The organism is Pseudoalteromonas sp. ABV4_021, assembly GCF_056159365.1.
In genome coordinates this window covers 200,343-258,013 of record NZ_JBSWVB010000001.1, presented here as the reverse complement: position 1 = coordinate 258,013, position 57,671 = coordinate 200,343, and the positions used below count along the sequence as shown (strand labels likewise).

At 41.2% G+C, this 57,671-nt stretch carries 54 protein-coding genes, 2 tRNA genes, 3 rRNA genes and 1 pseudogene (2 of these 60 cut by a window edge); 20 read left to right on the top strand and 40 right to left on the bottom strand.

Translation table 11 applies throughout. From position 1 onward, the window contains the following. From ACXAFE_RS01240 to ACXAFE_RS01225, 4 genes are all read right to left on the bottom strand, one after another. Positions 1 to 164 carry the start of a DUF6768 family protein gene (locus ACXAFE_RS01240; RefSeq protein WP_475147393.1) on the bottom strand. The gene continues 217 nt to the left of window position 1, outside the view, so 164 of the gene's 381 nt are visible here — the first part of the coding sequence; it begins with the start codon at positions 162 to 164; its stop codon lies off the left edge, out of view. Beyond that, entirely contained in the window at positions 154 to 687 is a 534-nt protein-coding gene (locus tag ACXAFE_RS01235) for an RNA polymerase sigma factor (protein WP_475147391.1), read from the bottom strand. The genes ACXAFE_RS01240 and ACXAFE_RS01235 overlap by 11 nt, the downstream gene beginning before the upstream one ends. Positions 688 to 1,002: 315 nt before the next feature. Beyond that, positions 1,003 to 1,257 carry a hypothetical protein gene (locus ACXAFE_RS01230; protein WP_475147388.1) on the bottom strand — a complete coding sequence of 85 codons (255 nt, stop codon included), beginning with the start codon at positions 1,255 to 1,257 and terminating at the stop codon, positions 1,003 to 1,005. Between the two features lie 9 nt (positions 1,258 to 1,266). Then, complete coding sequence (locus ACXAFE_RS01225; RefSeq protein WP_475147384.1) at positions 1,267 to 1,974, bottom strand: hypothetical protein; 708 nt, start codon at positions 1,972 to 1,974, stop codon at positions 1,267 to 1,269. Positions 1,975 to 2,384: 410 nt separating this feature from the next. Between ACXAFE_RS01225 and ACXAFE_RS01220 the strand changes: the two genes are divergently transcribed. Next, the gene (locus ACXAFE_RS01220) at positions 2,385 to 3,245 is read left to right on the top strand and encodes an IS982 family transposase (protein WP_336436498.1); all 861 of its coding nucleotides are present in this window, start codon (positions 2,385 to 2,387) and stop codon (positions 3,243 to 3,245) included. 33 nt (positions 3,246 to 3,278) lie between these two features. On the opposite strand, the pseudogene rpsQ (ACXAFE_RS01215) reads toward ACXAFE_RS01220, so the two are convergent. The 17 genes and pseudogenes from rpsQ (ACXAFE_RS01215) to ACXAFE_RS01135 form a co-directional block, all read right to left on the bottom strand. Beyond that, a pseudogene (gene rpsQ / locus ACXAFE_RS01215) lies at positions 3,279 to 3,407 on the bottom strand (30S ribosomal protein S17); the annotation flags it as partial. Positions 3,408 to 3,433: 26 nt separating this feature from the next. Beyond that, positions 3,434 to 6,310 carry a PKD domain-containing protein gene (locus ACXAFE_RS01210; protein ID WP_475147376.1) on the bottom strand — a complete coding sequence of 959 codons (2,877 nt, stop codon included), beginning with the start codon at positions 6,308 to 6,310 and terminating at the stop codon, positions 3,434 to 3,436. Positions 6,311 to 6,670: 360 nt separating this feature from the next. After that, positions 6,671 to 6,913, bottom strand: a complete 243-nt coding sequence (gene rpsQ / locus ACXAFE_RS01205) for a 30S ribosomal protein S17 (RefSeq protein ID WP_010561264.1) — start codon at positions 6,911 to 6,913, stop codon at positions 6,671 to 6,673. Next, positions 6,913 to 7,104: a 50S ribosomal protein L29 gene (rpmC, locus tag ACXAFE_RS01200; RefSeq protein ID WP_010561265.1), complete on the bottom strand. Its 192-nt coding sequence runs from the start codon at positions 7,102 to 7,104 to the stop codon at positions 6,913 to 6,915. The genes rpsQ (ACXAFE_RS01205) and rpmC overlap by 1 nt, the downstream gene beginning before the upstream one ends. Then, positions 7,104 to 7,517: a 50S ribosomal protein L16 gene (gene rplP, locus ACXAFE_RS01195; RefSeq protein WP_010561266.1), complete on the bottom strand. Its 414-nt coding sequence runs from the start codon at positions 7,515 to 7,517 to the stop codon at positions 7,104 to 7,106. The genes rpmC and rplP overlap by 1 nt, the downstream gene beginning before the upstream one ends. 13 nt (positions 7,518 to 7,530) lie before the next feature. Continuing rightward, complete coding sequence (gene rpsC, locus ACXAFE_RS01190) at positions 7,531 to 8,229, bottom strand: 30S ribosomal protein S3 (protein WP_010561267.1); 699 nt, start codon at positions 8,227 to 8,229, stop codon at positions 7,531 to 7,533. A gap of 11 nt (positions 8,230 to 8,240) precedes the next feature. Continuing rightward, the gene (rplV, locus tag ACXAFE_RS01185; RefSeq protein ID WP_054979003.1) at positions 8,241 to 8,573 is read right to left on the bottom strand and encodes a 50S ribosomal protein L22; all 333 of its coding nucleotides are present in this window, start codon (positions 8,571 to 8,573) and stop codon (positions 8,241 to 8,243) included. Positions 8,574 to 8,585: 12 nt separating this feature from the next. After that, positions 8,586 to 8,864, bottom strand: a complete 279-nt coding sequence (rpsS, locus tag ACXAFE_RS01180; protein ID WP_010561269.1) for a 30S ribosomal protein S19 — start codon at positions 8,862 to 8,864, stop codon at positions 8,586 to 8,588. A 16-nt stretch (positions 8,865 to 8,880) separates the two neighbouring features. Further along, positions 8,881 to 9,705, bottom strand: a complete 825-nt coding sequence (gene rplB, locus ACXAFE_RS01175; protein WP_010561270.1) for a 50S ribosomal protein L2 — start codon at positions 9,703 to 9,705, stop codon at positions 8,881 to 8,883. Positions 9,706 to 9,722: 17 nt separating this feature from the next. Continuing rightward, a complete protein-coding gene (gene rplW, locus ACXAFE_RS01170) occupies positions 9,723 to 10,025 on the bottom strand; it encodes a 50S ribosomal protein L23 (RefSeq protein WP_054979005.1) in 303 nt (100 codons plus the stop codon). Beyond that, positions 10,022 to 10,627: a 50S ribosomal protein L4 gene (rplD, locus tag ACXAFE_RS01165; RefSeq protein ID WP_054979006.1), complete on the bottom strand. Its 606-nt coding sequence runs from the start codon at positions 10,625 to 10,627 to the stop codon at positions 10,022 to 10,024. The genes rplW and rplD overlap by 4 nt, the downstream gene beginning before the upstream one ends. Positions 10,628 to 10,644: 17 nt before the next feature. Then, on the bottom strand, positions 10,645 to 11,280 hold the full coding sequence (rplC, locus tag ACXAFE_RS01160; protein WP_010561273.1) for a 50S ribosomal protein L3: 636 nt from the start codon (positions 11,278 to 11,280) through the stop codon (positions 10,645 to 10,647). 27 nt (positions 11,281 to 11,307) lie between these two features. Then, a complete protein-coding gene (gene rpsJ / locus ACXAFE_RS01155; RefSeq protein ID WP_010561274.1) occupies positions 11,308 to 11,619 on the bottom strand; it encodes a 30S ribosomal protein S10 in 312 nt (103 codons plus the stop codon). Positions 11,620 to 12,308: 689 nt separating this feature from the next. After that, positions 12,309 to 14,942: a TonB-dependent receptor plug domain-containing protein gene (locus ACXAFE_RS01150; protein WP_237131410.1), complete on the bottom strand. Its 2,634-nt coding sequence runs from the start codon at positions 14,940 to 14,942 to the stop codon at positions 12,309 to 12,311. A 299-nt stretch (positions 14,943 to 15,241) separates the two neighbouring features. Further along, positions 15,242 to 17,866, bottom strand: a complete 2,625-nt coding sequence (locus ACXAFE_RS01145; RefSeq protein ID WP_475147352.1) for a TonB-dependent receptor plug domain-containing protein — start codon at positions 17,864 to 17,866, stop codon at positions 15,242 to 15,244. 235 nt (positions 17,867 to 18,101) lie between these two features. Then, positions 18,102 to 18,377, bottom strand: a complete 276-nt coding sequence (locus ACXAFE_RS01140; protein WP_475147347.1) for a hypothetical protein — start codon at positions 18,375 to 18,377, stop codon at positions 18,102 to 18,104. Positions 18,378 to 18,434: 57 nt separating this feature from the next. Further along, on the bottom strand, positions 18,435 to 21,356 hold the full coding sequence (locus ACXAFE_RS01135) for a TonB-dependent receptor domain-containing protein (protein ID WP_475147341.1): 2,922 nt from the start codon (positions 21,354 to 21,356) through the stop codon (positions 18,435 to 18,437). 321 nt (positions 21,357 to 21,677) lie between these two features. Between ACXAFE_RS01135 and ACXAFE_RS01130 the strand changes: the two genes are divergently transcribed. Together ACXAFE_RS01130 and ACXAFE_RS01125 are read left to right on the top strand one after the other, a co-directional pair. After that, positions 21,678 to 22,430 carry a LytR/AlgR family response regulator transcription factor gene (locus tag ACXAFE_RS01130; protein ID WP_475147336.1) on the top strand — a complete coding sequence of 251 codons (753 nt, stop codon included), beginning with the start codon at positions 21,678 to 21,680 and terminating at the stop codon, positions 22,428 to 22,430. Positions 22,431 to 22,530: 100 nt separating this feature from the next. Continuing rightward, a complete protein-coding gene (locus ACXAFE_RS01125; RefSeq protein WP_475147332.1) occupies positions 22,531 to 22,920 on the top strand; it encodes a hypothetical protein in 390 nt (129 codons plus the stop codon). A gap of 374 nt (positions 22,921 to 23,294) precedes the next feature. On the opposite strand, the gene rrf is transcribed toward ACXAFE_RS01125, so the two are convergent. From rrf to ACXAFE_RS01110, 3 genes are all read right to left on the bottom strand, one after another. After that, a 5S ribosomal RNA gene (gene rrf / locus ACXAFE_RS01120) occupies positions 23,295 to 23,409 on the bottom strand. Positions 23,410 to 23,544: 135 nt separating this feature from the next. Further along, a 23S ribosomal RNA gene (locus tag ACXAFE_RS01115) occupies positions 23,545 to 26,427 on the bottom strand. A 283-nt stretch (positions 26,428 to 26,710) separates the two neighbouring features. Beyond that, positions 26,711 to 28,243 (bottom strand): 16S ribosomal RNA (locus tag ACXAFE_RS01110). The 16S, 23S and 5S rRNA genes sit together here, the layout of an rRNA operon. Positions 28,244 to 28,945: 702 nt before the next feature. Here ACXAFE_RS01110 and ACXAFE_RS01105 point away from each other — a divergent pair. Beyond that, positions 28,946 to 29,413 (top strand): RNA recognition motif domain-containing protein, encoded by a 468-nt coding sequence (locus ACXAFE_RS01105; RefSeq protein WP_054981580.1) that lies wholly within the window; start codon positions 28,946 to 28,948, stop codon positions 29,411 to 29,413. Here ACXAFE_RS01105 and murI read toward each other — a convergent pair. Both murI and ACXAFE_RS01095 read right to left on the bottom strand, forming a co-directional pair. Further along, the gene (murI, locus tag ACXAFE_RS01100) at positions 29,403 to 30,164 is read right to left on the bottom strand and encodes a glutamate racemase (protein WP_475147328.1); all 762 of its coding nucleotides are present in this window, start codon (positions 30,162 to 30,164) and stop codon (positions 29,403 to 29,405) included. The two genes, ACXAFE_RS01105 and murI, sit on opposite strands and share 11 nt — an antisense overlap. A gap of 68 nt (positions 30,165 to 30,232) precedes the next feature. Next, positions 30,233 to 31,363 (bottom strand): DUF5610 domain-containing protein, encoded by a 1,131-nt coding sequence (locus ACXAFE_RS01095; RefSeq protein WP_152960841.1) that lies wholly within the window; start codon positions 31,361 to 31,363, stop codon positions 30,233 to 30,235. Between the two features lie 320 nt (positions 31,364 to 31,683). Between ACXAFE_RS01095 and trmA the strand changes: the two genes are divergently transcribed. Then, positions 31,684 to 32,781 carry a tRNA (uridine(54)-C5)-methyltransferase TrmA gene (gene trmA, locus ACXAFE_RS01090; RefSeq protein ID WP_475147320.1) on the top strand — a complete coding sequence of 366 codons (1,098 nt, stop codon included), beginning with the start codon at positions 31,684 to 31,686 and terminating at the stop codon, positions 32,779 to 32,781. Positions 32,782 to 32,803: 22 nt separating this feature from the next. On the opposite strand, the gene fabR is transcribed toward trmA, so the two are convergent. Next, on the bottom strand, positions 32,804 to 33,424 hold the full coding sequence (gene fabR, locus ACXAFE_RS01085; protein WP_100912456.1) for an HTH-type transcriptional repressor FabR: 621 nt from the start codon (positions 33,422 to 33,424) through the stop codon (positions 32,804 to 32,806). Between the two features lie 127 nt (positions 33,425 to 33,551). Between fabR and ACXAFE_RS01080 the strand changes: the two genes are divergently transcribed. The 3 genes from ACXAFE_RS01080 (at position 33,552) to ACXAFE_RS01070 (ending at position 37,644) form a co-directional block, all read left to right on the top strand. Further along, positions 33,552 to 34,688 (top strand): acyl-CoA desaturase, encoded by a 1,137-nt coding sequence (locus ACXAFE_RS01080; RefSeq protein WP_475147316.1) that lies wholly within the window; start codon positions 33,552 to 33,554, stop codon positions 34,686 to 34,688. 15 nt (positions 34,689 to 34,703) lie between these two features. Further along, complete coding sequence (sthA, locus tag ACXAFE_RS01075) at positions 34,704 to 36,125, top strand: Si-specific NAD(P)(+) transhydrogenase (RefSeq protein WP_054980458.1); 1,422 nt, start codon at positions 34,704 to 34,706, stop codon at positions 36,123 to 36,125. A 133-nt stretch (positions 36,126 to 36,258) separates the two neighbouring features. Continuing rightward, entirely contained in the window at positions 36,259 to 37,644 is a 1,386-nt protein-coding gene (locus tag ACXAFE_RS01070) for a TonB family protein (protein ID WP_010562172.1), read from the top strand. On the opposite strand, the gene nfi is transcribed toward ACXAFE_RS01070, so the two are convergent. Next, positions 37,625 to 38,290 (bottom strand): deoxyribonuclease V, encoded by a 666-nt coding sequence (gene nfi / locus ACXAFE_RS01065; RefSeq protein WP_475147304.1) that lies wholly within the window; start codon positions 38,288 to 38,290, stop codon positions 37,625 to 37,627. The two genes, ACXAFE_RS01070 and nfi, sit on opposite strands and share 20 nt — an antisense overlap. 36 nt (positions 38,291 to 38,326) lie before the next feature. Then, on the bottom strand, positions 38,327 to 39,394 hold the full coding sequence (gene hemE / locus ACXAFE_RS01060; RefSeq protein ID WP_010562174.1) for a uroporphyrinogen decarboxylase: 1,068 nt from the start codon (positions 39,392 to 39,394) through the stop codon (positions 38,327 to 38,329). Between the two features lie 432 nt (positions 39,395 to 39,826). Between hemE and rsd the strand changes: the two genes are divergently transcribed. Continuing rightward, positions 39,827 to 40,297: a sigma D regulator gene (gene rsd, locus ACXAFE_RS01055; RefSeq protein ID WP_475147298.1), complete on the top strand. Its 471-nt coding sequence runs from the start codon at positions 39,827 to 39,829 to the stop codon at positions 40,295 to 40,297. Positions 40,298 to 40,318: 21 nt separating this feature from the next. Here the strand turns inward: rsd and ACXAFE_RS01050 are convergent, their stop codons facing one another. The 3 genes from ACXAFE_RS01050 to fkpA form a co-directional block, all read right to left on the bottom strand. Continuing rightward, positions 40,319 to 40,891: a TetR/AcrR family transcriptional regulator gene (locus ACXAFE_RS01050; protein ID WP_475147295.1), complete on the bottom strand. Its 573-nt coding sequence runs from the start codon at positions 40,889 to 40,891 to the stop codon at positions 40,319 to 40,321. After that, positions 40,892 to 42,352, bottom strand: a complete 1,461-nt coding sequence (locus tag ACXAFE_RS01045) for a coniferyl aldehyde dehydrogenase (protein ID WP_475147291.1) — start codon at positions 42,350 to 42,352, stop codon at positions 40,892 to 40,894. Between the two features lie 120 nt (positions 42,353 to 42,472). After that, a complete protein-coding gene (fkpA, locus tag ACXAFE_RS01040) occupies positions 42,473 to 43,225 on the bottom strand; it encodes an FKBP-type peptidyl-prolyl cis-trans isomerase (RefSeq protein ID WP_138634849.1) in 753 nt (250 codons plus the stop codon). A 224-nt stretch (positions 43,226 to 43,449) separates the two neighbouring features. On the opposite strand from fkpA, the gene ACXAFE_RS01035 reads away from it, so the two are divergent. Beyond that, positions 43,450 to 44,430, top strand: a complete 981-nt coding sequence (locus tag ACXAFE_RS01035) for a WD40 repeat domain-containing protein (RefSeq protein WP_475147288.1) — start codon at positions 43,450 to 43,452, stop codon at positions 44,428 to 44,430. After that, the gene (locus ACXAFE_RS01030) at positions 44,427 to 44,639 is read left to right on the top strand and encodes a SlyX family protein (protein WP_475153580.1); all 213 of its coding nucleotides are present in this window, start codon (positions 44,427 to 44,429) and stop codon (positions 44,637 to 44,639) included. Before ACXAFE_RS01035 ends, ACXAFE_RS01030 begins: the two co-directional genes overlap by 4 nt. A gap of 17 nt (positions 44,640 to 44,656) precedes the next feature. Here ACXAFE_RS01030 and ACXAFE_RS01025 read toward each other — a convergent pair whose 3' ends face one another. Beyond that, positions 44,657 to 44,857 carry a YheV family putative zinc ribbon protein gene (locus ACXAFE_RS01025; protein WP_010562181.1) on the bottom strand — a complete coding sequence of 67 codons (201 nt, stop codon included), beginning with the start codon at positions 44,855 to 44,857 and terminating at the stop codon, positions 44,657 to 44,659. 100 nt (positions 44,858 to 44,957) lie between these two features. Here ACXAFE_RS01025 and ACXAFE_RS01020 point away from each other — a divergent pair, with 100 nt between their 5' ends. From ACXAFE_RS01020 to ACXAFE_RS00985, 8 genes are all read left to right on the top strand, one after another. Next, positions 44,958 to 46,886, top strand: coding sequence for an ATP-binding cassette domain-containing protein (locus ACXAFE_RS01020; RefSeq protein WP_475147281.1), 1,929 nt, complete (start codon positions 44,958 to 44,960; stop codon positions 46,884 to 46,886). Beyond that, a complete protein-coding gene (locus ACXAFE_RS01015) occupies positions 46,864 to 47,337 on the top strand; it encodes a TIGR02444 family protein (protein ID WP_475147276.1) in 474 nt (157 codons plus the stop codon). Before ACXAFE_RS01020 ends, ACXAFE_RS01015 begins: the two co-directional genes overlap by 23 nt. A gap of 97 nt (positions 47,338 to 47,434) precedes the next feature. Then, a complete protein-coding gene (locus ACXAFE_RS01010) occupies positions 47,435 to 47,578 on the top strand; it encodes a DUF3149 domain-containing protein (protein ID WP_010562184.1) in 144 nt (47 codons plus the stop codon). A 318-nt stretch (positions 47,579 to 47,896) separates the two neighbouring features. Further along, positions 47,897 to 48,883 carry a hydrolase gene (locus ACXAFE_RS01005; protein ID WP_475147267.1) on the top strand — a complete coding sequence of 329 codons (987 nt, stop codon included), beginning with the start codon at positions 47,897 to 47,899 and terminating at the stop codon, positions 48,881 to 48,883. Then, entirely contained in the window at positions 48,880 to 49,113 is a 234-nt protein-coding gene (locus ACXAFE_RS01000; RefSeq protein ID WP_100912445.1) for a YheU family protein, read from the top strand. The genes ACXAFE_RS01005 and ACXAFE_RS01000 overlap by 4 nt, the downstream gene beginning before the upstream one ends. 148 nt (positions 49,114 to 49,261) lie before the next feature. After that, positions 49,262 to 50,467, top strand: a complete 1,206-nt coding sequence (locus ACXAFE_RS00995) for a dipeptidase (protein WP_475147263.1) — start codon at positions 49,262 to 49,264, stop codon at positions 50,465 to 50,467. A 70-nt stretch (positions 50,468 to 50,537) separates the two neighbouring features. Further along, positions 50,538 to 51,140 (top strand): DNA-J related domain-containing protein, encoded by a 603-nt coding sequence (locus ACXAFE_RS00990; protein WP_475147258.1) that lies wholly within the window; start codon positions 50,538 to 50,540, stop codon positions 51,138 to 51,140. 5 nt (positions 51,141 to 51,145) lie between these two features. Further along, entirely contained in the window at positions 51,146 to 51,622 is a 477-nt protein-coding gene (locus ACXAFE_RS00985; RefSeq protein WP_475147253.1) for a GNAT family N-acetyltransferase, read from the top strand. A 180-nt stretch (positions 51,623 to 51,802) separates the two neighbouring features. Here the strand turns inward: ACXAFE_RS00985 and ACXAFE_RS00980 are convergent. The 4 genes from ACXAFE_RS00980 to nudE all read right to left on the bottom strand — a co-directional run bounded on the left by ACXAFE_RS00980 (position 51,803) and on the right by nudE (position 53,501). Further along, a tRNA-Met gene (locus ACXAFE_RS00980) sits at positions 51,803 to 51,879 on the bottom strand. Positions 51,880 to 51,951: 72 nt separating this feature from the next. Next, positions 51,952 to 52,028 (bottom strand) — tRNA-Met (locus ACXAFE_RS00975). 105 nt (positions 52,029 to 52,133) lie between these two features. After that, positions 52,134 to 52,925, bottom strand: a complete 792-nt coding sequence (cysQ, locus tag ACXAFE_RS00970; RefSeq protein WP_054980471.1) for a 3'(2'),5'-bisphosphate nucleotidase CysQ — start codon at positions 52,923 to 52,925, stop codon at positions 52,134 to 52,136. A 21-nt stretch (positions 52,926 to 52,946) separates the two neighbouring features. Beyond that, positions 52,947 to 53,501, bottom strand: a complete 555-nt coding sequence (gene nudE / locus ACXAFE_RS00965) for an ADP compounds hydrolase NudE (protein WP_475147244.1) — start codon at positions 53,499 to 53,501, stop codon at positions 52,947 to 52,949. A gap of 60 nt (positions 53,502 to 53,561) precedes the next feature. Between nudE and yrfG the strand changes: the two genes are divergently transcribed. Continuing rightward, entirely contained in the window at positions 53,562 to 54,218 is a 657-nt protein-coding gene (gene yrfG, locus ACXAFE_RS00960) for a GMP/IMP nucleotidase (RefSeq protein WP_475147242.1), read from the top strand. A 56-nt stretch (positions 54,219 to 54,274) separates the two neighbouring features. On the opposite strand, the gene ACXAFE_RS00955 is transcribed toward yrfG, so the two are convergent. The 3 genes from ACXAFE_RS00955 to ACXAFE_RS00945 all read right to left on the bottom strand — a co-directional run. Continuing rightward, positions 54,275 to 54,895 (bottom strand): dUTP diphosphatase, encoded by a 621-nt coding sequence (locus ACXAFE_RS00955; protein ID WP_475147240.1) that lies wholly within the window; start codon positions 54,893 to 54,895, stop codon positions 54,275 to 54,277. A gap of 45 nt (positions 54,896 to 54,940) precedes the next feature. Next, positions 54,941 to 55,441 (bottom strand): hypothetical protein, encoded by a 501-nt coding sequence (locus ACXAFE_RS00950; protein WP_475147238.1) that lies wholly within the window; start codon positions 55,439 to 55,441, stop codon positions 54,941 to 54,943. 116 nt (positions 55,442 to 55,557) lie between these two features. Further along, positions 55,558 to 57,671, bottom strand: the 3' portion of a protein-coding gene (locus tag ACXAFE_RS00945) for a fatty acid cis/trans isomerase (RefSeq protein WP_475147234.1). The gene runs 217 nt beyond the window's last position; only the last 2,114 of its 2,331 coding nucleotides appear in the window; its start codon lies off the right edge, out of view; its stop codon occupies positions 55,558 to 55,560.

The following is a 57,671-nucleotide window of genomic DNA, read 5'->3' as shown; positions in this document are numbered from 1 at the left end:
TTTATTAGTACTAAAACATTTACTAATATAAACCAAGGTCGCATCGCGCCTTTTAAACCCGCATTTAGCAATGCACCTAGCCCATTATTTTGTTCCGCCAAAATGCGGTCGATTTCAGCTGAATCTGCATCGAGTTGTTTAACAATTCTTTCATCAATATTCATCCTGTTTATCCTCTACACTCTTTTGTAACGCTTTTCTGGCACGATATAGCCTCGATTTAACAGTACCTAGCGGTACTTCTAATACCTCGGCTATTTGTATCAATTGCATTTCTTCCAAATAGAACAAATGTATAACCTGCTTATCTATATCTGGAAGCTGCTCTATCAAGGACCCGAGATCTAAGCTTTCAGGTTTAGTTGACGCGACAATATCAAGCACATCTATATCGTTTGCGATAGTCTCTTTATCTCGCTTTGCTGCGCGCATTAAGTCATATACGCTCCAGCGGGCAGCTTTGAACAACCAACTTTTAAATGCTCTAGGGTCATTTAATTTGTGAAGGTTATTAGCGAGTTTTAACCATGCATTTTGCACTGCATCATGAACTATTTGAGGGTCGTTCGATAGTTTATACGCAAAGCGAGTTACGCCTTTTTGGTAGTGACGACACAGATAGGTGAACGCTTTTGTGTTCCCTGATTGAGCCGCTAAAACCAGTAACTCTTCCTGCGCTTGGTGCATTTACACTTCCAAAGTAGATTGTTTGATTATCAAGACGTGAGCGTTCGAGCAAAGGTTCACGCAAATAGAATTAAATTTTCCCTTGAGGTACGTAAATGACGATACAGCAATTTTATTGTGCATGTGATCAGATATAACGCTAAAGAAGCGTTTAGCCCGCCATTGACACTTATCCTACATAGATAAATGTAGCGCAATGAATGATATATTTAGTCAGCAAAATGATGAGTGATTAATTGAATTGGTACTAGGTTATACTAGGCTTTACTAGGTTTTAACATCAACCTTAAAAGTTAAATAAGGTTGTCGCTAAAGCTAATCAGACTCTTTTACACCAAAGATGTCTAGTATGATCTCAAATACATTTTCAATTAGTGACATTTGCCGCTCTGCCGCCTGCATTTCTCTTTTCTCGTTTAGACACTCTTTATACTGGGCTTCTATTACTGCCATAGGCAGTGTTTGGTTTTGAAACGCATTTTCTCGACACTCTCTTATGTCACGCTGCTTCAAACCAGTTGAACAACCAGCACTTATTAGCAGCAAGAAAATACATACACAATTTTTCACGCGTATCCCTTATTTTTTCTTTAAATACTTATTCAACGAATTTTTCAGCAATATTTCATTATCTGATTTTTCTCCAGGGCATGGAAAGCCAGATGATGACGGCATATCCATACTGCCCATTTCTGAACTACTATCAACAAGATAACACTTACCTTTATATTTTATTGTCTTACGTGATGAGGCTACACTTCCAGTAACAACCTCAGTTTGCCCTTTTACTAGGTCTTGATATTTTTGCGACGGCTTAATTTTGACTTCCGGCTGGCTTATTTGGTTATTGAATTGTTGCGATTTAAAATAAGCTTGCTGTTCTTTTTCTATTACACTCTCAAGGCTCTTATAACGATTAAACTTTATCACTTTAGTCTTGGTTTCATTCGACTTTTTCTGAGTTTTAGGTGTGATTTCCAACGGCTTTTCAGTGCTTTTTGGTACTGGTGCTTCAGCAACTTTTGGGGTTTTCTTTTCCTGCCCAACAACTGTGTTTTTTATAACTTTTTCAGGGACGTTTTGTTGTTTAGGTTCAGGATTTTGCTTATCTTTAGGTTTCACCATTTCAGCTAGGATTTTGCGCTGCTGCGCGACAGGTATGATATACGTTTTAAGAGAAGCTTCCTGTGTTGAACTTGACTGTTTGAATGTTTGAGTTACCAGTAAGTAGCCTAGAACAAAGTGTACGGTAATAGAGGTCAGCAATGCCATTTGCTTAGAACGCACAGCAACACCTTTTAAAAATTTATAATTATTATGAATATGTTAGGAGTCTTGCAAGGGGTTAAAGTTCAGTGAATAAAATCTAAACAATGTAAGAAATCGTAAGTAAGCAGGCCTACCCAAAGAGCCAGTTAATACTAAACATTGACGAATAGTAACTGTGTTGCCACCTTTAGAAGGTGTCTTCTTATCATATGCGTGTAGCTTGGTAGTGCACTAAATAAATTTACCGTAGATTGAGGGCTTCACTTACAACTTAATTTGCTTTATTCCAAACGTAAAAAACCCCGACCAAGGCCGGGGTTTTAAGCGTTTACTTAATTAACCTGAGCTGCACATAAGAAGTGGAACTAAATGCCCTTGCGGTGATCAGATCTTTCGACCAAGAAACATAAGATTACCGAGGCAAGGGCATGAATAACTTAGATGCAATTTACGTAGATGTCGATGATTTTTGTTTATTGTTTGAACCTCAATGGCTTAAACACCTAATAGAATCAGGGGAAAAGCAACGCATTAAGCCATCTCGACTATCCTCCAGCGAAGTGATGACTATATTAATTGCCTTTCATCAATCAGGTTATCGCGACTTTAAAACTTACTACACCAAATTTGTTTGTCAGTATTGGCGACATTATTTTCCTGATTTAGTTAGTTATACACGCATGTTGAAGCTACTTCAGACTACGTTACCTGCTTTGTGTAGCTATCTGAAACAGCGATTCGATAAACCAACAGGCATTGCATTTATCGACTCCACTTCTCTCAAGGTGTGTCACAACATGCGCATTCCTCGCCACCAAGTTTTCGCGGGAGAAGCCAAACGAGGCAAAGGAACAATGGGCTGGTTTTATGGCTTTAAACTTCACCTCATCATGAATGATGAAGGTGGTTTATTAGCTGTAAAAGTGACAGCTGGGAATGTTGATGATAGGAAACCTGTACCAGATATGGTCGATAATGTTACAGGTAGTTTATACGCTGATAAAGGTTATGTATCGGCAAACTTAAAAGCGGAACTTGCTGAGCAAGGCGTTGATTTTATTACAGGTCAACGAAGTAATATGAAACGTCAGCCAATATCATCTTGGGATAGAGCGATGTTATCAAAGCGTTTCATCATTGAAACGGTTTTCGACCAGCTGAAAAATATGGCTCAAATAGACCATACAAGGCACCGCAGCTGCATCTCATTTATGGTTAATTTAATGGCTGGATTAATTGCCTATACCTTTCAGACTAAAAAGCCGAGTATAAAAGTGACTCGGCTTTAATACTTATGCAGATCTGAGGTTAATTAATAAAAATTAAGCAATAACGTCTACTAAAGTCCAAGATTTATTCTTAGAAATAGGAGCACATTCACGAATAGTAACTGTGTTGCCACTTTTAGAAGTAGTCTTCTCATGATGTAATTTAGTCATGTTAAAATAAAAGTGTACAGCCCAGATACTTCCCAACATTAATACCGAGGATTACTTCTCTGTCCATAGCCATAATAGGGAGAAATCCCCCAACAAGCTAAACCATAATCGTCTACTGCACAAGGTACATTCTTTGATAAACGACTTGGATTAAATAATGTCATCGAAGGGTAATACTTTAAAGGGCTTGAAGCGTATTCTCCTGCTTGCCAACAACTAACGCCATTATCATCTAGAGCACAAATTAACTCCATATAACCGCCATGTTCACCATCATACCCTTCAATTTGCTTCACATTATTGGCTAATTCAATATTAAATTCATTATCATACCTTAGATCTAAGCAAAGGGCTGAGTTTGGCAGCGCATGACAAAGTAAAGCTTGTGAGTTTGCGATGCCAACTGCATTTGAATTATAGAAACTTTTTGCCTCGCCATTTCCTTTATCCGTCCCACATGATGTATGACCATTATCGGTTAGTACACAACCAGTATAGCTATTCATTGCAATACTTTTTATAGTTTCAACTTGATAACTTGAGTACCCTAAAAGTCCCACACAGCTTGTTCCAAGTTCAAAAAGAGTGCAGCCCCCGGAGCCAAACATGTCTAAGTATATTTCTTTTGCGCTGCCCATAGTTTCATCAAAAGCAATCTCCTTTACTTCCATGATTTCTTTTCCATATACAACATCAAAGCAGCTAATTAAACCACCTTCTATGACACAGATAGTATTCCTCTCTACATCAATATCACTTGCCACAAAATTTTTACCTAAATTAATCTGTTTTCCATAGTGATAACAAGTTAACCCAGAAGTTGATACGTAGCATTCTAGTTTCTCAGATTGATCTAGGTCCATTTCAACTAAATCACTACTATTTGGCATATTATTTGAAACCGCCTCAGGATAGCCCCAACATTGAAGCCCTTCAGTATCTGCTGAGCAATAATACTGATCATCACCAAAGAGACTTCTTGGATTATTTAACTCTGGAGGCTGAACTGGGCTTAAAGGATCATCATCTAAACAATTAACACCGTTATCATCTAGAACGCAAGGTGGTAAGTTTGTTACGACAACTTGAGAGGGGTTTTCAAATCCTTCGGTTTCTTGAATACCTTCAATCCCTCCCCAGCAAACAAGTTTATTATTATCGAGCAAGCACGCTCTTGAATTACTAATATCTAGGGAATGAGGATTTTTAACCTTAGGCAGCTCTGTAAATAACTGACCACTATTGTTCCAACATACAACACCGGTATCATCTAATGCACAATTCTGAGAGTAATCATTAATAACTATTTCTTTGGGGTTTTTTAATGAAATACCATTATGAACCTCTGAAAGTTCCCCCCAACATCTATGTCCAGAATTGTCTATCGCACAAGCTGTGCTTCCTTCTATATTTATAAAAAATGGGTTTACTAACTCAGGAATATTATTAGCTAAATCATCACCCCAGCACTTCAACTCATTGGAATCAATTACGCAAGTATCAACCGAACCAACCGCTAGTTGTGATGGATTAGAAAGAATTATAGGGTCCTTAGCGGCTTCTATGTCTCTTTCCTGATTATCATACCGTCCCCAGCAGATAACTGTACTAGCCTCAACTACACATGCTCTATTCCAGTTACTAACCCCTAACCTATGGTTTGTGTTTACTTCATTACTCAACAATGTAGTATTTAATATTTCTTTTTCCAAAACAAAAAATGTATTTTGGTACTCATTCCATGAACTTGGGATTTCATAAGGTAGCGAAATATCTCTTATCACCTTTCCGCCTGCTAGACTGGAATAGTTATCCGGTCTCACACCTGCCTGTTTAGCGTAGAAGAGGTTGTATTTAGCTCCTGAGTCTATCTGATTATCGCCTTTAACATTTAATTTTATTCTACCTGGATATCCTAAACGAGTTACAACAAGCTCGGGGGTAGTAGGAGTAATTTTTTGCACCGTTACTTTTATAGAGTCAACAGCTTGGCCACCTCGGTTATCAGTCACTTCAACCTGAAAGGTAAAATAGCTGCCGAGTGCCACCTCTGGTATGTCAAAACTTGGGGTAAGTGTGTTGTAATCAACTAAATCCACTTCCTTTCCCTCTAGTTGTTTCCATATTACTGTATCTATTTGGCCATCAATATCACTTGCAACCCCTAACAAATTTACTTTACCTCCAGGGTTCGCGATAATGTCCTCTCCAGCAGAAACAATTGGTAATGAGTTCTCTTTATTTACGAGTACAGTAATATTGTCTTTTGTGGTTGCCGCATCATCATCTGTTACGGTAAGTTCAAATTTTAGCTCGATGGCTTCTGTAACCTGTGGTGCAATAAAACTTGCTTCTGGGGTATCAGCATTAGATATTACTACTGTACTCCCTGCTATTTGAGTCCATAAAACGTTAGAGATATCCCCATCAAGATCATTTATCGAGGCGTTTAAATTTACTATAGAACCTGAAATTACATCTATTCGATCGACTAAATTAATTACTGGGGCTTGGTTTAGTTTCTCTTCGACTGTGACCGTAATAGAGTCTCGAGCAGTTGCGCCTTGATCATCTTTAACGACTATCTCAAATATCAAATCTTTAGGTGTATCTACTTCAGGGGAAGTAAAAGTTGTAACTAATTCAGAAGCACTTGACAAATCAACTGGGTCACCCTCAATTTGACGCCATGCAACAGAACTAATATTACCATCTGAATCTGAAGCTGAAGCTGATAACGTTACTTGCTCATTTTCAAAAGCAAATATATCCTGCCCAGCATCAACTACAGGCAATACATTCTGGACGTGGTTACTGGAAGTTTTGGTATTCGTATTGGCCTCCCCTCCCCCTCCACAAGCTGTAATTAAAATCATACACAAGACAGCCGAAAGCTTACCAATATCAAACTTCATTAACATTTCCTTATTGTTATATCTATTTAAGCATCTGTAACAGCGCGAAATATAACAAAAAAAAAGTAATGCATTAAGGATTTATGTAAACAGAAAAAACAATCCTTTAACTTTCCTAACAAAATAAATCGATGAATATAAAAACAGTAGTGATGCAACAGACGGTCGAAATTAGTCAAAATAGAAATCTGCAATGATGATTTAAGCTATAGGTATTTTCTCATCCATTATTCACTAACTATTCAAACTCATAATTTAATCATGTGGCGGTGCTTCGCCTACAACTTAATTTACTTTATTCCAAACGTAAAAAACCCCGACCAAGGCCGGGGTTTTTAGCGTTTACTTAATTAATAAAAATTAAGCAATAACGTCTACTAAAGTCCAAGATTTGTTCTTAGAGATAGGAGCACATTCACGAATAGTAACTGTGTTGCCTACTTTAGCAGTGTTGTTCTCATCGTGTGCGTGTAGCTTAGTAGTACGCTTGATGAATTTACCATAGATTGGGTGCTTCACCTGACGTTCAATAGCAACAACGATAGACTTGTCCATCTTGTCACTAACTACGCGACCTTGTAGAGTACGGATTTTATCGCTCATTATGCACCTGCCTTCTGGTTGATAACCGTTTTAACACGCGCGATATCGCGACGTACTTTACGTAGTAAATGAGACTGAGCTAGCTGACCAGTGCTCGCTTGCATGCGCAGGTTAAACTGCTCACGAAGAAGCTCTAGAAGTTCAGTGTTTAGCTCTTCTACGCTCTTGTCTTTTAATTCGCTAGCTTTCATTACATTACCGTCCGAGTTACGAATGTTGTCTTGAATGGTAGTTTACGAGCAGCAAGGTCAAACGCTTCACGAGCAAGCTCTTCAGAAACACCTTCCATTTCGTAAAGTACTTTACCAGGCTGAATTTCAGCAACCCAGTATTCTACGCTACCTTTACCTTTACCCATACGAACTTCAAGCGGCTTGTTTGTAATTGGCTTATCTGGGAACACACGGATCCAGATTTTACCTTGACGCTTGATGTGACGAGTCATAGCACGACGAGCTGCTTCGATTTGACGAGCAGTCATACGGCCACGGCCAGTCGCTTTAAGGCCGAATGAGCCGAAGCTAACTTTGTTACCGTTTTGCGCTAAACCGCGGTTGCGGCCTTTGTGCATTTTACGGAATTTTGTACGTTTTGGCTGTAACATTGATCGCTACCCCTTACTTAGCTTTACGAGCTTTTTTCGGTGCACGCTTAGCTGGCTTCTCAGCTTCTTGTTTCAGTGGAAGACCACCGATAACTTCGCCTTTGAAGATCCAAACTTTAACACCGATGATGCCGTAAGTAGTTAAAGCTTCTGAAGTTGCGTAATCGATATCAGCACGTAGAGTGTGTAGAGGTACACGACCTTCACGGTACCACTCAGAACGTGCGATTTCAGCGCCGCCTAAACGACCGCTAACTTCAACCTTAATACCTTTAGCGCCTAGACGCATTGCGTTTTGTACCGCGCGCTTCATAGCACGACGGAACATTACACGGCGCTCAAGCTGTGAAGAGATGCTGTCAGCTACAAGCTGTGCGTCTAACTCTGGCTTACGAACTTCAGAAATATTGATCTGAGCCGGAACACCTGCAAGTTTAGTCACTGCTTGACGTAGCTTCTCAACGTCTTCGCCTTTTTTACCGATAACAACACCAGGACGAGCTGTGTGAATTGTTACACGGATTGATTTCGCTGGACGTTCGATAACGATTTTAGACACAGAAGCCGCTTTTAATTCCTTTGTAAGGAAAGTACGAACTTTGTGATCGCCAAATAGCGTCTCAGAGTAGTCTTTTGTATTCGCGTACCAAGTAGATACCCAAGGTTTTGAGATACCTAGGCGAATACCAGTAGGGTGTACTTTTTGTCCCATTAGTTAATCTCCTAGTTATCTGAAACCACAACAGTGATGTGGCTAGTACGCTTAAGGATGCGATCCGCACGACCTTTAGCACGTGGACGAATACGTTTCATTGTAGGACCTTCGTCTACAAAAACTTTCGACACTTTAAGCTCATCAATGTCAGCACCTTCGTTATGCTCTGCATTCGCAATAGCAGACTCTAGTACTTTCTTAACTAAAACAGCCGCTGATTTAGGGCTGTACGCCAGTATTTCTAGCGCGCGATCAACAGGTAGTCCACGGACTTGATCTGCAACTAAACGTGCTTTTTGCGCTGAACCAGAGGCGAATTTGTGTTTAGCTAATGCTTCCATCATATTCCCCTATTAACGCTTTTTAGCTTTCTTATCAGCAGCATGGCCGCGATAAGTACGTGTAGGTGCAAATTCACCTAGTTTGTGACCGATCATTTCGTCCGAAACAAATACAGGGACGTGCTGACGACCATTATGGACAGCGATGGTCAATCCGATCATATTAGGGATGATCATTGAACGACGGCTCCAAGTCTTTATAGGCTTCTTGTCACCGCTTTCCAACGCCTTCTCTACCTTCTTCAGCAAGTGTAGGTCAATGAATGGACCCTTCTTGAGAGAACGTGGCATGGCAATTCCTCAACTATTACTTAGTACGACGACGTACGATAAATTTATCAGTACGCTTGTTCTTACGTGTCTTAGCACCTTTGGTAGGCTTACCCCATGGAGACACAGGATGACGACCACCAGAAGTACGACCTTCACCACCACCGTGTGGGTGGTCTACTGGGTTCATGGCAACACCACGAACTGTAGGACGAACACCACGCCAACGGTTAGCACCAGCTTTACCTAGTGAACGAAGCATGTGTTCTGCGTTACCTACTTCACCTAAAGTTGCGCGACAATCCGCTTCAACTTTACGCATCTCGCCTGAACGTAGACGAAGTGTTACGTACTGACCTTCACGAGCAAGGATCTGAACGTATGCACCCGCTGAACGAGCGATTTGAGCACCTTTACCAGGCTTAAGCTCAACGTTGTGAACAGTAGAACCTACAGGCATGTTACGCATTGGCAATGTGTTACCAACCTTGATCGGTGCATCAACACCAGATTGGATTGAATCACCAGCTTTAAGGCCTTTAGGTGCGATGATGTAACGACGCTCACCGTCTGCATATAATACAAGAGCGATGTTTGCGCTACGGTTTGGATCGTATTCTAAACGCTCAACTTTAGCCGGAATACCGTCTTTAGTGCGTTTGAAATCGATTACACGGTAATGATGCTTATGACCACCACCAATGTGACGAACCGTGATACGACCGTTGTTGTTACGACCACCTGATTTAGAGTTTTTCTCTAGTAGCGGAGCGTATGGCTTACCCTTGTGTAGATCAGGGTTAACCACTTTAACGACGTGACGACGACCCGCAGAAGTTGGTTTACACTTTTGAAGTGCCATAATTCTAACTCCTTAAATTACTCGGCGCCGCCGACAAAGTCTAATTCGCTGCCTTCTTTAAGAGTAACGTAAGCTTTTTTCCAATCAGAACGCTGACCGAAACGCATACCAGTGCGCTTTTTCTTACCCTTAACAACAAGCGAACGAACACCCGTTACTTCAACTTCGAAAAGTTTTTCTACAGCTGCTTTAATTTCAGCTTTAGTTGCATCTTTAGCTACTTTGAACACAATAGTGTTGCTAGTTTCAGCATTGATAGTACTTTTCTCAGAGATGTGCGGAGCACGTAGAACTTTTAATAAACGTTCTTCAGAGATCATGCTAATGCCTCCTCAAGTTGCTTAACAGCTGCAGCTGTAATAAGAACCTTATCGAAAGCAATTAAGCTTACTGGGTCAATGCCCGCAACGTCACGTACGTCTACTTTATATAGGTTACGTGAAGATAAGAATAGGTTCTCATCAACTTCTTCAGTTACGATTAGAACATCTTTAAGCTCTAGCTCTTTAAGCTTGCTTACTAGTTCTTTAGTCTTTGGTGCTTCTAGACCAAAGTTTTCAACAACTACTAAACGCTCTTGACGAACTAGTTCAGATAGGATGCTTTGAATCGCACCGCGATACATCTTACGGTTAACTTTTTGGCTGTGATCTTGCGGCTTAGCTGCAAAGCTCACACCACCGCTGCGCCAGATTGGGCTGCGGATTGTACCAGCACGTGCACGGCCAGTACCTTTTTGACGAAATGGTTTCTTACCGCCACCACTTACTTCAGAACGTGTCTTCTGAGCTTTAGTACCTTGACGAGCACCTGCTGCGTAAGCAACAACTACTTGGTGTACTAATGCTTCGTTAAACTCACGACCAAAAGTAGCTTCGGAAACCTCAAGAGCGCCTGATGCGTCTTTTAACGTTAATTCCATCACTAAATCTCCAGGACTTAAGCTTTAACAGCTGGTTTAACGATTACGTCGCCATTTACTGCGCCAGGTACTGCACCTTTAACAAGTAATAGACCACGTTCTGCGTCAACACGAACAACTTCTAGGTTTTGAGTCGTTACACGCTCAGCACCCATGTGACCGGCCATTTTCTTACCTTTAAATACTTTACCAGGTGATTGGTTTTGACCAATTGAACCCGGAGCACGGTGAGATAATGAGTTACCGTGAGTAGCGTCTTGCATGCTGAAGTTCCAGCGCTTAACACCACCTTGGAAGCCTTTACCTTTAGAAGTACCAGTTACGTCAACTTTCTTAACGTCGTTGAATACTTCAACAGTAATTTCGTTACCAACTTCGAAGTCGCCTTCGTCGCCAGATAGACGGAATTCCCACAGACCACGACCAGCCTCAACACCAGCTTTAGCGAAGTGACCCGCTTCTGGTTTGTTTACACGGCTAGCTTTCTTCTCGCCTGCAGTCACTTGAAGCGCGTTATAACCGTCAGTAGCTTCAGATTTAACCTGAGTTACACGGTTTGGCGTCGCTTCGATAACGGTTACTGGGATTGAAACGCCATCTTCAGTGAAGATACGAGTCATGCCCACTTTACGACCGATTAGACCTAATGCCATTTTCCTAAAACCTCTCTAATCTTCCGATTAACCCAGGCTGATTTGAACATCAACACCAGCAGCAAGGTCTAAACGCATTAGTGCGTCTACAGTCTTGTCAGTTGGCTCTACGATGTCGATCAGACGTTTGTGGGTGCGGATTTCGTACTGATCACGCGCGTCTTTGTTAACGTGCGGAGAAACAAGTACAGTGAAACGCTCTTTGCGTGTAGGAAGTGGGATTGGACCACGAACCTGTGCACCAGTGCGCTTAGCAGTTTCCACGATTTCCAACGTTGATTGGTCAATCAAACGATGGTCAAAAGCTTTTAGGCGAATACGAATGCGTTGATTTGACATTCAATTAAACCTCAATAAAAAGAGCATTTTAAAAAGAGCATAAAAAAACCGTCAACTCATCCAAAAAATTGGAAAGCGACAATCTTCTTATATCTTACCTTTGAACTCCAAATCGGAGTTCCTGTTCATGGGCTTGAAATCCAAGCCTCTATCTTTAACTTTCAAAGCTTGTAAGCGAACTCACAATTTTGAAAGTTTGCGTATTATAGTGATATTGATGATAAATGCAACAGTTTTTTTGAGGCAGGGTTTAGGGTTTAGGGTTTAGGGTTTAGGGTTTAGGGTTTAGCAATTATTCTGAAATCTAAGATCTGAAAGCTAAATATTTTATAGGGAAAATAAAATGGGGGGTGGATAAATCCCCCATTTGGTCCAAAGAAAATCGCAATGTTAAATATCAATGCGATGAGCTTAGACTACTGACTGCGCGCCCTATTCTCTAGGCTAAAGTGATAATACGAACAAATTCGGTGACAAACGGCGAAGCTATTACAATTTGACATAAGATTCTTATCTTTCATCGAGATAAGGTTGCTCATTTGTAACGAATAGCTACAAAAACGATTTGTTCTTACATTTTTCTATCAAGAGCTTAAGCTTGAGATAATATCCGGAAAGCCTAATTACTCATAAACTAAATCATAAAAATAGGAGCCTTAGGCTCCTATTTTTCGCTATGCTAATCTCTATTAGAACGCAATAGAGTAGTTTGCATATACAACACGACCAATGATGTCATGGAAAGCATCATTGAAACCATCACGTAACTCATCATTTAAGTCAGCAATGTTATCAGTTAGGTTACGAGCACCAACTGTAAGCTTGCCATACTGATCTGTTGTGTAAGATGCAGACAAGTCAATAGTATTCCAACTTGAGAAATCTTGACGTTCAATGTTAGCTAGCTCATCCTCTGGTGACTCACCTTTAAATGCAGCTGTATAACGATATGTAAGGTTTGCATCAAAATCACCGATACTATAACCAAAACCTGTGTTGAAACGATACTCAGGAGTATCTTGATAACCAACTTCATCAAAACGAGGTGCTGTCGGAGTATCTTGCGTTTCATACTCTAGCGTATATGAGCCTTCAAAGCTGTAACGAAGCTCACCGTAATTACCTAAGTCGAAACGGCTTTTCACACTTAAATCAATACCGCTTGTTGTAATACCAGCCATATTAATAGAGCTTGTATTTACATTTGTTAGCGTGCCATCTGCATCACGTGTAATGTTAATTCGATTAGGATCAAAGTTACTAAGTAGACCCGCAGCTTCTAAATCAACAACTGACTGTGCGCTAAGAAATTGTACTTGCTCATTAATTTCAATGTTGTAGTAATCCACAGTCATTGATGTACCATCAACGATATCCCAAACTAAACCTAATGAGTACTGGTCAGATTCTTCAGGATTTAGCCCCTCATTACCTGCACTTCGGCGTTCAATCTGTTGTGGCTCACACACATCGGCATCTTCACGGTCTGCTGGCGGCAGAGCTTGACAACGAGTTGTATCAATTACTCGGTTAAAGCTTAATGCTTCATCACCAAGTAAGTCGTCTAAACTTGGCGCTCGGAAGCCTTGGCCATAAGATGCACGCAGTACTAAACTATCAAGCGCTTGATAACGCGCATTAATTGCTGACGAAAGTTTACCTTTATCTGGCACACTATACTGGTCATAACGTGTTGCGACTTTTAAAGTTAAGCTTTCTAAAACTGGTAAATCCATTTCAGCAAACGCCGCTTTATAACTACGCTCACCTGCACTATCACCACCAAACGCACCTAATACGTCACCATTTGCAGTCTGTCGGTCCATTTTATCTACAAATGTATCGTCTCGATATTCTGCACCTACTGAGTAAGCTAAAGTACCACCACCAAGTTCTAGGTTTGTATCAGACGCCCAACTAATTAATGCCGCTTTTGATACAGTTTCTGCTTCACGAGTGAACGTATGCTGGAAAAGAGCCATATCTTCTGCTGACGCATTACCACCAAGTACAAACGGATTCCAGCGACCATCATTTACTGCGTCTCTAAATTTATCTTCAAAAACGTAGTGCTCAGTTTTGATATTCACTTTTTGCGTACTGTGTTGTAGGTCAACTTTAAGTGAGCCCATATCAGTGTTGTAAGTTAGTGATGTTGAGAAGTCTAACACGTTACTATCAAACGTTGATTCACGATCAGCTGCACCAACCATACGGGTCCAGTATTCGATACGCTGTGGATTTGCAGTGCCGAAAGTAGGGTTGTTTGGATTATCTGCTTCCATATAAAAAGGATCATTACCAAAACCTGTATTAATACTTGTTGATGCTGTTTCAGAGCTATCAAAAAGTACCATTACTTGTGAATCCCAGACTAGGTTATCAGTAATGTCATAGCCTACATGACCAAAGATTGAATCTTTCTTACGGTCAGGTAAAAAGTCTTTACCATCAAGGTAATTGTAACCACATCGCTTATCATCTTCACCACGGTCCACAATCATATCTGCGGGACAATCTGGGCCTGGCATACGCGCACCAATAGCATTACCTTCGTCATCAACAGGGCGATACGTACCATATGGAGAATAAATAGTTGAACGGTTATAACCAGTTTCCCAATCAGCTTCTAGTTGAGGGCGACCACTACCGCCACCTGCTAAACCTTCCCACTGCTTGTGCTCCATTACAACAGTTGAGCGAGCACGTTCACCTTGAGAACCAAATGTAAGTGAAACACCAGCTTCATCACGTTGACCTCGTGTTGGGTTTGCAAATGAACCTTTAACTAATAATCCTTCAAAGTCTTTTTTCAGAATAATATTAATTACGCCACCGATAGCATCAGAACCATAAATAGCTGATGCGCCATCACGCAGAATATCGATACGCTCTACTGCTTCAATTGGTACAAAGTTTAAGTTAGTACTTGTACCACCAAATGTTGCAGAAGGTGCAATACGGCGACCATTGATAAGCGTTAATGTTCTTGCTGAACCTAAACCACGCATACCTGAACTTGAGTGGTTTTGCGCGGAACTACCGCCCGCACTTACAAAGCTACCTTGCGTGTTGTAAGGCATTTGAGCAATAACTGCTGATAAATCGGTTAAACCTGTCGCTGCAATATCTGATGATGTTAGCGTTGTAACAGGAAGCGCCGATTCCATATCTGTTCTTTGTATACGTGAACCTGTTACTTCAATGCGTTCTACTTCTTCTGACGAAGCATTTTCTTCTGCCGCATTTACTGAAAAGTTGATAGATGATAGCAATGCTGAGGTAATCGCAACCTTTAACACTGACTTATTGAATTTTTTCATTTATTTTATCTCCCTGGAATAATATTGCGTTGAACTAGTCAAACGCAAAGCTCAACCTAATTACATTAAGAAGGCATTTCCATTTGTATTATTCAAGAGGATCCAATTTAAGGATAAGCGGCGAGAGTTGAATTCAAAAACTATAAATCTGACATAAAAAGACACATGTATTAACTTTCTGTTTATCTATAGTTAAAGAATCACACTAGTAATATTTGAATATAGTAAATTAATCCCTTAATTTAAGACACAAAAAAGCCAACGACAATGTCGCTGGCTTTGAGTTACTAAACTACTAATTAAAATGAATATTTAACGCCGAGTGTAAATACTCGTCCATCAAGTGAATACAAATCTCGTGAAGTTGCTGCAGAATCCTGCACCCAACCACCAACAGTATCAATTGCCGGATCTTCGTCTGTTAAGTTACGTACACCAAAGGCAAGGTCCAACCCATCCATAGCAGAATAAATTGCATTAATTGAATGAGTATCCCACGCTTCAAATTTACCGCCTGTGTCCGAATCTGTTTCAGCAATCCACTGATACATATAGTTCACACGTAAGTCACCAATTTCATATAGGAAATTGAAATTAGCTCGATTCGCTGGATAACCTTGTGTACCTGGTTGATCAAATAATACGCCTAAGATTTCTTCTTCATAAGTTGCAATATGAGACCATTGTAGTTCAGGTCTAAAATCACCAAAGCTAGTTTCATGCAAATACTGGATCTTTAAATCAACACCTTCAACAGTTCGTGATGCAAGGTTAGCAACAGGATTAATTAGGCCACAGTCTGGGTATTTTTTAACTGCGCATCGCGTTATCGCTCCTGGTATACCATTTTGCGAAGGAGCACGATTAACAATTACACCTGCAGGAAGATTGTTCGCTTGCTCAAGCTCAAACACATCTTTAAACTCAATTTGAGTAACAACATCTTCAAGCTCAACACTATAGTAATCTGCGGTAATTAAGAAATTATCTACCGGTTCTAAAATGATACCAAAGTTATATGATTCTGAAGTTTCAGCTTTCAAGTCTGGGTTGCCCGCTGAATATGTCTCTTGCTGACCTGCTGGACAATCTTTATCTGCAATACCCTGTGCACGACAACGAGTTGTATCGACGATACCATCAAAACTCTGTTGTGGTTGCGCATATAAGTCCGTTAGGTTTGGTGCTTTAAAACCTTGACCATATGAAGCTCGTAATTTAAGCCAATCAGTCGCAACATAAGATGCTGAAATCGAAGGTGAAACTTCTGAGCCAAAATCATCATAGTCATCATAACGCACCGCCATATTGATATCTAAACCTTCAATAACCGGTACATAGAGCTCGCCAAATACTGCGGAACGTTTACGCTCACCCGCCGCACTATTACCTGATGAACCTAGTACATTGCGTGCTTCGCGATATGCATCATAAATATCTTTATAATCTTCACTTACATATTCTGCACCAGCAGACCATTGAAGTCCGTCGCCACCTAATCCAAGTTCAATATCCGTTGAACCATTCAACACAACTTGGAATGAAGATGTTTCATTGCCTAGGTCACGAGAGAGCGTAGCGTTACTATTTGCAATCGCAGCTTTATGCTCAGAATCTTCAGAGTATGGGTCTAAGTAATTATATGCCCCACTAGCCACTAACGCTTCTATGTTAGATTTTAGAATGTAATTTTCGCCTCGGCTATTCGCATCGTATCGGTATTTACGGAAACTAACATCATATTCAATATCAGTTGACCCTATTACACCATTAAAGCCAAGTACTGCATCAATTTCAGTCGCATCAATACTATCGTTTCGAGTCCCGTGACCTTTAAATCGGTGATAAAGAATAAAGTTTTCACCTACTGGATTAATAGGCGCGTCTGCCGAAACAGAGAAACCACCAATGGCTGGTGCAAAACGACCATATGACTCAACTTTAGAGATTCGACTCTCAAAATAGATCTGATGGTCGTCACCAAGCTCTCTTCTAGCATCAACAAACGTAGAAAAGCGCTCAACATCCATAGTGTTATACGATACTTCACTAAAGATATAGCCACAACCTTCACCAGAATAACCGAAAGGGTCGCGAACAAGTAGCGAGGTATCATCATTACAAGGACCTACAGCGAAGCCTTCGGTAAAATCTAAATCAAAGCCGGTATTACCGCCAGCATTCGCACCAGTAATATCGATAGCATCACGCGGGATGCCAGTACCTGTTTGCACAAAACCTGTATAGTCACGATCTTTATCTGCGATGTGATCTTTCTTTGAATACTCAAACGAGAAAAGAACGCTTGAAACATCACTTGAAGTGCCTGTAGTGATCTTGAAAGACTCTCTATCACCACCGTCTTGACTTGGAATATCACTGTTGTACTCAACAACTGTGCCATCGAAGTTTTTCTTCATAATGATGTTAATAACACCACCAATCGCATCCGCACCATAAACAGCGGATGCACTATCTGTAAGGATTTGAATACTTTCAACTGCAGACATTGGGATTGTGTTGATATCAACCGCAGAACTGCCAGTGAAGGCATTGCCAGGCACACGGCGACCATTTATTAATACTGCAGTGCGATCTTCACCTAAACCTCTAAGGTTTACTAACGCAGCACCACCAAAACTACTACCTGATTGTTCACGGTAAGAACCTAAAGTGTTAAAAGATGTATTACGTAAAACGTCAGCTACACTGTCGAAGCCTTGTTCTTTAATAGACTCAGCTGAAATTACTGTAACTGGTGTGGCTGTTTCAAGATCTGAGCGCTTGATACGTGAACCTGTAATTTCAATACGTTCTACGTCTTCAGCTGAACGTTCTTCAGCTGCATTTGCGTTTAAGTTAACCCCTGTTAACAACGCGGATGTCATTGCTATTTTTAGCGCTGACTTTTTAAATGTATTCATTATGATAATCTCCCTGGAAAAATTGCGCGACTTAGTCAAACGCAAATTGCAACCTAATTACATTGGAAGACTATTGCTATTTATATTACTTAAAAGGAATGAAGTGAGTGGTAAACGGCTCAAGGTTAGTTAAAAAGCCATAAGCCGGAAACAAAAAGATACAAACATTTACTTTCTAGTGTTCGGTATTTAGAGAAAGTTTGGGCTGCTCTTGCTAAGTGAAGCTCTTTAGCATTTACTGTCCGCGCGTAATTTCAGGTTTGTTCATGCGCTTGAGTGTATTTTGTGCCACTTCTTCATCACGCTTAATTTGCTCAATTGTACGACACACTTTAGTTTTTCGATTGCTACCTGTACGATACATCATTTCACATCTCACTCCATTAACGTCAGTATCAGCTTCTTTTTTCTGTACACTAGCAACTTGATCTCGCTTAAACATATCTTGTGACGATTCACAACCAACTATAAATAACAGTGAAACACTCATAATTATTAGAGATTTATACATTTTTTGTCCTTAAATAAAAAAGGGGTGATTAAACACCCCTACCAGGGTTATAGTCCGTTAAAAGCTAACAACAGCACGTAAGTACATATAACGACCAATAATGTCGTAAGTTGCTACATCAGTATTTGCACCAAATGCTGAGAATACAAATGGCGGCTCTTCATCAAATAAGTTATCAATACCAGCAGTAACTGTTAAGTGATCTGTCACTAAATAGCTACCCTGTAAGTCAACGACTACATTTGATTCAACACTACGGTCAAATCCATCTTCAGCAGTCCACCAACCTTTTTCTGTTTCAGTAACGCCATCAATGTAACGGGTAGTAAGTGTTGCATCCCAATCATCTTTTGACCAACCCACTATAAAGTTAGTTTTTAATTCTGCAAAGTGACCATCGTGGTCTACTTCGAAACGGCCAACATGATCAATTGTTTCAGATGCTAAGTGCTTATCGTATTCAAGTAAGTAAGTACCATCTAGTGACAGGCGCCACTCACCAAAGTTTGAATCAAAAGTATAGCGAATATCAAAGTCAATACCTGAGGTATCGATACCGCCTACGTTTACCGCATAATCATCAACCGTAATAATACCACCATATGCAGCACTGTCTGGACCAAATCGGGTAATACGGTCACAATATTCGCCTTGCTTAAAACACCCTGTTAAAGTACTTTGAGTACCTACTGTAGATAGCGCATTATCAAGTTGAATTTCCCAGTAATCGACACTGAAAGAAAGGTTTTCAATAAAGTCTGGTGTGTACACCATACCTACAGTTAAAACATCAGCTTCCTCTGGCTCTAATTCAGTTGTTCCTCCCCAGTTTGATGCTCCACCGGTGTTTGAAGGGATTTGTTCAACACCATCGGAGTTATAACCTTCAGCTGGAACACCTGTTGCAATACAATTTGCAAAATTCGGTGAGTTTTTTACTTCGTTATATTTATCTTCATCTAACTCACCCTCAGAGTCACGATAGGCGCTAGCATCACATTCATCTACAGCCTCAGGGAAGCCAATAGCTGCACCACCCACTAAATCATCAATTGTTGGTGCTCTAAATGCGGTTGAGACAGTTGAACGAAGTAACAACGCATCTGTAGGCATCCATTTAACACCAATTTTACCCGAAGTATTGTCACCAAAAGAACTATAATCAGAATAACGGAATGCTGCGCTCAACTCGAGCATGTGAGCAAATGGTGCGTCGTCCAAAATTGGCACAATCGCTTCACCAAACACTTCTTGTACATCATATCCACCTACCGTACTTACCGCGTTACCAGCGGTAGTTGTACCTTGAAGGATTAGCGAGTCAGGCTTGTAATACCCTGATTCTTTACGGTATTCATATCCCGCTGCAAACCCTACAGGGCCCGCTGGTAAATCAAATAAGTCGCCAGAAACAATTGCAGAAAGTGTCTCTTGACGGTTTTGACCTAACTCTGTTGTGTTATAGTCTCCCGAAATATACTGTAACATTTCAGGTGTAATTGCAGTATCAGTGCCCGGTTGGCCAAATATGTTAAGTGGAACACACCCATCAATTACAGCACCTTCAGCATTCAAACATACAAGCTGAGCGCCATTCGCAGCATCTACAATTGCGTTACCGTCAGCATCGGTAATAAGTGACCCGTTCGCATCTAACCAACCTGTTGGACCAGCAGCTTCACCTACTCGAGCTAAGTTGAAATAGCCTTCAGCGCGCTCTGTTGCATCACTTTGACCGAAATTATACGAGATCTCCCAATCCCATCCATTTTCAAATACACCATTAAAACCTACCACAGTTCTAAATGTCTTATAATCTCGTTCATTTTTACGACCGCCCGTTTCTAGCATACGGCGACGCCAATCATCTATCTGGAATGAATTACCATCAGGATCTTTCGGACCATATTTTACGTTGTAATAGTTGTCTGGCGAATACGGAGCTTCAGTACCAAAGAAAATAAGTGGTGCTAATGGCTCAGGTGCAATTAAGCGTTTACCAACCGTTTGTACATAACTCATCTCAGCAAATGAGTTTACTTCACCTAAAACACCAAACTCACCTAATAAATAGTTTGCAAAAACATTTACATATTTGCGTTTACTTGGGGTTTGTAGATAATTTACTGGGTTATAATTATAAGAATCTGTTGTCCCATCATAAGGGCGCCAATCACCAAACTCAGGCCCTTGTGTTACATTGTCACCATCGTAACCATCCATATTACTCCAAGGTGGCGCAGATGAACCGCCTCGCTCAGTACTTCCATCAGCATAGGCTCGAAGTTCATATTCTGAAAAACTTCTGTCTCCTTGAAAGGCGTCGCCTTGGTCGTTATAACCCAATGACACAACAACATTTCCGCGATCACTCGCTGCACCAAATGTTAAATCAACCCCTTTAGCTTCAGCATCACCTTCGCCACTTTGACCTGCGTTCAGTTTTAGTTCAAACCCTTCATAATCATTTCGCGTGATGATATTCACCACACCCGCGATCGCATCAGAACCATAAGTAGCAGAAGCACCGTCTTTCAAAACTTCTACACGCTTAACTACCGAAGTTGGAATTGTATTAAGGTCAACGGAGGCATTTGCGCCATTACCGCCAGCAACCACACGACGACCATTGATTAACACTAGAGTTCTTTCATCACCTATACCGCGCAATGAAAAACGCGTACTGGAGTCACCGCCATTATTGGTTTGAGTATTAACCGCGGCGCCTGCAGATGAGGTTAAATTTTGCAGTAAGTCGCCAACGTTGTTAACACTCATTTTGCTAATTGCCGCAGCATCGATAGTCGTGACTGGGTTAGCACCTTCCATATCAGTTCGCTTAATACGCGAACCAGTCACTTCAATACGTTCGACTTGGTTTTCCGCTGCTTCTTCCGCTGCATTAGCTGAAAAAGTAACACCTGATAGCAGCGCTGTTGATACCGCTGCCTTTAATACTGACTTCTTAAATTGAGCCATATTAGATTCTCCCGGGAAATCTCATGTTATTATATTGTTGCTTTATTGTTTAAATTTAACTTTAACATCGTTTACAAAATAATAACAAGAATATTTGGTTACCACACCGAATACACAAGCGGCGTAATAATCAATTTAAGCGGACACTTGTGTAATTTCTGTTACAGAAATAAAAATATTTTTACAGAAGCTTTACATGACATACCTTAGCAACTTAATAACCACTAACATTTTGTTACTCCTTGTTACCCAAAAAGACTAACACCGTAGACAAATCAATGACAAAATGCACAGACCTTATAGTTAGAAGGAACTTGCGTAATGAGAAAATTTAGTCTCGTTATTGCAGACGAAAAAGAAAGCAATAAGTCTGCACTAAAAACATTGTTAAAGGAGCACGAAAACTTTGAAGCAATTGCTTTAGCGTTTGACTGGTCTGAAGCAATTAGCATTGTAAATACGATGCAAGCTGACGTTCTTTTTATTAATCACAACTTGCTGCCTGATTTAGACGCATTAGAAACATTAGCTCAAGAATGCCCTGACTATACGCAAATCGTTTATCTTGGAGAGTCAGAAGCTGAGGCAATTTACGCATTCGAACATGATTTCGCTGACTATCTTTTATTCCCTTGCGATAGGAATCGATTTAGTAAGTGCATCAAAAAGCTTTCGTCACGGCTCAATAACAACAAACAGCTCCCTTTTGAGAATATCCAAAGTTTGATTAATCAGTTAAACACGCCTGATCAAACTCTTATAGTGAAAGACTCTGGAAGAATTAAGCTGATCGATTGTAATGACATCGTCTGGGTTGGCGGCGCTGGTAACTATGTCGAACTATATTTAGTGAACGAAGAACGCCCAACTCTCCACAGAGAAACATTATCTGCTATGGAAACCAAACTAGCTGATTTAGGATTTATACGCATTCATCGTAGTGTAATCGTCAGGAAAAAGTGTATCGCCGAGCTCAAACCAACCGACAGCGGCGATTATCAGGTTACTTTACGCAATGGCCATCAACTTAGCCTTTCAAGACGGTATAAGTCATCAATGACAGGTATCATCTAATAACTACGATATAATTCACGTGATAAGTGTTTGTATGATATAAATAGTTTGTTTGTGCTAGTATGAACAAATAAAAGATAACTCGTGTAAACACTTGTCTATGAAGCTTATTAAAATCTCACCAATCGTAGCCTTAAGTACCTTGCTCTTTGGATGTCAATCAAATGACTTCAACCCAGAGAGTAAAATCAGCACCATTACTGATGCAGAAACTAAACTTCAGAAAGCTATTGAAGATAAATCGTGTGATGCAAGCTATCAATGCCGTGTAATCTCCTATGGTGAACGCGCATGCGGCGGCCCGAGTCGCTTTGATATTTACTCAATTAAAACAAGCAAACAAGAAGACATTGAATTCTTGGCAACTGAAATAACATCCTTTGAACAAGCTTATAACCAAAAAAACAAAGCATTTTCGACTTGTGAGCATAATCCAGCACCTCAAACCCTTTGCTTGAACAAAAAGTGTGAAGTAATAGAAAGAGAATGATACAGATCCTAAACGTTACTAAATCTTAATTTTGTAAGCTCTTGGTCAAGTAAAGCCCTATCAAATAGAAAAACTGTATTTCTATAGCTATTACCTTAAAACCGCTCTGCTACGTTGTGCTTCTCAGTCACTTGTATACGTTCCATAAATCACTCAATGAACAGAAGCCGAGATAGCTTAGACTCAAGGACTCAGGACTCAGGGTTCAGGGTTCAGGGTTCAGGGTTCAGGGTTCAGGGTTCAGGGTTCAGGGTTCAGGGTTCAGGGTTCAGGGTTCAGCAATATTCTGAACTCTGGTTTCTTAATCCTAAAATCTTTTTATGGTTCAAACGCAAAAAGCCCGCTCATTGAGCGGGCTTTTCACTTAATTAGGAGCTTGGCGATGTTCTACTTTCACATGGGCGAACCCACACTATCATCGACGCTGTTTCGTTTCACTTCTGAGTTCGGCATGGGGTCAGGTGGTTCCAAAACGCTATAGTCACCAAGCAAATCTGGTTGACTTAAGAGTTAATCTTAAATCTAAATCTGGAAAGCTTTTTTTAAGTAAATGTCTACTTTAGTATTTGTCTCTTTTTTCAGAGACTATTCAACTTCTGCGGGTCTAAACCACTTTGGCGTTGTATGGTTAAGCCTCACGGGTAATTAGTACAGGTTAGCTTAATGGCTCACACCACTTCCACATCCTGCCTATCAACGTTGTAGTCTTCAACGGCCCTTCAGTTAACTCAAGTTAAAGTGAGAACTCATCTCGAGGCTCGCTTCCCGCTTAGATGCTTTCAGCGGTTATCGATTCCGAACGTAGCTACCGGGCAATGCAATTGGCATCACAACCCGAACACCAGCGGTTCGTCCACTCCGGTCCTCTCGTACTAGGAGCAGCCCCTCTCAATTCTCAAACGCCCACGGCAGATAGGGACCGAACTGTCTCACGACGTTCTAAACCCAGCTCGCGTACCACTTTAAATGGCGAACAGCCATACCCTTGGGACCGACTTCAGCCCCAGGATGTGATGAGCCGACATCGAGGTGCCAAACACCGCCGTCGATATGAACTCTTGGGCGGTATCAGCCTGTTATCCCCGGAGTACCTTTTATCCGTTGAGCGATGGCCCTTCCATTCAGAACCACCGGATCACTATGACCTACTTTCGTACCTGCTCGACGTGTCTGTCTCGCAGTTAAGCTTGCTTCTACCATTACACTAACCGTACGATGTCCGACCGTACTTAGCAAACCTTCGTGCTCCTCCGTTACTCTTTGGGAGGAGACCGCCCCAGTCAAACTACCCACCAGGCACTGTCCACAACCCCGATTCAGGGGCCTATGTTAGAACATCAACACTACAAGGGTGGTATTTCAAGGACGGCTCCACACAATCTAGCGACTGTGTTTCAAAGCCTCCCACCTATCCTACACATGTAGGGTCAATGTTCAGTGCCAAGCTGTAGTAAAGGTTCACGGGGTCTTTCCGTCTAGCCGCGGGTACACAGCATCTTCACTGCGATTTCAATTTCACTGAGTCTCGGGTGGAGACAGCGTGGCCATGGTTACACCATTCGTGCAGGTCGGAACTTACCCGACAAGGAATTTCGCTACCTTAGGACCGTTATAGTTACGGCCGCCGTTTACCGGGGCTTCGATCAAGAGCTTCGCCGAAGCTAACCCCATCAATTAACCTTCCGGCACCGGGCAGGTGTCACACCCTATACGTCATCTTTCGATTTTGCAGAGTGCTGTGTTTTTAATAAACAGTCCCAGCCACCTAGTCACTGCGACTCTCGTCCGCTTAGAGAGCAAGTCTCATCACAGATAAGAGCGTACCTTCTCCCGAAGTTACGGTACAATTTTGCCTAGTTCCTTCACCCGAGTTCTCTCAAGCGCCTTAGTATTCTCTACCTGACCACCTGTGTCGGTTTGGGGTACGATTCGAAATAATCTGAAGCTTAGAGGCTTTTCCTGGAAGTATGGCATCAACAACTTCACATCCGTAGATGCTCGTCTCGTATCTCAGCCTTAAAGAAACCCGGATTTACCTAAGTTTCAAGCCTACATACTTTCACATGGACAACCAACGCCATGCTTGTTTAGCCTGCTCCGTCCCCCCATCGCAATTATTCCAAGTACGGGAATATTAACCCGTTTCCCATCGACTACGCCTTTCGGCCTCGCCTTAGGGGTCGACTCACCCTACCCTGATTAGCATGGGATAGGAACCCTTGGTCTTCCGGCGAGCGGGTTTTTCACCCGCTTTATCGTTACTCATGTCAGCATTCGCACTTCTGATACCTCCAGCATGCCTCCCGGCACACCTTCAACAGCTTACAGAACGCTCCCCTACCCCGCGAATAAATTCGCAGCCGCAGCTTCGGTGGTATGTTTAGCCCCGTTACATCTTCCGCGCAGACCGACTCGACCAGTGAGCTATTACGCTTTCTTTAAAGGATGGCTGCTTCTAAGCCAACCTCCTGGCTGTCTGGGCCTTTCCACATCGTTTCCCACTTAACATACACTTTGGGACCTTAGCTGGCGGTCTGGGTTGTTTCCCTCTCCACGACGGACGTTAGCACCCGCCGTGTGTCTCCCGGATATTACTTATTGGTATTCGGAGTTTGCAAAGGGTTGGTAAGTCGGGATGACCCCCTAGCCTTAACAGTGCTCTACCCCCAATAGTATTCGTCCGAGGCTCTACCTAAATAGATTTCGGGGAGAACCAGCTATCTCCCGGTTTGATTAGCCTTTCACTCCTAGCCACAGGTCATCCGCTAGCTTTTCAACGATAGTCGGTTCGGTCCTCCAGTCAGTGTTACCTGACCTTCAACCTGCCCATGGCTAGATCACCGGGTTTCGGGTCTATACCCAGCAACTAAACGCGCAGTTAACGCTCGCTTTCACTACGGCTCCCCTAATTGGTTAACCTCGCTACTGAATATAAGTCGCTGACCCATTATACAAAAGGTACGCAGTCACAGAACGAATCTGCTCCTACTGCTTGTACGTATACGGTTTCAGGTTCTATTTCACTCCCCTCACAGGGGTTCTTTTCGCCTTTCCCTCACGGTACTGGTTCACTATCGGTCAGTTGGGAGTATTTAGCCTTGGAGGATGGTCCCCCCATATTCAGTCAAAGTTTCACGTGCTCCGACCTACTCGATTTCACTGTAAATAAGTTTTCGTGTACGGGACTATCACCCTGTATCGTCAAACTTTCCAGAATGTTCCACTAACTACATTACAGCTTAAGGGCTAATCCGATTTCGCTCGCCGCTACTTTCGGAATCTCGGTTGATTTCTTTTCCTCGGGGTACTTAGATGTTTCAGTTCTCCCGGTTCGCCTCACTTACCTATGTATTCAGTAAGTGATACCACTAAGTGGTGGGTTTCCCCATTCGGAAATCCTAGTCTCAAGCGCTTTTTACTAGCTTGACTAGGCTTATCGCAAGTTAATACGTCCTTCATCGCCTCCAACTGCCAAGGCATCCACCGTATACGCTTAGTCACTTAACCATACAACCCAAAATGGTTTGTATCGTCAAAGACAGTTTTTAACTCCGCCAGAAGTTAAATATTGAATACTAAAGTAGATACCAACATATTCTTTATTAAAGAGTATGCGGCATATTTTCTTTACTTTATTTTGAGAACTCTAAATTAAATATTGCACTTACTAAGTAAGTACTTAATTTAAAGTTTGTCAGCTTTCCAAATTTTTAAAGAGCAAATTAACTAAGCTATTGCTTAGCTAACAATCATCTGTGTGGACACTTCGAACAAAAAGTTCTAAATCGTATAAGGAGGTGATCCAGCCCCAGGTTCCCCTAGGGCTACCTTGTTACGACTTCACCCCAGTCATGAATCACTCCGTGGTAAGCGCCCTCCCTAAGGTTAAGCTACCTACTTCTGGAGCAACCCACTCCCATGGTGTGACGGGCGGTGTGTACAAGGCCCGGGAACGTATTCACCGCGACATTCTGATTCGCGATTACTAGCGATTCCGACTTCATGGAGTCGAGTTGCAGACTCCAATCCGGACTACGACGCACTTTAAGTGATTCGCTTACTCTCGCGAGTTCGCAGCACTCTGTATGCGCCATTGTAGCACGTGTGTAGCCCTACACGTAAGGGCCATGATGACTTGACGTCGTCCCCACCTTCCTCCGGTTTATCACCGGCAGTCTCCTTAGAGTTCCCGACCGAATCGCTGGCAACTAAGGATAGGGGTTGCGCTCGTTGCGGGACTTAACCCAACATCTCACAACACGAGCTGACGACAGCCATGCAGCACCTGTCTCAGAGTTCCCGAAGGCACCAAACTATCTCTAGTAAGTTCTCTGGATGTCAAGTGTAGGTAAGGTTCTTCGCGTTGCATCGAATTAAACCACATGCTCCACCGCTTGTGCGGGCCCCCGTCAATTCATTTGAGTTTTAACCTTGCGGCCGTACTCCCCAGGCGGTCTACTTAATGCGTTAGCTTTGGAAGACAGTTCCGAAAAACCGAACTCCTAGTAGACATCGTTTACGGCGTGGACTACCGGGGTATCTAATCCCGTTTGCTCCCCACGCTTTCGTACATGAGCGTCAGTGTTGACCCAGGTGGCTGCCTTCGCCATCGGTATTCCTTCAGATCTCTACGCATTTCACCGCTACACCTGAAATTCTACCACCCTCTATCACACTCTAGTTTGCCAGTTCGAAATGCAGTTCCCAGGTTGAGCCCGGGGCTTTCACATCTCGCTTAACAAACCGCCTGCGTACGCTTTACGCCCAGTAATTCCGATTAACGCTCGCACCCTCCGTATTACCGCGGCTGCTGGCACGGAGTTAGCCGGTGCTTCTTCTGTTGCTAACGTCACAGCTAGCAGGTATTAACTACTAACCTTTCCTCACAACTGAAAGTGCTTTACAACCCGAAGGCCTTCTTCACACACGCGGCATGGCTGCATCAGGCTTGCGCCCATTGTGCAATATTCCCCACTGCTGCCTCCCGTAGGAGTCTGGACCGTGTCTCAGTTCCAGTGTGGCTGATCATCCTCTCAAACCAGCTAGGGATCGTCGCCTTGGTGAGCCATTACCTCACCAACTAGCTAATCCCACTTGGGCCAATCTAAAGGCGAGAGCCGAAGCCCCCTTTGGTCCGTAGACATTATGCGGTATTAGCCATCGTTTCCAATGGTTGTCCCCCACCTAAAGGCATGTTCCCAAGCATTACTCACCCGTCCGCCGCTCGTCATCTTCTAGCAAGCTAGAAATGTTACCGCTCGACTTGCATGTGTTAGGCCTGCCGCCAGCGTTCAATCTGAGCCATGATCAAACTCTTCAATTAAAAGTGTTTTTGGACATAAGTCCGACTCAATGAATTCTGATTTTGATATTCCATCTACAAGAGATGAGATATCGAATTGACTGTGCTGAAATAAACTATGTTTATTTCCGTTGGTCACTCAGTTCAATTAAGTCTAAATTTTGTTACGCTTTTAAAGCGTATGTTAGAACTTAATCTGTACGAGTGCCCACACAGATGATTGCTTCTATTTGTTAAAGAACTACGTTCTCAGCTCAGGGCTGTTTAAAGAACGCTGCAAGTGCTTTACTTGCCGCGACGCTTCGTCGCTGTTAGGGCCGCGTATGTTACGCTTTCATATTTTTTTGTCAACACTTAATTTTGATTATTTTCTTTTTATTTTGAAAACTTTCAAAAGTCAGTTTTACTTGACTCAACCAACTCGTGATTCGCTGCTATGCTGCGTCGTTCCCCGTGTTGGTGGAGGCGCATTATAGAGAGATCCGAATTTGGATCAACCCCTATTTCAAACTTTTTTTAGTTTTTTGGATCGTTTGGGTGAAATACGTACAAAACAGCTCGTTTTTATACGTTTTTGCCTGTTTAATGGGCTTTTTAAACTTAACTTAAATAATTTTACCGCTTATTTGTTCTGATATTATTGCCTTGTGAGCAAAGTAAGATAAGATAAGCATGAACATTTGTTAATTTTATGTTTAATTTGTGTAATTCGGAATCTTTAAAATGAGTTCATCGCAACAAAAATCATTAATAATAATTTTTATCGCATCTCTTATCGGCTATGCCGTAGTTCATTTTGCATTATCATCAGTACTTACAAGTTCATCTTTAGCTATTGCTGTAGGCATTTTGATTGGTGGTGTTCTTGCAAGCTTTTCTGCTCATGGTGCAACTGAAAAGAAAGAAGCAAGTAAATCACTTTATGTTGGTAATTTACCTTATAAGGCAAACGAAGCGGTTGTTAGAAGTTTATTTGAACAACACGGGAAAATATTCTCTGTTCGCCTATTAAAGGATAAGCATACTGGTAAACGTCGCGGCTTTGGTTTTGTAGAAGTCGCAGAAAAGGATGCCGATAAAATTATCTCGGCATTAAATGATAAAGAGTTTCAACAGCGCACTTTAAAAGTGCGTGAAGCGAAACAAAAGTCAGATGACAATAATTCTTCGGATGATAGTGTTAATCATTAATCACGGAGATTTTTAATTTAGTCTGTTCTAAAGCAGCCGTAGCATAATAATCTATCGGCTGCTTCTTATTATCTACCACATTACACTCGCCAATGAGACTCGATACACGATTCGCAATTGCCTCTCCAGAATCGAGTAATTGTAAATCATGCTTTATTAACTGTTTAAGTTCATTTGCAATAATTGGAAAATGCGTACACCCCAAAACTAAATGATCAATTTCACTGTTTATTGCTAATTTATCGAGTTCTTGAGCTAACGTTTGCATATCTAATGTATTAAACCAGAACTTGTGTTCAGCTAATCTTACTAGTTCGCTGGAACCATATAAGTCAACTTCACAGCTTCTTGCAAAATCATCAATCAATGTTGCGGTGTATTCATTTGCAACTGTTGCAGGCGTTGCTAATACGCCAATTCGTTTGCTTAAGGATTTCTCTGCAGCTGGTTTAATTGCTGGTACAACGCCTACGATAGGAAAATCAAATTGTGCGCGAAGTTGCACTAATGTTTGTGTGCTGGCTGTATTACAGGCAACAACCAATATATCGACAGGCTCAATTACTTTGATAAATTGAGTTAACAGACTAGTAATACGCTGCGTTAAAAATTGTGAAGAGCGTTTTCCGTACGGCAGGTATTTGTTGTCCATAAGATAGCTGAATTTTGCACTCGGTAAACTCGCTTGAATATGTTCAAGTACCGATGTGCCACCAATGCCAGAATCAAATACAACAATGTGTTTAGCCAAACTACCCGACCTAATACGTTATTAACCCGAGTAGTTTGCCATAGATTTTTTAATTCACAAGCGATGGCCTAGCTTTCTTTTTGTTGCTTTTGATTTAGCTGTTCAAAAAAGCTGGTACTGTAATCCAAGAGATTCTCTTTATTGGCCTGCTGTTGATTCAACCAAGTTAATAGTTGCGTCAATTGATTTTCAATATTGAGTGGCTTCGCTTTGTCATAGCTTTCTTTTAGCCCTTCATTTATTGGTTCAAATTGCTTAGCAATTTCTCGACCGGGTTGCGTCGTTTGATATTCTCGCACACTTGCTCTGACTTCTGTTTGCTGCAAGTTCATCGACATAGCCACCAATTGTGGGGAGTCCAAGTTTAGATTTTTTGCTTGCTCAAAGGCTTCATCAAGCGAGCCATTAAAGAACTCGTTACTAACTTCTTGCAAATCTGACATAAGTTCATTAATTGCCGCTACTTCATCTTCATTCAAATCACCTTCGACTGAAAATGAGTAAGCTTGTGAACTCGATTGAGAAGACGAATAACTCAACGACTCGCCTTCTTCGCTCTTGTTATATGATAACTGCTCTGATGAACTGAACTGGCTATTATAAGTCAGCTTGATAATATCACCTTCAGCTGTTTTAATTTCAAAGCTTGCACCATTATCTAACTGATAAAAGTTTTGACCATTAAAAGCGGCATCAGAAGGACCCTTTTTTTCTGGGTTGAATATCGATTGCTCAAACTCATCCAAACCGTCAAAAATTAACTCTCGACTTTTCTCAATGCCTTGCTCAATTTCGTCGGTATACAGCTCACTATCTTTTAATTCCTCAACAGCCTCACCAATTCCTTGTTCGACGCCTTTGCGTGCTTGCTCAAACATGTTGGTAAGCTTGTCATTATCTGCTCCATCTGCTTTCGCACCTAAAATAGCACCTTTAACAAAAGATAATACATTCTTTGCTATTTCTTCAAAATCGAATAAGTCTTCAGGCTTGGTAGGCTCAACTTTACTTTCAAATGGCATTGCCCCCATCATTTTTTGATACGAGATTTGACTTGCAATTGTTAGTCGTTGAGACATGGTAAACACGTCTTTAGACGATGCGTTTTGTGCTATTTCGTTTGGTTTATTTTGAGAAAAACCATACTTGTTTTCAGGTTGATACCCCAATCCACCCACTTTCATAATCATTGCCTCCATTTCAGAATACCTACTTATCGACCAAATAGTAGACAACTTAAGTATAAATCATTAATTTAAGCGTTATTCGTTCTCCCTATATAAAGGTAATACACACTTAGTTAAGTATGTAATTCGATGTTGCTAAGGCTAAGTTTTCTGATGAAGTGCTTCTAAATCGATAAATAATAACGTGATTAACAATCAAAAAAGTTCGCGTAAATGACTCGTTATTTAAGTGAGTCAGTATAAGTATGTCACATTTTTTCTATGCTATAACTGGACAAAGAAAAACCACAACCTACAATAGCGCGACTCGCACACTAGAGGTTAAAAAGCATATGCCTGTAATTCAAATAGACACTTCACAATACGACGAACAACTTGCTGAAAAAGAACAACGTATCAGCCAACAATTTGCGCAATTTAACACGCCCAAATTAGAAGTATTTGCGTCTGAAGCAAAAAATTACAGACAACGTGCAGAGTTTCGTGTGTGGCATGAAGGTGAAGATTTGTTTCACATTATGTTTGACCCTGAAACAAAAGAGAAAATCAGAGTTGATCAGTTTGATCCTGCAGCACCATTAATTTGTGAATTAATGCCACGTTTGTTAGACCTGCTAAAGCCGAATGAAATTTTACGTCGTAAACTCTTCCAAATTGATTATTTGTCGACACTAAGCGGACAAATTCTTGTTAGCTTAATTTATCACAAGCAACTTGATGACGAATGGGTAAACGAGGCAAATAAGCTAAAAGCGTTACTAAAAGAAGAGTTCGATATCGATTTTATTGGCCGAGCTCGCAAGCAAAAAATTGCGCTTGGTGAAGAATATGTCATCGAAAAGCTGAATGTAGATAATCGTGAACTTGTTTATCAACAAGTTGAAAATAGCTTTACTCAGCCAAACGCCAAGCTAAACGAGCAAATGCTCGAATGGGCAATCGATGTCTCAAAACCTCTAAATAATGATCTACTAGAACTTTATTGTGGTAACGGTAACTTTTCAATTGCGTTAGCGCCAAGCTTTAATCGCATACTCGCCACCGAAATTTCCAAGTCATCGGTTAAGTCCGCACAATTTAATATTGCCGAAAACAAAATCGACAACCTCGATATAATCCGTATGTCGAGTGAAGAGTTCACTATGGCAATGAATGGTGAAAAAGAGTTTTCACGCTTAAACGGTATCGACCTTAAAAGTTACAACTGTCAAAGTATTTTAGTCGATCCGCCTCGTGCAGGTTTAGATAAAGACACCACTGATTTAGTGCAAGGGTATGACAACATTATCTATATTTCATGTAACCCAGATACGCTGGAAAGAGATCTACAACAATTAACGCAAACTCATAAAATCGCGCGTTTTGCCATTTTTGATCAGTTCCCGTATACCCATCATATCGAATCCGGCGTATTTCTAACGCGCAAGTAAAAAATTCATCATAAAAAAGCAGCTATTTAGCTGCTTTTTTTTCTTTGGTATAGCTTGATGCCCCTTTAGCAATATAACGCAATTGCCAAATAATGCGCTCGGTAAGTTGCTCACGCTGTGGTTTGGTGAGATCAAGCGCTTCAGCGCCTGCGTTAAATACTAACGTAACCATTGCTTCTGCTTGAATATACGCGTGATTAGCATCACAACCAGTCTCATTTTCTAAATAATGCGCGAGTTCGAGAATAAAGTGCTTAATTTCACGAGCAACTGCCGCCCTGAAAGCTTTTGAGGTACCCGAACGCTCTCGTAATAATAAACGGAACTGGTTACTCGACTCATCAATAAACTCCATAAACGTCAACACAGATATATTGATAATACTGCCACCGCTTTCAATACGGCGGCGAGCCTGACGCATCAATTGACGCAACATCAAGCCTGCCTCATCAACTAAGGTTAACCCAAGCTCATTCATATCTTTAAAATGGCGATAAAAAGACGTAGGTGCTATTCCCGCTTCGCGTGCGACCTCACGTAAACTTAAATTAGAGAAGCTATGCTCCGCACTCAGCTGGTTAAAAGCCGCTGCAATTAAAGCCTGTCTTGTCTTTTCTTTTTGTTGTGCGCGAATACCCGACATACGTCCCCCATCTAATTTGCACGCAGTTTACCACAGAAAAAATATTTATGAATTTTGTCGAATTCACTTGATAAAAAGGCCATATAAAACTATTTTAGCGTACAAGTGTACGCTGAGATTTTTAAGAATGAAAAAACCACCGATTATTTGGCTTAATACCCTCTTTTTTACCATCACCTTTTTAGCTGCTGTTACCATCGTGCCTTGGTACGGTCTAGCCTATGGCTACAGTAGCGCAAACTGGATCGCATTTATTGCATGTATGTTTTATTGCGGTTTATCAATTACTGCCGGTTATCACCGTTTATGGGCGCACAAAACTTATGAAGCCCATGCCGTGATTGAGTTTATTTTTGCGATCGGCGGTGCGTTCTCAATTCAAAACAGCGCGTTACATTGGAGTTCAGATCACCGCTTACATCATGGCAAAGTTGATGACGCTGAACACGACCCTTACGCAGCGACTCGCGGGTTTTGGTACAGCCACATTGGTTGGATGCTGCGCGAATATCAAGCACATAGGTACAACGACTACTCAAACTGCCGAGATTTACAAAAAAATCGTATTGTGATGTGGCAACATAAATATTATTTGGCACTTACCCTTATTACCAACTTTGGTATCCCTCTAGTGCTCGGTCTGGTGTTTGGTAATGTATGGGGAATGTTACTTCTTGCGGGTTTATTGCGTTTAGTACTGAGCCAACACTTCACTTTTTTCATTAATTCGCTGGCACATATTTGGGGTTCTCGCCCTTACACTGAATCAAACACCGCCCGCGATAATGGCTTTTTAGCATTATTCACATATGGTGAGGGGTATCATAACTTCCACCATATTTTTGCATCTGATTACCGCAATGGTATCCGATGGTGGCATTACGATCCGACAAAATGGCTGATAAAATCACTGTCATTTTTGGGATTAACCTCAAAGTTACGCAAAACACCGCAAGAGCGAATTGAACGTGCAAAAGCGGCAACTTTAATGGAAAAAACCAAACGCACCTTGCTTGAAAAGCAAGACAGTCATGTGCAATTAGATAAACTGCAGCACGAATATGAGTTGTTATTAAGTAAAATACAGCACTATTATAAAGTAAGAAAACGCTTACTAGAGATGCGCAAAAACAAAGTGATACAGCAATGTGAGCAATCACAATTGAAAAAGCAGTATAATGACATTAAAGCGTCTTTAATAAACCAACAACAAAACTGGCTGGCGTTAAACAAAGCCTTAATTAAAGGGCTCGCAATAAACTAGTTAAAGGAACACTCTGTGACAAAAAAACAAGCGACTAAAAAACAGTATGATTATGATGCCATTATAATTGGTACTGGCCCTGGTGGTGAAGGTACTGCTATGAACCTTGCGAAAAGTGGCAAGCGCGTAGCGGTTGTTGAAAAACAACCGAAAGTGGGTGGTGGTTGTGCTCACTGGGGTACAATTCCATCGAAAGCACTTCGCCACTCGGTTAGTCGCTTAATTGAGTTTAATTCGAACCCGCTGTTTAATTCACAAGCTCACAGAGAGCGCATGACTTACCCTGATATTTTAGATCATGCGAGTAACGTAATTTCAAAGCAGGTTAATTTACGCACCAGCTTTTATGATCGTAACCGTATTACGCTAATTCATGGCGAGGCGAGCTTTGTTGATAAAAATACGATTTCAATTTTAAAAGACGACGGCTCGAGCGAGTCATTATCAGCGCAAACAATTGTAATTGCGACGGGCTCTCGCCCTTATCGCCCTGCTGAAATCGACTTTAATCATAAACGCGTTTACGACAGCGATACCATTTTAGGTCTCAAGCACGACCCTCGTCATATTATTATTTACGGTGCAGGTGTAATTGGCTGTGAGTATGCTTCTATTTTTCGCGGCCTAGGCGCTAAAGTAGATCTTATAAACACCCGTGATCGCCTACTCGCTTTCCTTGATGCAGAAACATCTGATTCATTAAGTTACCACTTTTGGAATAGCGGTATTCTAATTCGCCATAACGAAGAATTTAAAAAAGTAGAAACCCGCGATGATTGCGTCATTATGCATATGCAATCAGGTAAAAAAATGCAAGCTGACTGCCTACTGTTTGCCAACGGCCGAACAGGTAACACCGACAAGCTTAACTTATCAGCAATTGGTTTAAGCTCAGATAGCCGGGGCAATTTGAAAGTAAATGAAAACTATCAAACTGAAGTCGAAAATGTCTACGCAGTTGGCGATGTAATTGGTTACCCCAGCCTTGCAAGTGCGGCATTTGATCAAGGTCGAATCGCAGCAGATGCCATCACCACAGGCGAGTGTAATAAAAAACTAGTTCGTGATATTCCAAGCGGTATTTATACTATTCCAGAAATTAGTTCCGTTGGCCGCTCTGAGCAAGAACTCACCGCAGCAAAAGTACCATATGAAGTAGGTCGCGCACAGTTTAAACACTTAGCTCGCGCGCAAATTGCCGGTACAGAAGTTGGTAGTCTAAAAATCCTATTCCATATCGAAACAAAAGAGATTCTAGGTATTCACGTGTTTGGTGAGCGTGCCGCTGAGATCATTCACATTGGGCAAGCTGTAATGGAACAAAAAAATGGTGGCAACACCATAGAATACTTTGTTAATACGACATTTAACTACCCAACCATGGCAGAAGCTTATCGGGTTGCTGCGCTTAACGGATTGAATCGGTTAATTAAATAAAGTAAAAAGGCACTTTATGTCAGGTTTATTACAAACATTCACATAAAGTGCCGCTTTTTTAAACTAATGCTTGAGATCGTGTAAAATTATTGTAAACTTAAAAGCCTAAAAAAATAATAATAGGCTGTTAAGTATGAAAACCCCCACTCTATTACTTGCCTCAGCACTATCTTTGTTTTCTGTAAGCAGTTTTGCGGACTATTCAACTGCAAAGTATTATGAAAAACAGGGAGATGTTGAAAAATATGTGAGCGAACTAACCAAGATTGCAAAACTTGGCCATGTTAATGCGCAATACGATCTCGCAACTGCCTATTTAAATGGTCAAGGCGTCGAAAAAGATATTACCAAAGCCTATGCATGGTACTTATTAGCTAAAGATTTTGGCCACCCGCAAGCGAAAGACAAATATCGCGAATTGCGCAAGCAAGTACCTTCGCGCCGTGAAGCAAAAGAAGCATATATCGACTTAAAAGATAGCTTTGGTAAAAAGCTTCATGATTTACGCTATGCGCCTATTTCAAAGCATACCAATTTCTTCCCTGAGCGCGCTAAATTATTAGAACGTGTAGAACCTGAAATCGATGGTAACACTCGTTCAGCGTCTAAAGCTTGGGTAACAATTGGCTATAATGTCAACGAAAGTGGGGTCGTTGAAGATAGCCGAATTCTAGCATCATTTCCAAAAGGCGTTATCGACGAAGCTGCTTTAGAAGCAGTGAAAAAATGGAAATTCGAGCCAGATGTAAGCCCAACAGGTGAACCGCGTCGCGTATTTGATCTGGTTGCTTCATTTACTCTTGGCTCTGAAAATAGCAAAGTTAAACGTGAATTTGAGCGCGCACTTACTGAATACAAAACCAAGCTTGTCGAGCTTGCAGATAAAGGTAACAGTGTTGCACAAAATCGCTATGCATTAATGTTAGAGCACGGTGTACTTGAAAAAGCATCAGAAAACGAGCATATCGATTGGTATTACAAAGCCGCTATTAATGGCAATCATGATGCACAAATGCGCTTAATGCACTGCTTTGAAAATGGCGAAGGTTGCCAACCTGATGAAGAAAAAGCGTTTAACTGGTTACAACGTGCTTCAGAATCTGGTAACGAGCGCGCGCAGTATCAACTAGCACGTATCATGCTAAATTACGGCAGCATACATTATGATGTTGAAACAGCTGCTGAGATGCTAAAAACCGCAGCGCATAGCCAGTATTTACCGGCAATGATTGAATATTCTCGCTTACTCGCATTTTCTGACGTTGCTGAGCTACGTGACGCACAAAGCGCAATTAAGTATGCAGAGTTAGCGCGTGCTGTTGATAATAATCATCCAGTACTATTATCAGTACTTGGTAGTGCGCACTCTGAACTTGGCCGTGTACAAGAAGGTCAAGTGTTACTGCAACAAGCACTCAATGAAGCGAATAATCGCAGCTGGCCAGCACAAAACTACATTAAGTTAATTGAACTTAGTGAAGCCTCAATGATGGCTGACACTACATCTGATTCTTACTAAGCTTATCGGCGAGCCGAGTTGGCTCTGGTAAACGATATTTAGTGACACATTGAAGAGCAAGCTGCAAAGCTTGCTCTTTTGTTATTAAGTGACCGGGCGAAACAAAAAGCGGCTTCACCTTATCCCGTGAGCGCACAACATAACCACTCTTCTTATCATTAATCACCAGATCTGAAATCGACCCTTTAATTAACTCCGGCTCATCAAATTTACCAACCAAACAGCTTTTCGCAATGCCTAGTGTCGGCACATTTAAAATAACGCCTATATGACTCGCTACTCCGAGCCCTAACGGATGCGCAATACCCTGACCATCAAACATTAATACATCAGGTGAGATTTTAAGTTGCGCAAGCGCACTCAGTATTGCACCACCTTCTCGAAAGCTTAATACACCAGGAATATATGGAATTACGGTTGGGGCTTCATAAACAGTAAGCTCAACCATTTCTAGACTAGGAAAACTGAGCACCACAATGGCAGCTCGTGTTGTTTTGCCCCTGTTGGGAAATGCAACATCAATACCCGCAATGTATCGCACAGAGTTTTGCATTGGTGTTAATTTAACTTTAGCAGCTAATTTTTGTTGAATTAACTTCGCGTTGGCAACGCTGCCAGGCCAAGTAATAAAATCTGTAATCGCCATAAAGAAAAAAGCCTTGCTAGTGCAAGGCTCAATACATTATTTATTGTGGTACTGTTTACTTAGTTCACCTACCGAGTTGATAAACACTCCAGCGTTTTCAGGGTCAACTTCTGGTGTAATACCATGGCCTAAATTAAATACGTGACCAGTTCCGTCACCATAGCCCTCTAGAATGCGCTGTACTTCTTGGCGAATGCGCTCAGGCGTACCATGAAGCATTGCAGGATCCATATTCCCCTGTAGCGCTACTTTATCACCGATACGACGACGCGCGTCAGCAATATCAACAGTCCAATCAAGACCAACTGCATCACAACCTGTTGCTGCGATCGCTTCTAGGTTTAAACCGCCATTCTTAGTGAATAGAGTTACAGGTACTTTACGACCATCGTTTTCACGAATTAACCCATCTACAATTTTCTGCATGTAAGTTAATGAGAACTCTTTGTAATCGCGCGGTGATAATACACCACCCCATGAATCAAAAATCATCAGCGATTGCGCACCCGCTTTAACTTGTGCGTTAAGGTAACTAATAACTGAATCGGCAAGTTTATCGAGTAGCATGTGCAAAATCTCAGGCTCTGAGAAAGCCATTTTTTTAATTTTGCCAAATGTTTTACTGCTACCACCTTCAATCATATAAGTCGCAAGTGTCCAAGGCGAACCTGAGAAACCAATTAACGGTACTTCACCTTTTAATTCACGGCGAATTGTACGCACGGCATTCATCACATAGCCAAGTTCATCTTCTGGATCGGGAATAGGTAGATTAGCAACATCGGCCATTGACTGAATTGGACGTTCAAATTTAGGGCCTTCACCTGTTTCAAAGTATAAGCCTAAACCCATCGCATCAGGAATCGTCAGAATATCACTGAAAAGAATCGCTGCATCCAGTGGATAACGACGTAGTGGCTGAAGCGTTACTTCACACGCTAATTCAGCATTTTTACATAAGCTCATAAAGTCGCCAGCTTGCGCGCGTGTTGCACGGTATTCTGGTAAATAACGTCCAGCCTGACGCATCATCCATACTGGAGTTTGATCTACAGGTTGTTTAAGTAGCGCACGTAAATAGCGATCGTTCTTTAATTCACTCATGGTAGTGTAAAACCTAAAAAATAAAACTGCGCGAATTGTATCATTTAGAACGCTAACTAACTATGCGAAAGATCAAGCGCTAACGCTTTAAATGCGTAATTATTCATCTTTTTACCCTTATTTTGCTATTAATCGCCTATTTTCGAAATTTAACGTTGTTAAAATGAAAATAGTTTGTTATAAAATAGATACAAAAATAAGAGCTTGAATTAATCAAGTCAGAAAAAGTTTTATAACCACCCTATTGGGTGGTTTTTTCTTTTTATGCACATTGAAAATAAAGAATTTTTTCTAAGCACAAAATAGCATATTAAAAAACCCCTTAACTATCAGCCACTTAACCTAATCTTAATTAAATATGTTAAAAATCAGTTGACCTTTCATCAAGATTTCATTGTTATAGCTATTAGATTGAAGTAAAGGGACAAATATATGCTTACGAGATTAGAAAAAGCCAAAGAAGAATGGGGTGGAGCTCACTCGGCAATCGACAACTGGTTGCAAGAGCGTCAAGATTTACTCGTAATTTACTGCAAGCTTGCAGGTTTACCTCCCTATGAACGAAGCGACCAAGCGCTACCGCAAAAGTCTGAAATTCTTGAGTTTTGTCAGATTCTGATGGACTACCTTTCTGCAGGTCATTTTGAGATTTACGACAACTTAGTGAAGGCATGCGCTGAAAAAGGACCTGAAAGCCTTAAACTTGCACAATCGCTTTATCCGCAAATTTCAGCTTCAACAGATATAGCACTTAGCTTTAACGATGATTACGCCAACGCAAAAGAAAAAAGCTTAATGCCTAGGTTTGACGAAGACCTTTCAACATTAGGTCAAGTTCTTGAGCAACGCTTCGAACTTGAAGATGAGCTTATTGAGAATCTATACACTCATCACAGTGAATAAATGGCGTTAATTAACGCCATTTTAATTTCTGCAGGTAAGCCCGAAAAAACACGTGTTAAAGCTATTATCAATAAGCTTCTCAACATCCAAAATATTTGCCTGCTCGTGACTTAAGTAAACTACTGTATTAATCAGGCTTTGTTGAATATGCATTGCAACAAAGTCGGTTGGCAAAGCCACAAAGTTACCTTGCTGTTTTTGCAATTCAATATACTCAGTCAAAAAATAAAAGACACTATTCAAAACACCTTGTTTAAAGTCCACTCCAAGCCATGGACTGGCATAATAAATGGTAAAAAATGAAAACTTTTCAGGGTTATCAAGCCCCCATTTGATTGCGCTTCGCCACACACTTAATGCCTGTTCATTACTATTGATTGAATTACTTAACTGTAAACTTGTCACCAACTCCTGCTTCAGGTTTAAATACAAAGCTTCTACTAACACCTTCTTATTTTCAAAGTGATGAAACAACGTTCCCGTAGCTACACCAGCATGCTTTGCAATGCTCGCGGTCGATGTTTCAGAGATACCTTGTGCTACAAATAGTGTTAATGCCGAATCCAGTAAGTTTTGTTTTTTTGAGTTAACCATTTAACGTACAAACAACTTTGTGAGTAATGACTTTGCCAATCCCTTAAATTTTAAAATAAGCTTAACGCGCGGTAACCATAGTGGTGTTTTTAATACTGTACGCTTATGGCAAAACGTTTCAAACCCTTCACGACCATGGTAATTACCAACGCCCGACTCGCCTATTCCACCAAATGGTGCATCATCAGCCCCCACATGCATTAAGGTATCATTAATACATACGCCGCCACTGTGTGTTTGCTGCAAAATCTGATTAATTGCCAACTTGTCCTTGGCCATAATATAAAGCGCCAATGGACGCGCTTTATTATTGATATAGTTTATCGCTTCGCTAAGTTCACTGTAGGCAATTACGGGCAACACGGGTCCAAATATTTCATTCTGACACGCCAACATTTGCTCATTCACATCAACCAGTAATTGTGGTGGCATAACGCGATTTTGCACGTCAATCTCGTAGCCTTTAGGCGATAGCACGCGGGCACCTTTACTTTTTGCATCCTCTAACAAAGCTTGCAATCGTTCAAACTGCGCTAAATTGATAACTGAACCGTATTCATCATTAAACTTATCAACATCATATAAAGCAGCGAATCTTTCTAAATAAGTCTGACAAAATGCTAAATGCTGAGATTGCTCAACCAGCACGTAATCAGGCGCAACACAAATTTGACCCGCATTAACTGATTTACCAAGAATAATCGCATCAGCCGCTTTTTCTAGATCAGAATCCGGCGTAATCACTACCGGAGATTTTCCGCCAAGCTCCAAGGTATTCGGTACTAATCGTTCGGCACACGACTTTGCCACTAAGCGCCCGACAGACGTCGAGCCAGTAAAAAACACATGATCAAAAGAAAGCTGAGTAAATTTTGTGGCGACCTCAGGCCCCCCCTCAATAATCGTCACGCTCTCGCTTAGCGATGAAAAAATCTTACGTAATACCTGGTTAGTAAATGGCGTATACTCACTCAGTTTAACCATTACTTTGTTCCCAGCCGCCAACGCCGTTGCAATTGGCCCAATACTTAAAAATACAGGGAAATTCCAAGGCACAATTACCCCCACTACACCTTTAGATTGTTTGTGAATATAAATAGATGATGGTGCGAGCAGCAAACCGGCACTGCGCCTTTCTGGTTTTAACCAAGTTTTTAAGTGCTTTAAAGTATAATTAAGATGCTGAACACTCGGTAATATATCCGCCATCAAACTATCAAAATCAGGACGCTTTCCATAATCTCGATTTAATGCAACTAGCAAGCTTTGCTGGTTTTCAATCAGGGCATTTTTCAAACTAGTAAGCAGGGTTTTACGCTCAATTAAACTTGGCTGTTTATTCGAAAGGTATTGTTGTTTTAGTGTTGAAAATGATGCTTCAAGATCAATTGCATTAACATCTTGTTGTACTGATGCGTCGACAGACTCAAGGTTAACTGGGTGTGAGGTGGATGAATTCATAAAACGTCTAAACCAAATAAAAACCGACTGATTAGTCAGTTCAATTTAGAGCAATAATTCAACAAAGGCAAATAAAAAAGCCACCCAACTTGGGTGGCTCTTTAAAGCTGGTAATTAAAATTACTCAGAAGCAGCTTCTTTTTCAGCTTCAGGCTGAACTACTTTTAATAGCTCAACTTCAAAAATTAGCGTTGAATTTGCAGGGATCTTACCAAGATCACGCTCGCCGTATGCAAGTTCTGAAGGGATAAAGAACTTGTACTTTGAACCTTCAGCCATAAGTTGAACACCTTCAGTCCAACCTTTAATAACGCGATTTAGTGGGAAAGTAATTGGCTCACCGTGAGAGTAAGAGCTATCAAACTCAGTACCGTCAATTAATGTACCTTTATAGTGAACTTCAACAGTATCTGTTGCTAACGGCTTCTTACCTTCACCTTCAGAAAGAACTTGATACTGAAGACCAGAATCAGTTGTCACAACGCCGTCTTTTTTGCCGTTTTCAGCTAAGAAAGCAACGCCTTGCGCTTTAACTTCTTCAGCTTTTGCTTGCGCCGCAGCTTGCTGCTTTTCAGCAACTTCAGTATTTAGTTTCGTTAGAAGCTCTTTAATTTCTTCTTCTGTTAGCTGTGATTTACCCGCTAGAGACTCTTCTAAGCCAGCAACAATAAGTGCTTTATCTAGTTCAAAACCAACTTCAGTTTTACCTTCTAGATCTTTCTTAACAAACTCACCGATTGAAGCGCCAAGACCATATGCTTGTTTTTGTACTTCGGTCTCTAATTTTACTTCTGCTTTAGGTGCTTCTTTATTACATGCAGCAAGTGCAAGCACTGATGCAGCAACGAATGAAAGTTTAAATACTTTTTTCATCTTTTTCTCCGGCAAATAAAATGCCTTTTATCTACAATTATCTAAGTTAAAATTAAATGAGTTACATGATAGGCTGACAAACATCGATGTAAAACACAAATAATGACGACAAAGACGCTAACCTGAGACAACGCCGATAATTATTATCTGTAACTACCTTGTTCTCAAAACTCGTCCTAGTCTAACCTCTCAAAGTCTAAGAGTTAAGGGAAATTAGATTAAAAATGAAGCCATTTAGTATAACTTTATTAATTTTTACCCTATTTACCTTAACGGCGTGCGATAACACTGATGTCGTACCGAACAATGCGCAAGAACATGCCGTACAAGGCAGTTACGCTGCGGCCCTTAACTCCAATGGCAGCCTTGCAGTTGTCTCCTCTATCAATCATGGCATTTCAGTATGGAATTTGAATGACAATGCATTACTTTACCAATGGAGCCACCAACAAAGCGAAGACAACCTCGTTCTCGCTATAGACATTAGTGATGATAATAAGTTCGCGGTTACTGCCGATCGTACTAATTTTGCTGTCTGGAGCCTTGAAAATGGCGAGAATATCGGCTTTTGGAAAATCCAAGAATCAAGCATTCGCGATATCGCCATTAGCAATAACGGCCGTTACGTGCTTTATGGACGAGGTGACGGAAAAGTAATTCATATCGATCTAAATACCGGGCGCAGAATCGAATTTTTGGGTCACACCGAAAAAATCAACGCCGTCGATTTATCACCCAATGGCTATTACGCGCTAACAGGTGCAAATGATTACACCGCATATTTATGGGATACCCGCAGCGCACAGGTAGTTCACCGTTTTAATCATCCAAGTCGCGTCACCCAAGTAAGTTTAGATCGAGAAGGCCGCAGAGCCTTTACCGCCGACAGTAAAAAACAAGCAAGTGTATGGAACTTACAAACAGGCGAACAAATTAGTAACCTGCAATTCAGAGCACGACAAAAAGTATTTAGCGCTGTGCGCTTTAGCCCAGATGCTAATCAACTACTCACAGGTTCGCCAGCACGCACCATTGCACTATGGGATGCAAACTCAGGAAAAGAGCTACAAACATGGCACGTAGCACCGCGCAAAGATTCGCGCCCAAAATCAGCAGTAGTATATGACATCGCTTTTAGCGATAATGGGCAGATTATCAGTGAAAGTTCTAACGGTTTATCTGAAACATGGCAAATGAACAAATAACCAATCTTGAAGCGCGCATTACCGAACTTGAAACAAAGGTAGCGTACCAAGATGAAACTATCGATATTTTAAACGACGAGCTAAAGCAGCACCAAGTAGCGATGGCAAAAATGACCCGTCAAATTGAGTTGGTAGGTGAAAAGCTAAAAGAAATGAAACCGTCTTCGGTCGTCAGTGAAGAGCATGAAACCCCGCCACCGCATTACTAAACTAACGTTAAGCCTGATCACTCAGGCTTAAATACACCAATTACTTGTTCAAACTGGCGTGTTGACGCTTGAACTTGGCCTTCAGCCTGCGTCATAGTATGACCACATTCAACACACTCTACTTTTTCAACATCCATTTCTTTGTATAGCATCATAGTATCTTGCTTTTTACACTCTGGGCAGGTTGCGCCCGCGATAAAACGTTTTTTCTGTTTCATGGTTTTCAAATTAATCACAATGTTGATAAAGCGATTTTAACAAACAACACTGATTACTTGATATACTAGCGCAAGAAAAGTTTTCAAAAATGCTTACTAAATGATTCAAATCTCTAATCTAGAATTACTGCGTGGTGGCAAGCCACTATTAAAAAATACCAATGCAACATTATTTGCGGGCCATAAAGTAGGTCTTGTTGGCAATAATGGCTGTGGCAAATCAAGCCTGTTTGCACTTATTCGCAATGAGCTATCACCAGATATGGGCGAATGTAGTATTCCTAAAGAGTGGCGTATTGCATCAGTAAAACAAGAAACGCCCGGATTAGATATTTCAGCACTAGAGTATGTGCTACAAGGTTACGAAGAATATTACGCACTGCGAGAGCAACTTCATTTAGCCGAAAACGCCAACGACGGTGCAAAACAAGCTGAACTTCACCTCGCTTTAGAAGAACTACAGGCCTATCACATTGAGGCCAAAGCGGGTGAGTTACTGCATGGTTTAGGCTTTTCGCAGCAGCAAATATCTCTGCCGGTAAAGTCATTTTCGGGTGGTTGGCGTATGCGCTTAAACCTTGCCCAAGCGTTATTACAAGAAGCAGATTTATTACTGCTAGATGAGCCAACCAACCACTTAGATTTAGATGCGGTTTACTGGCTAGAAAAGTTTTTGAAAACCTACCCTGGTACATTAGTGCTAATATCACACGACCGTGAATTCTTAGATGCCATTGTCGGCGAAATCTGGCACGTTTATCAGCAGCAAATTCACACTTACAAAGGTAACTACAGCCAGTTTGAGCGCATTAAGGCTGAAAAACTGGCTCAGCAGCAAAGTAACTTTGAAAAGCAACAAGAGCAAATAGCGCACTTAGAGAGCTTTATTCGCCGCTTTAAGGCCAAAGCCAGCAAAGCCAAACAAGCACAAAGTCGTGTTAAAGCACTCGAGCGAATGGAAAAACTGGCACCAGCACATATCGACTCGCCATTTAACTTTAGTTTTAAAGAACCACCTAGTTTACCAAACCCACTTATTTCATTAGAAAAAGTAAAAGCAGGCTATGGCGATGTCACCATTTTACAAGACATCAAACTAAACCTTGTTCCAGGTAGCCGCATTGCGCTACTCGGTAAAAACGGCGCGGGTAAATCAACCTTAATCAAATTATTAGCAGGCGAATTAAACGCGCAATCAGGCGAATTTGTGCACCACCAAGGCTTGCGTATTGGTTACTTTGCGCAGCATCAGCTTGAATCGCTCGACCCAAGTGCATCGGCCATTTTGCATTTGCAACGCCTGGATAGCAAAGCGACAGAGCAAGAACTAAGAGACTTTCTTGGTTGCTTTGCGTTTCATGGCGACAAAGCGCTTGAGCCTGTCGCGCCATTCTCTGGTGGCGAGAAAGCGCGTTTAGTACTGGCGTTATTGGTGTATCAAAAACCTAACATTTTGCTACTTGATGAACCAACCAACCACTTAGATCTAGAAATGCGTCATGCTCTCGTAATGGCACTGCAAGGATTTGAAGGAGCAATGGTTACGGTATCGCACGATCGTCATTTATTAAAAAACACTTCAGATCAGTTTTATTTAGTGGATAGCGGTCAAGTAACTCAACTTGGTTACGAGATTGAAGATTACTACGCATGGCTTGCCAACAAAGACGTCGCTAAAACACCTGAAAGTGATATAGCGCCAGTTGAAAGCAAACCTAACAAAGTGCAAAACCGCAAAGAGCAAAAACGCCTTGAAGCTGAATTTAGAAAACAAATGCAGCCATTAAAGCGTGAAATTGAAAAACTTGAAAAGCAGTTAGAAACAGTTAGTGATGCGCTGCAAAACGTTGAAAGCGCGCTAGCGGACGCCAGCATATATCAAGATGAAAATAAGGCAGAGCTTACTAAACAGCTGGCGGAACAGGCAAAACTTGCGCCACAGCTCAATGAGATTGAAGAAAGCCTGCTTGAGAAGCTAGAAACACTTGAACAAGAGGAAGCTGACTTTGCAGCACAATTTGCACAGTAGCAACCTCTGGCAATTTGCTTTGCAGTATTACAGTAAAAGCGCGCGTAGCCGCGCGCTTTTACAGCTGCAAGATAAATACGCTGGCAATATCAATTTGTGCTTACTGCTTAAGTACCTCTCGCAACAAAACATAATGGTAAGCACCTCAACCATTGCCGTATTACATACACACGTTACGGATTTTAGCCAAAACTACACACAACCGCTTCGCCAAATACGAGCCAACTTCAAACAATCGTTGCAAACAATGAAAAATTATTCAGCATTGCGAACCCATATGCTCAATGCCGAGCTAGAGCTTGAAAAACAAGAGCAGCAATTGCTAGTAGACGAATTTAACCGCGCAACAACAAGCGACTTATCGCCCAACTGTCCACTTAAATACTACCTAGAAAGCATTTTAGCAGTGCCAAAAACTGACCTAGATCAAACATTAACTCAACTTGCGTAACACGCGTAAATACGCGGGATAAATATTGATCTAAGTCATGATCACTATGCTCACCTTATTCTATTCTCTTTCGTGTTGACGTTAGAGGAGAAACACAATGAGCAATTTATTTAGAGACTTTTTCCAGGACCCTGTGCTCTTTTTATCATTTGGCATTTTAGGTGTTGTTATTGTTCTTTGCCTTTTCTACGTAGGCTTCTTTATCAATAAGATTAAGAACGATCAGCCTAGCGAGTCATAACCAGTTTTATAAAATTTGATAATGTGGGCTTGGGTCGGCATTTGAAAAACCCTGTTAGAATTAAGCACGACGCACTAAAGCATCAAACTAGGCAACTAGTTTGGTGCTTTATTTTTTCTAATACCAATTTGGATAATTAAGTGCTCCATTTTAAGGCAATAAAACCGCACTGGTAGCAAGGCAAACATTTCGCTATAAAGCTGCTCTACATGAAAAACTTTAACGCGGTAAGCAACAGATTTAATGCCTCAAAATGAATAATTATAATTGCGAATTGGTATGATACACTGAACCAATGTTTTTCTTTTGTACACAGCCATGGATCAAAACTTTAAGCCAGCTTGGTGGATGACCAATCGGCACGCACAAACCATTTTACCGCGCTTTTTTCGCCCAAACCTTACCGTTGATTACAATATTGAAGAAATCACTACGCCCGATCACGACTTTCTGCAACTGATTTGGAGTTCTCAGCATATTGCTGCCGACGACAAACCGTTAGCAATTGTACTGCATGGCTTAGAAGGAAATATTGATAGTTTCTACGCTAAAGGCATGATGAAAGCCCTAACTTTGGCCGGTTTTGATGTAGTGTTATTACACTTTAGAAACTGTGGACACAAAGCTAATTTACAGGCACGCGCCTACCATAGCGGCGAAACCAGCGATCTACACTTTTTAGTTAATATACTCAAGCAACGCTTTCCAAATAAGCCGCTAATGGCTGTTGGCTTTTCACTCGGTGGCAATGTATTAACCAAATACCTAGGTGAATATGAAGATGACTGTCAGCTTGATGCCGCAGCCGTTGTTTCAGCCCCGTTTGCCTTAGCATCATCTTGTAAAGTGATTCAAAAGAGTTGTTTTAAGCTGTATCAGAAGTACTTACTGGATAGGTTAAAAAAATCCACAGCAAGAAAACTGGATAACATTAAAGAATCAATTAATTTAACGGCAAAGCAACTAGAGAACATTTACGATTTATGGGAATTCGACAACAGAGTAACAGCGCCATTACACGGCTTTATTGATGCGGCCGATTACTACCTAAAATCAAGCGGAAAACAGTATTTAAAACGCATCACAACCCCCACTCTAGTGATTCATGCAAAAGATGACCCTATGTTGTCACAAGAAGCTATTCCGCAAAAAGAAGACGTAAGTAACGCGGTTAAACTACTGGTTTCCAAACAAGGTGGACATGTTGGCTTTATAAGCGGTAAAAACCCATTTAAGCCAATTTTTTGGCTAGAGCAGCAAGTTCCCCATTTTTTCCAGCAACAACTTTTAGGCAAATTAAAATGATCGTTCCGATTGAACAAATTGACCCAGATACTCTAACTAATTTAATTAAAGAATTTGTTCTGCGAGAAGGCACTGACTACGGTGAAGAAGAAGCTGCACTCAACTTAAAAGTTGAGCAAGTGAGAGCACAGCTCAAAAGTGGCACAGCGGTATTAGTATTTTCTGAATTACACGAAACGATTAATATTATGCCCGCTAGCGACTTTGAATCACACCCAGATTATGAATAGAAAAGGCTGCGCCTTTTCTATCTTTTAACTTTTCACTTTCTTATTTCACAACTTCGATTACCAACAGCTCTCAACATTTCTATCGCGATTCTATTGCTTTACTCATTAAAGCAAGCACAATAAAGAAAACAACGACACAGAATCCACTATGAAATATCTAATAAAAACAAGCTTAATCGCAAGTGCCATTATGGCAACATTCACAGCAGGTGCATCACAATACACTGCATCAGAAAAAGCAGTAAAACTCGCTCAAGAAAACTTATTAATCGACACCCATATCGATGTACCTTACCGTATTTACCACAAATGGGATGATGTCTCAAAAGCCACGGAAGGTGGTGATTTTGACTACCCTAGAGGTGTAAAAGGTGGTTTAAATGTACCTTTTATGTCGATTTACATCCCAGCAAATCTCGAATTTGAAGGCAAAGGAAAAAGCTACCAACTAGCCAATCAATTAATTGATGGTATGGAAGCATTAGCACAACGTGCACCGGATAAATTTGCTATTGCAACCAGTACTGCCGACGTTGAAGCACAGTTTAAGCAAGGATTAATGTCACTTGCTATGGGTATGGAAAACGGCTCGCCAATGGAAGGGGAAATGGCAAACCTAAAGCATTTCTTTGACCGTGGCGTGCGTTACATTACCCTTGCGCACTCACAAAGCAACCATATTTCTGACTCGTCATATGATATTCGTCGTAAGTGGAAGGGTTTAAGCCCGTTTGGCAAAGATCTAGTAAAAGAAATGAATAAAATCGGCATGCTGATTGATGTTTCGCATATTTCAGACGATGCGTTTTATCAGGTGATGGAATTATCGGAGGTGCCGGTGATTGCATCGCACTCATCACTGCGTAAATATACACCGGGTTTTGAGCGCAATATGGATGACAAAATGCTGCTTGCTCTCAAAGAAAACGGCGGTGTTATTCAGATTAATTTTGGTTCAAGCTTTGTAACCTCTGCAGCAGGTGCGTGGGGTGATAAAATGAAAGCAGCACGCAAACAGGCCAAAGAGACTTTCGGCGAAAATAGTTCTCAAGTAAAAGATTTCAGAAAAGCATACAGTGCTAAAAACCCATACCCGTTTGCAAGTTTAGAGCAAGTGCTGAATCATATTGACCATGTGGTAAAACTAATTGGTATTGATTATGTCGGTATTGGTTCTGACTACGACGGCGTTGGTGACTCACTGCCGATCGGTTTGAAAGACGTAGCAAGTTACCCTAACCTAGTGCAAGGTTTATTAGATCGCGGCTACTCTGATAAAGATATTATTAAGTTATTAGGCGGTAACACAATGCGTGTTTGGCGCGAAGCCGAAAGCTACGCTAAAAAGCACTAAAGGTTATAAATGTTAGGCGGCATTGTGTCGCCTAACTTCTCAGCAAGTGTTAAAACAGGAAGTGAACATTTTGAATAGCAACTTTGAAGCACTCTCATTAACACTACAACAAGCTATTTTAGCAACGCTTTTGCAATGCCCGAATTGTAAACTCAACGCGCTTTTTAACCAATTGAAGCAACAAAAGCTACTGCACAAACTAGATTCAAACCCAGAGCAAAATCTGTTCAAGCAAAACTTTCTGGTAATGAATGCCCTATTCAACCTTCAACATGATGCAAAAGAGTTAGGGTATAGTTTAATTATTGAATCAATCAATATAAAGCTTGTTAAGTATCAAGAAAACCAAGTGACAAGTCATAATCCTGCGCTTTCAGAGTATTATTTAGACTTGAACAATATTGCTATCTCAAACGATGAAATAAACCAGTTACTGGATAACTTTTGGCAGTACTACGCTGAACATAGCACAATAACATCAGGTGATTTGGATACAGCATTTAACACCCTTGGCTTAGCTCGAGACGCTAATTTGAAACAGGTAAAGCGTGCTTGGTATAAAATTGCACTCGCATCGCATCCAGATAAACAAGATAACCAACACACTGGTGAATACATTGCAGCAAATCATGCCTATCAGTTGCTGGTAAAACACTTCACTGAGCGTAAGTAACTCTTATGCAACTAATACCCGTTGAGCCTGAAAAACTTCCTTTAGCTCTTTTACTCGAAGCCGACCCAAACATTGAAAAAGTACAGGCATATTTAGCAAATGGCATATGCTTTGCCGCAGTTATCGATAACAATGTAATTGCTGCTTGTGTTTTTCAACGACGCTCACACACCTCTATCGAGCTTATGAATATTGCGGTGCAGCCAACTTTTCAAGCGCAGGGGATCGGTTCTAAGTTGCTGGCATATGCAATTGCCAAAATAAAATACAAAGGCGTTGAAAGAATTGAATTAGGCACTGGAACTTTTGGTCATCAACTTAGCTTTTATCAAAAATTAGGGTTTCGTGTTGAAAGTGTGATTAAAAACCACTTTTTAGAAAACTATCCTGAGCCAATTTTCGAAAATGGAATTCAACACAAAGATATGCTCAGACTAACGCTTTGTTTGAAAGATATTTCAAACAAAATTAACAGTTTGTGACTTATTGAATTCAACTTAATGCGATATAAAGGGGTAATTTCTAGAGAAGAAAACTATTTAAAAAACTTAAAAGTTGAAATATTAAGAAATGGTTAAAGGAGCCGGATGTGATACGCGTTGGGCACCAACGACGACCATAGGACGAAATAAACTATTTGGAAAATTTGAAGTACTAAAAAATGGTTGCGGGAGCCGGATTTGAACCGACGACCTTCGGGTTATGAGCCCGACGAGCTACCAGGCTGCTCCATCCCGCGTCAGAATGGTTCACGAACGTGAACAAGCCTTAGAAGTTTTAATTCATTCTAAAAGAATTGGCTACCAAAAATTGGTTGCGGGAGCCGGATTTGAACCGACGACCTTCGGGTTATGAGCCCGACGAGCTACCAGGCTGCTCCATCCCGCGCCTGTATTCTTAAGCTTTGCTGCTTAAGTGAGGCGCTATAATAAGGATTTATGACAGTTATGCAAGTATTTTCTTTTAAAAACTGTTTAACCGCTCAAATTAGCATCAACGCTTATGCGGTTTAATCATTTCTTGCCAAGGGTAACTTTGATCGCCCGTAATAATAAAGTCAGGGTTTTCAGTCGTTTCGCGCTGGTTATAGGTAATAGGATTGAATTCCGCATCAAAAAGCTTACCACCTGCCATTTCCACAATTATTTGTGATGCGCCAGTGTCCCACTCTCCAGTTGGCCCTATTCGCATAAAGGCATCAGCACGTCCTTCAGCGATTGCACACGCTTTTAATGAGCACGAACCTAATGGCAATGTATCAAACTCTGAGTCAATGTACTGACTTACCGTTGCAATATTTTGTCGCCTACTCACAGCTAATTTTAATTGAGATTGCTTTTGAACTTGCAGCTGAACATCTTCGCCATTTTCACGCTTAAATGAACCAACACCTTGCATCGCCCAATATGTAACCCCTTCGGTTGGCCAAAAAATAACGCCAAACACCGGTTTATTGTTTTCAACAAGCGCAATGTTTACTGCAAAATCGCCACTTTTAAGCACAAACTCACCTGTGCCATCTAGCGGATCGAGTAGCCAGTATCGCTGCCACGATTCACGGTCAGAAAGCGCAGGAATTGGTGTTTCTTCAGACATAATCGGGATATCTGGTGCTAGCGCTTTTAAACCCGCTAATAGCACCTCATTTGCCGCTAAATCTGCTTTTGTCACAGGCGTGTTATCTGACTTTTCACATAGTTGAATGTCATCTTGATGGTATACATCTAAAATAGCGTCACCTGCTTGTCGCGCTATTTCAATACAAGGCTCAATAAACTCTTTCATTCGGTACTACTGTAAATTAAATTAAGATAAATACTGTTTTGCTAATAATAGTGCAGCAACGCTGCGCGCTTCGGTAAAGTCGCTTTGCTGTAATAGTGTTTGCCAATCGCTTAACGGCCACTTAACAACTTCAAGTGGTTCAGGTTCATCCCCTTCTAACTTCTCGGGGTATAAATCTTGCGCCAACAATATATGCATTTTGGCGTTGAAATAACTTGGGGCTAACGATACTAACTTTAGCTCAGCAAGTTGCTTTGCACCAAATCCAGCCTCTTCCTTTAGCTCACGATTACCAGCTTGCACCGCAGTTTCACCAGGATCAATTAGACCTTTTGGGAAGCCAAGTTGATAGTCGTGGGTACCGGCACAGTACTCTCGCACTAATATTAGATTATTTTCACTATCCACAGGCACTACAAGCACCGCACCTCGGCCACCGCCTTTCACCCTTTCATATTGTCTTTTAACACCATTTGAAAAAGTTAAGTCCATCGCCTCAACCGTAAATAATTTACTGTGCGACACCTCAGTAACGTGTGTAATTTGAGGGAGTGTTAATCCTTTATTCTCGGCCATCTTGAAACTCTGTTAAACTACAGTCTAAATTTATAATAAAACTTTTAAACTAAAAAACCTATGTTAAATTGGCAGGAAATCGATACCGTTTTATTTGATATGGACGGCACATTATTAGACCTTCATTTCGATAACCATTATTGGCTTGAACTAATCCCACAAAAACTTGCAGAAAAACACGGTATCACTAAGCAACAAGCATTTGCACAACTGTCAGAAAAATACCAACAAGTAGAAGGACAAATACAGTGGTATTGCTTAGATTATTGGCAGCAGGAACTCGATTTACCAATTGTCGAACTAAAGCAAGAAATTAAGCACTTAATTAGCATTCGAGAAGACGTACCTGAATTTTTAAAAGCGCTTAAAGAGGCCGGAAAAAAACTTATTTTACTAACCAATGCACATCCAGATAGCCTGTCACTTAAAATTGAACAAACAGCCTTTGATGTGCATTTAGATGCGCTTGTATCAACCCATGAATTTGGCGTGAGTAAAGAGTCACAACGCTTGTGGCAGCAGGTAGAGCAAAAGCTTGGCTTTGATAAAGAAAGAACGTTATTTGTTGATGACAGCTTACCTGTGCTTGATGCAGCAAAACAGTTTGGTATTAAACACCTTCTTGCAGTTGCAAACCCAGATTCCACCAAAGCAACCCGCACTATTGATAATTACTTATCTATTGAAGACTACCGCACGTTACTGCCGATAACTTAACCCATAAAAAAGGCCACATTAGTGGCCTTTTGGTACTCTTTAATTTGTTTTATAACTTACGCTGGGTAGCGAGCCTCTAAGCCTTTGTATACCAGCTCAGCAAAGTTCTCTTGATTAATATCGAGTGATTTAACTACTTCAACTAAGTGTTCGTTATCTTCTTGACCGTTCCACACTTTAATGTAGCTGCCATCTTTATAGCCATGATCTTGGCGGAAAAAGTTAAGCGTGTTTTTACCAACATAACCACGATATAAATCGTCGATATCCATACCAATTTGCGTCATACAACCAGCAAATGCTGCCGCATCAAATGTCTTGTTTGCTACGGCACTTGCAGCAAGTAGCTCAAGTGTTTGCTTAAAGTCATCAGTTTGAGTAGGCTTTTCTAGCTCAGCAGTTAATCGCTCTGCTAACTCTTGATAACTTGTTTCGCCATCGATACGAAGCGATAAACCAAAATGGAAAATATCTACCAGCTCAAGAATTACTTGTTCAGTGTCAGGTGTTTGTTTCTTCCACCACTTCCAACCGTAGTGGTCTAGCATTTCAGCACACTCAACCCAAATTGCACGATACCACTCAAATCCCTGATTAAACCACTCGGCATGGACTTTAGTATTCATCGCGTTTTGCATCTCTAGCATAGTGCAAATTTTGTTTACATTGGCAGACATAATCTTTCTCTAAAATTAAATTGGGCGTAGTGTATCAAAAAGCGATTACTGTCTCAGCTCAAAATCACACTGTGATTTCTTCACATAACGCGCATCAAAGGTTTCACCCGTATTAAATTCAAGGCGCATTGATGACAAATCAAAACGAGAGTGCGGGTAACGGTCAATCCACTGCATCGTGGCTTGACAAATTTCCTCTAACTTATAGATACGGAAGGTATCAACCACAACAACCGCCTGCTCAGGCTCAAGATAACTGCGCACAATATTTTCACTCCACGCAGTTTGTGAGTAGTTTTGCGTTAAAAAATAAGTCAGATCAGAATTATCTAATCCCGAACCTAAAGCGCTCACGTTATTGCTGGCTTTTTGAGCAAACTGCGTGAGTGATTGACCACTATTAACAATTTCTTCTCGCTCACCTGGGCCACAACGACGTGTTGTGAACTTAACGGTGCCATCAGAACTGTAACACTTTCGCTGAACTTTCCCTGCTTGGGCAAAAAAAGGTAATAAAAGAATGCTTATCGCTAGTAAAATCTTCATTGTTATTCTCAACTAGTACGAACTATAGGATTTTGCCAAATTTTTTAGGAACAAATCAAGTGTTAGCATGCTGTTTACATCCGTTTCACAAAGATAAAACCAAGCGAACTGATTAACTATTTGTTCTCAAAACGATTGTAATCAAAGATTCCGTATTCGATTTGTAAATTCTGTTTGGCTGTTTTATGCAGAATGTCGCTGTAACGCCAAAACTCGGGATGCGTACGCCTAATCGCGAACTGGGTTTTTAACTGAATGTAGTCTTGTTCCGTTTTCACCTTACCAAATTGCGCGACAAACTCATCCACCTGATGCTGCTCAAGATAAAACAGCACCGCTGGGTAATCACCAATAAAACCATTCACTAAGCTTACAGTATCTTCGCCCGGTGCTCGCTGCGCATCTTCGTTAAGCAAACTGGAAATATTAAAGTGCGCATTGTGATGTAACAGACTATAAGCTTTATGCTGGCCCTGCTGTTTAACTAAAATAAACGAAATTTGTGCGAGTTGCTGCACTGCATCATTTGGCAGCGAGTTAAGTTCTCCAAGTGCTTGGCTAATTGCATCGCTTGCCAGCTCATGGCGCGTATTTAACACCGCAGACAAATGCTGTTTAATATTGCTGTAAAGTTCCGTCTTTGGTGCATTAGTTTGATATTTAATGCCTGTTTCTTGGTTAAACTGCGCATTAGACTCCAAATGCTCAACTAAATTTTTTGGCGCTTTTCGATACCAATAATTGCGCAACCTTTTACGCTCTTCGATAGGTAAAAACGCTAAGAAGTTTTGTTCACCTTCCATGCGTAAAAAGTCCATGTATAGGCGTGTTACCAACTGATGCCCAACATTACCGTATACATCAAACCCTGCCACCAGCAAATAATGAATGCGTTCAAATAAGCTGTAATCAAGTACCCACATGGTTTTTGGTGCTTGCCCGACCAACCCTTTAACTACAGTGGCACTATCAAAATGGCGGAAAATAGTCAGTGCGGCATTATCATTATGCCCTTCACCTTGCCAAAGCAGCGACATATCAAGCCCTTTGCCACCAGCAAACGACTCATTCATTTTGGCTGTTTTGCGCGCTAAAAACTTAGCTTGTAGTCTGGCATATTTAACCCAGCTGCTAATTGGCAGCGCATTACTTTGCTCCTCTGCCGGCATTGCCAATAAATCATCTACTTGATGAAAAAACTCATCCATATTGGCATTGGCAACACGTTTGGGTTCAACAAATGCTACCCAAAAGTGGTCATTAATTACATTCAGCGCCACTTGACCACGACAAACCGGCCCTTTAATAAAGCCCATAATAATGGTTTGTGAATGGTCGAGTAAGAACTGGTACTTCACCTCAGTTGGGATCTGAGCAAAGCTTTTAAATGGGTTGGAGGCAACATCTACTGCGTAGCTAGGCAATTCCGACACGGCATAATCGGTTACAATAAACAGCTGATGCAATCGCGCTAACTCTTTGTTATTTAGTGCTAACGGAATATGGTTTTTCGCCAATATACTGGCTTGATTGCGCTGTAAGCGATAATACACGCGCGCCACTTTTGGCTCATCAAATGGCCTACGCGTAGCAATTACATCAATCGGCTCGCCCGGTGGTGTTTTTGAACGCACCAGCTTATAAAAATGCTGCTCTTTAGCGTTACTGAAGTAAATATTTGTTAAAAACCAGTGCTCATAAATATAGCGCGCCATAAGTTGATGCTTAGCAGGCGCTTGGTTTAAAAAAGCTTCCCACTTTTCAACCTGCTGCGCAGTGAATTGGTCTACCGGCGCTAAATTGGTCATTTTTGCACCCTGCATTAACCAATGCTGCAGCACGTTAAATTCGCCATCATCAATCGCTGGAAAACCATATGGCATACCAAGTGATGGTTGATGCTCGGCGACTTGCTGATAGCTTTCAATACTGGCACAAGTAGCCGTTCTATCTAGCGAAAAGTCGTATTCGTCACCAAGCTGCGCCACGTGTGGCAGCGGATTTGACTTTTTAACAAGTAATGTATTGTAGAGCAGACTTGCTGCAAGGTTGTTCGCAGGTGACTCGGGGTATTCGTTTAAAACCGGTGAAAAACCAAGTTCTCGCCATTCAGACGTTGAATCTGCATCAATAAATAATCGGTGCGGCTTTGCTGCGACTAATCGCGTACCATCGTAAACGAGTTCTTTGCTAATGCCGCGATCAATACCGGCTGCCGATGTTAACTTTA

Bases quoted from the DNA above. Each gene is read 5' to 3' on its own strand.
- ACXAFE_RS01235 (WP_475147391.1), bottom strand. From the start codon at position 687: ATGCACCAAGCGCAGGAAGAGTTACTGGTTTTAGCGGCTCAATCAGGG.
- ACXAFE_RS01220 (WP_336436498.1), top strand. From the start codon at position 2,385: ATGAATAACTTAGATGCAATTTACGTAGATGTCGATGATTTTTGTTTA.
- ACXAFE_RS01210 (WP_475147376.1), bottom strand. From the start codon at position 6,310: ATGAAGTTTGATATTGGTAAGCTTTCGGCTGTCTTGTGTATGATTTTA.
- rpsQ (WP_010561264.1), bottom strand. From the start codon at position 6,913: ATGAGCGATAAAATCCGTACTCTACAAGGTCGCGTAGTTAGTGACAAG.
- rpmC (WP_010561265.1), bottom strand. From the start codon at position 7,104: ATGAAAGCTAGCGAATTAAAAGACAAGAGCGTAGAAGAGCTAAACACT.
- rplP (WP_010561266.1), bottom strand. From the start codon at position 7,517: ATGTTACAGCCAAAACGTACAAAATTCCGTAAAATGCACAAAGGCCGC.
- rpsC (WP_010561267.1), bottom strand. From the start codon at position 8,229: ATGGGACAAAAAGTACACCCTACTGGTATTCGCCTAGGTATCTCAAAA.
- rplV (WP_054979003.1), bottom strand. From the start codon at position 8,573: ATGGAAGCATTAGCTAAACACAAATTCGCCTCTGGTTCAGCGCAAAAA.
- rpsS (WP_010561269.1), bottom strand. From the start codon at position 8,864: ATGCCACGTTCTCTCAAGAAGGGTCCATTCATTGACCTACACTTGCTG.
- rplB (WP_010561270.1), bottom strand. From the start codon at position 9,705: ATGGCACTTCAAAAGTGTAAACCAACTTCTGCGGGTCGTCGTCACGTC.
- rplW (WP_054979005.1), bottom strand. From the start codon at position 10,025: ATGATCTCTGAAGAACGTTTATTAAAAGTTCTACGTGCTCCGCACATC.
- rplD (WP_054979006.1), bottom strand. From the start codon at position 10,627: ATGGAATTAACGTTAAAAGACGCATCAGGCGCTCTTGAGGTTTCCGAA.
- rplC (WP_010561273.1), bottom strand. From the start codon at position 11,280: ATGGCATTAGGTCTAATCGGTCGTAAAGTGGGCATGACTCGTATCTTC.
- rpsJ (WP_010561274.1), bottom strand. From the start codon at position 11,619: ATGTCAAATCAACGCATTCGTATTCGCCTAAAAGCTTTTGACCATCGT.
- ACXAFE_RS01150 (WP_237131410.1), bottom strand. From the start codon at position 14,942: ATGAAAAAATTCAATAAGTCAGTGTTAAAGGTTGCGATTACCTCAGCA.
- ACXAFE_RS01145 (WP_475147352.1), bottom strand. From the start codon at position 17,866: ATGAATACATTTAAAAAGTCAGCGCTAAAAATAGCAATGACATCCGCG.
- ACXAFE_RS01140 (WP_475147347.1), bottom strand. From the start codon at position 18,377: ATGTATAAATCTCTAATAATTATGAGTGTTTCACTGTTATTTATAGTT.
- ACXAFE_RS01135 (WP_475147341.1), bottom strand. From the start codon at position 21,356: ATGGCTCAATTTAAGAAGTCAGTATTAAAGGCAGCGGTATCAACAGCG.
- ACXAFE_RS01130 (WP_475147336.1), top strand. From the start codon at position 21,678: ATGAGAAAATTTAGTCTCGTTATTGCAGACGAAAAAGAAAGCAATAAG.
- ACXAFE_RS01125 (WP_475147332.1), top strand. From the start codon at position 22,531: ATGAAGCTTATTAAAATCTCACCAATCGTAGCCTTAAGTACCTTGCTC.
- ACXAFE_RS01105 (WP_054981580.1), top strand. From the start codon at position 28,946: ATGAGTTCATCGCAACAAAAATCATTAATAATAATTTTTATCGCATCT.
- ACXAFE_RS01095 (WP_152960841.1), bottom strand. From the start codon at position 31,363: ATGGAGGCAATGATTATGAAAGTGGGTGGATTGGGGTATCAACCTGAA.
- trmA (WP_475147320.1), top strand. From the start codon at position 31,684: ATGCCTGTAATTCAAATAGACACTTCACAATACGACGAACAACTTGCT.
- fabR (WP_100912456.1), bottom strand. From the start codon at position 33,424: ATGTCGGGTATTCGCGCACAACAAAAAGAAAAGACAAGACAGGCTTTA.
- ACXAFE_RS01080 (WP_475147316.1), top strand. From the start codon at position 33,552: ATGAAAAAACCACCGATTATTTGGCTTAATACCCTCTTTTTTACCATC.
- ACXAFE_RS01070 (WP_010562172.1), top strand. From the start codon at position 36,259: ATGAAAACCCCCACTCTATTACTTGCCTCAGCACTATCTTTGTTTTCT.
- nfi (WP_475147304.1), bottom strand. From the start codon at position 38,290: ATGGCGATTACAGATTTTATTACTTGGCCTGGCAGCGTTGCCAACGCG.
- hemE (WP_010562174.1), bottom strand. From the start codon at position 39,394: ATGAGTGAATTAAAGAACGATCGCTATTTACGTGCGCTACTTAAACAA.
- rsd (WP_475147298.1), top strand. From the start codon at position 39,827: ATGCTTACGAGATTAGAAAAAGCCAAAGAAGAATGGGGTGGAGCTCAC.
- ACXAFE_RS01050 (WP_475147295.1), bottom strand. From the start codon at position 40,891: ATGGTTAACTCAAAAAAACAAAACTTACTGGATTCGGCATTAACACTA.
- ACXAFE_RS01045 (WP_475147291.1), bottom strand. From the start codon at position 42,352: ATGAATTCATCCACCTCACACCCAGTTAACCTTGAGTCTGTCGACGCA.
- fkpA (WP_138634849.1), bottom strand. From the start codon at position 43,225: ATGAAAAAAGTATTTAAACTTTCATTCGTTGCTGCATCAGTGCTTGCA.
- ACXAFE_RS01035 (WP_475147288.1), top strand. From the start codon at position 43,450: ATGAAGCCATTTAGTATAACTTTATTAATTTTTACCCTATTTACCTTA.
- ACXAFE_RS01025 (WP_010562181.1), bottom strand. From the start codon at position 44,857: ATGAAACAGAAAAAACGTTTTATCGCGGGCGCAACCTGCCCAGAGTGT.
- ACXAFE_RS01020 (WP_475147281.1), top strand. From the start codon at position 44,958: ATGATTCAAATCTCTAATCTAGAATTACTGCGTGGTGGCAAGCCACTA.
- ACXAFE_RS01010 (WP_010562184.1), top strand. From the start codon at position 47,435: ATGAGCAATTTATTTAGAGACTTTTTCCAGGACCCTGTGCTCTTTTTA.
- ACXAFE_RS01005 (WP_475147267.1), top strand. From the start codon at position 47,897: ATGGATCAAAACTTTAAGCCAGCTTGGTGGATGACCAATCGGCACGCA.
- ACXAFE_RS01000 (WP_100912445.1), top strand. From the start codon at position 48,880: ATGATCGTTCCGATTGAACAAATTGACCCAGATACTCTAACTAATTTA.
- ACXAFE_RS00995 (WP_475147263.1), top strand. From the start codon at position 49,262: ATGAAATATCTAATAAAAACAAGCTTAATCGCAAGTGCCATTATGGCA.
- ACXAFE_RS00985 (WP_475147253.1), top strand. From the start codon at position 51,146: ATGCAACTAATACCCGTTGAGCCTGAAAAACTTCCTTTAGCTCTTTTA.
- cysQ (WP_054980471.1), bottom strand. From the start codon at position 52,925: ATGAAAGAGTTTATTGAGCCTTGTATTGAAATAGCGCGACAAGCAGGT.
- nudE (WP_475147244.1), bottom strand. From the start codon at position 53,501: ATGGCCGAGAATAAAGGATTAACACTCCCTCAAATTACACACGTTACT.
- yrfG (WP_475147242.1), top strand. From the start codon at position 53,562: ATGTTAAATTGGCAGGAAATCGATACCGTTTTATTTGATATGGACGGC.
- ACXAFE_RS00955 (WP_475147240.1), bottom strand. From the start codon at position 54,895: ATGTCTGCCAATGTAAACAAAATTTGCACTATGCTAGAGATGCAAAAC.
- ACXAFE_RS00950 (WP_475147238.1), bottom strand. From the start codon at position 55,441: ATGAAGATTTTACTAGCGATAAGCATTCTTTTATTACCTTTTTTTGCC.